General features: G+C 43.1%; 25 protein-coding genes (2 of these 25 cut by a window edge). 6 read left to right on the top strand and 19 right to left on the bottom strand.

Annotated elements, in window-relative coordinates; translation table 11 throughout:
• Together HMPREF9447_RS14995 and HMPREF9447_RS14990 are read right to left on the bottom strand one after the other, a co-directional pair.
• Positions 1-1,020, bottom strand: partial view of a RagB/SusD family nutrient uptake outer membrane protein gene (locus HMPREF9447_RS14995; RefSeq protein ID WP_009130591.1) — the 5' portion only. 1,014 nt of this gene lie to the left of the window's left edge; 1,020 of the gene's 2,034 nt are visible here — the first part of the coding sequence; the start codon lies at positions 1,018-1,020; the stop codon falls past the left edge of the window.
• A gap of 11 nt (positions 1,021-1,031) precedes the next feature.
• Positions 1,032-4,352, bottom strand: coding sequence for a SusC/RagA family TonB-linked outer membrane protein (locus HMPREF9447_RS14990; RefSeq protein ID WP_009130590.1), 3,321 nt, complete (start codon positions 4,350-4,352; stop codon positions 1,032-1,034).
• 1,062 nt (positions 4,353-5,414) lie between these two features.
• Here HMPREF9447_RS14990 and HMPREF9447_RS14985 point away from each other — a divergent pair.
• Positions 5,415-9,443, top strand: coding sequence for a hybrid sensor histidine kinase/response regulator transcription factor (locus tag HMPREF9447_RS14985; protein ID WP_009130587.1), 4,029 nt, complete (start codon positions 5,415-5,417; stop codon positions 9,441-9,443).
• Between the two features lie 70 nt (positions 9,444-9,513).
• On the opposite strand, the gene HMPREF9447_RS14980 is transcribed toward HMPREF9447_RS14985, so the two are convergent.
• The 14 genes from HMPREF9447_RS14980 to HMPREF9447_RS14915 all read right to left on the bottom strand — a co-directional run bounded on the left by HMPREF9447_RS14980 (position 9,514) and on the right by HMPREF9447_RS14915 (position 41,569).
• On the bottom strand, positions 9,514-12,240 hold the full coding sequence (locus HMPREF9447_RS14980; RefSeq protein ID WP_044138253.1) for a hybrid sensor histidine kinase/response regulator: 2,727 nt from the start codon (positions 12,238-12,240) through the stop codon (positions 9,514-9,516).
• Positions 12,241-12,514: 274 nt separating this feature from the next.
• On the bottom strand, positions 12,515-13,516 hold the full coding sequence (locus HMPREF9447_RS14975) for a glycoside hydrolase family 43 protein (RefSeq protein ID WP_009130584.1): 1,002 nt from the start codon (positions 13,514-13,516) through the stop codon (positions 12,515-12,517).
• A 140-nt stretch (positions 13,517-13,656) separates the two neighbouring features.
• Positions 13,657-16,752: a glycoside hydrolase family 2 TIM barrel-domain containing protein gene (locus tag HMPREF9447_RS14970; RefSeq protein WP_009130583.1), complete on the bottom strand. Its 3,096-nt coding sequence runs from the start codon at positions 16,750-16,752 to the stop codon at positions 13,657-13,659.
• Between the two features lie 113 nt (positions 16,753-16,865).
• The gene (locus HMPREF9447_RS14965; protein WP_009130582.1) at positions 16,866-18,806 is read right to left on the bottom strand and encodes an alpha-L-arabinofuranosidase C-terminal domain-containing protein; all 1,941 of its coding nucleotides are present in this window, start codon (positions 18,804-18,806) and stop codon (positions 16,866-16,868) included.
• Positions 18,807-18,843: 37 nt separating this feature from the next.
• On the bottom strand, positions 18,844-21,378 hold the full coding sequence (locus HMPREF9447_RS14960; protein WP_009130581.1) for an alpha-L-arabinofuranosidase C-terminal domain-containing protein: 2,535 nt from the start codon (positions 21,376-21,378) through the stop codon (positions 18,844-18,846).
• Positions 21,379-21,397: 19 nt separating this feature from the next.
• Positions 21,398-24,325: a glycoside hydrolase family 97 protein gene (locus tag HMPREF9447_RS14955; RefSeq protein ID WP_009130580.1), complete on the bottom strand. Its 2,928-nt coding sequence runs from the start codon at positions 24,323-24,325 to the stop codon at positions 21,398-21,400.
• Positions 24,326-24,383: 58 nt separating this feature from the next.
• On the bottom strand, positions 24,384-26,285 hold the full coding sequence (locus HMPREF9447_RS14950) for a family 43 glycosylhydrolase (RefSeq protein WP_085938334.1): 1,902 nt from the start codon (positions 26,283-26,285) through the stop codon (positions 24,384-24,386).
• Between the two features lie 149 nt (positions 26,286-26,434).
• Entirely contained in the window at positions 26,435-27,514 is a 1,080-nt protein-coding gene (locus HMPREF9447_RS14945; RefSeq protein ID WP_085938341.1) for a glycoside hydrolase family 88/105 protein, read from the bottom strand.
• Positions 27,515-27,833: 319 nt separating this feature from the next.
• Complete coding sequence (locus HMPREF9447_RS14940) at positions 27,834-29,129, bottom strand: alpha-l-rhamnosidase (RefSeq protein ID WP_009130577.1); 1,296 nt, start codon at positions 29,127-29,129, stop codon at positions 27,834-27,836.
• 43 nt (positions 29,130-29,172) lie between these two features.
• Complete coding sequence (locus HMPREF9447_RS14935; RefSeq protein ID WP_009130576.1) at positions 29,173-30,417, bottom strand: DUF2264 domain-containing protein; 1,245 nt, start codon at positions 30,415-30,417, stop codon at positions 29,173-29,175.
• 142 nt (positions 30,418-30,559) lie between these two features.
• The gene (locus HMPREF9447_RS14930; protein ID WP_009130575.1) at positions 30,560-31,684 is read right to left on the bottom strand and encodes a glycoside hydrolase family 43 protein; all 1,125 of its coding nucleotides are present in this window, start codon (positions 31,682-31,684) and stop codon (positions 30,560-30,562) included.
• Between the two features lie 106 nt (positions 31,685-31,790).
• On the bottom strand, positions 31,791-33,809 hold the full coding sequence (locus tag HMPREF9447_RS14925; RefSeq protein ID WP_009130574.1) for a RagB/SusD family nutrient uptake outer membrane protein: 2,019 nt from the start codon (positions 33,807-33,809) through the stop codon (positions 31,791-31,793).
• A 15-nt stretch (positions 33,810-33,824) separates the two neighbouring features.
• Positions 33,825-37,142 carry a SusC/RagA family TonB-linked outer membrane protein gene (locus HMPREF9447_RS14920; protein ID WP_009130573.1) on the bottom strand — a complete coding sequence of 1,106 codons (3,318 nt, stop codon included), beginning with the start codon at positions 37,140-37,142 and terminating at the stop codon, positions 33,825-33,827.
• Positions 37,143-37,363: 221 nt separating this feature from the next.
• Positions 37,364-41,569: a hybrid sensor histidine kinase/response regulator transcription factor gene (locus tag HMPREF9447_RS14915; RefSeq protein ID WP_009130572.1), complete on the bottom strand. Its 4,206-nt coding sequence runs from the start codon at positions 41,567-41,569 to the stop codon at positions 37,364-37,366.
• Positions 41,570-41,939: 370 nt separating this feature from the next.
• Between HMPREF9447_RS14915 and HMPREF9447_RS14910 the strand changes: the two genes are divergently transcribed.
• On the top strand, positions 41,940-43,958 hold the full coding sequence (locus HMPREF9447_RS14910) for a DUF2264 domain-containing protein (RefSeq protein WP_148374834.1): 2,019 nt from the start codon (positions 41,940-41,942) through the stop codon (positions 43,956-43,958).
• Between the two features lie 148 nt (positions 43,959-44,106).
• Entirely contained in the window at positions 44,107-45,240 is a 1,134-nt protein-coding gene (gene hemW / locus HMPREF9447_RS14905) for a radical SAM family heme chaperone HemW (RefSeq protein WP_009130570.1), read from the top strand.
• A 66-nt stretch (positions 45,241-45,306) separates the two neighbouring features.
• Here hemW and HMPREF9447_RS14900 read toward each other — a convergent pair whose 3' ends face one another.
• Genes HMPREF9447_RS14900 through HMPREF9447_RS14890 form a run of 3 tightly spaced genes read right to left on the bottom strand, consistent with a single transcriptional unit; the run spans position 45,307 to position 51,494 of the window.
• Positions 45,307-46,398 carry an Sb-PDE family phosphodiesterase gene (locus tag HMPREF9447_RS14900; protein WP_009130569.1) on the bottom strand — a complete coding sequence of 364 codons (1,092 nt, stop codon included), beginning with the start codon at positions 46,396-46,398 and terminating at the stop codon, positions 45,307-45,309.
• Positions 46,399-46,437: 39 nt separating this feature from the next.
• A complete protein-coding gene (locus HMPREF9447_RS14895; protein ID WP_009130568.1) occupies positions 46,438-48,216 on the bottom strand; it encodes a RagB/SusD family nutrient uptake outer membrane protein in 1,779 nt (592 codons plus the stop codon).
• A gap of 14 nt (positions 48,217-48,230) precedes the next feature.
• Entirely contained in the window at positions 48,231-51,494 is a 3,264-nt protein-coding gene (locus HMPREF9447_RS14890; protein WP_009130567.1) for a SusC/RagA family TonB-linked outer membrane protein, read from the bottom strand.
• A 180-nt stretch (positions 51,495-51,674) separates the two neighbouring features.
• Between HMPREF9447_RS14890 and HMPREF9447_RS14885 the strand changes: the two genes are divergently transcribed.
• From HMPREF9447_RS14885 to HMPREF9447_RS14875, 3 genes are all read left to right on the top strand, one after another.
• Positions 51,675-52,214 carry an RNA polymerase sigma-70 factor gene (locus HMPREF9447_RS14885; RefSeq protein ID WP_009130566.1) on the top strand — a complete coding sequence of 180 codons (540 nt, stop codon included), beginning with the start codon at positions 51,675-51,677 and terminating at the stop codon, positions 52,212-52,214.
• Positions 52,215-52,361: 147 nt separating this feature from the next.
• Positions 52,362-56,651 (top strand): hybrid sensor histidine kinase/response regulator transcription factor, encoded by a 4,290-nt coding sequence (locus HMPREF9447_RS14880; protein WP_009130565.1) that lies wholly within the window; start codon positions 52,362-52,364, stop codon positions 56,649-56,651.
• Between the two features lie 93 nt (positions 56,652-56,744).
• A protein-coding gene (locus HMPREF9447_RS14875) for a glycoside hydrolase family 2 protein (RefSeq protein ID WP_009130564.1) crosses the window boundary here: on the top strand, positions 56,745-57,671 show its start. The gene runs 2,085 nt beyond the window's last position; only the first 927 of its 3,012 coding nucleotides appear in the window; the start codon lies at positions 56,745-56,747; its stop codon lies beyond the right edge, outside the window.

The raw sequence follows: 57,671 nt of genomic DNA, 5'->3' as shown, positions 1-57,671 counted from the left end.
GTGCATCTTAAGTGCAGGTGCATAACGACGCCATAGCATTACCTCTTTATAAGATGACAAATCAACTGAAATATACATGTCATAGTAAGGATTGTTCGGCTCTGAAGTATTTTGCGGAAACACTCCCGTATTTTTAGTCAGACTTCCTTTGTATTTCTCTGCTACTTCTTTTGAAGCTGATACCGCTTGCTCCAAGAACCAATTGATTTCATTATCAATATTCCCACTCGGAAACTGATAATTGGCATTATAGTCTTTCTGCTTACCTGGCCATCCTTCGCCATTGGGTACAAAAGCTGTCCCCTTGAAGTTCTTCAACCATGAACCTTCATAAAGGGCGACACGGGATTTGATGAGCAAAGCTACGTCACGATTAATACGTGTTGTCTCTAAATCCTTACTAGATAAAAATTCGATAGCCTTGTCTAAGTCGGACAAAATAAAACGAGCTACCTCATTTCGAGGTGAACGCTTGCTGGCTTCTGTTAGTACTAGCAAATTATCGTTCAAAGGCTCCGTAATGATTGGAAAATCACCAAATGATTGATAGATATTGAAATAAGTCAATGCACGTAACGTATACATTTCACCTATATAATGTCTGATAGAGGACAAATCTCCTTGAATAGTATTCTCCGAGCCATCAAGTTGCTCTCCAAACTTAGGGTTCACCATCGAAAAGAAATAGTTGCAACGATAGATTGTCTCAAAAGACCAACCTCCACCACTCTGACCAACTTTCCATACGCCATCATCATATTTGGAAGGGACAGCATCCGATTTGATTTGGTTATCTGTACCCTGGTCACTTTCATAAAGTCCATAAGAGTTACCACCATTGTCAGGCATAACACGACTATATATTTCATTTGTATATGCCAACAGCTGGTCGGCATTCTTAAAGTAGCCTTCCGGAGATATTGAGGACAAAGGTTCTCTGTCCAAATAATCATCGCAAGATGTCAAAATGCATGTAAGTAACAAAACCAGCGATGCAATATATATAATATTCTTTTTCATTATTGCTTATATTAAAGAGTTAGACTTAAACCAAACGACCATGTTTGAGAAAGAGGATAAGCATTACCGCCTAAACCACCCATTGCTGTTTCAGGATCAAAGAGTTTGAACAGAGGAGTAAATGTCACAAGATTCTCACCTGAAAGGAAAATACGGCATTTGCTAATGCCAACCTTATTCATCAGACTTGAAGGAAGCGTATAGCCAATCTGCAAATTTTTCAAACGGATATATCTTGCATTCTGCATATATCGGCTCTGAACGTACTGATTCTTACCATTACCTGTACCAGAGAGACTAAATAGAGGACGTGGATAATATGAATCTACATTGGCAGGAATTTCATGACCTTCAAGGCCAATGGGTTCTGCACGGAAATAATCTTGGTGTACTGTAAACCCTCGTGCATGCCAAATGCTACGATTACCACGAGTTCCCCAAAAATAACCGCCGGCGCCTTCATTATTTCCACTGGAATCTCCACCCGGCCAATAATCATGATCAAGCACACCTTGGAAAAAAGCACGGAGATCAAATCCTTTCCAGTCTGCTGTTAAATCCAAACCTATGAAATAATGCGGATTAAGATCACCTAACACTTTCAAATCACCATGATCGTCCAAAGTGCGAGCCCCCTCTGTTATTTTACCGTCACCATTCAAATCTCGATACATAATGTCACCAGCTTCCCATTTTGACTGAGTACCCAAGGCATCCTGACCGCCATTGGGTAAGGTAGCCAAGTGAGCATCCATCTCCGCTTGTGTCTTGGCAATGCCAATCGTCTCGTATCCCCAAATTAATCCAATCTTCTGTCCACTGATATATGAACTTGCAGAACCATTCGAACCTATTGATTTTGTTGCATTTCCCGGATAATAATCAATATAAGTTTGCTGGTCAGAAAGAGATAGATTAATACCATAATTCATACCAAAGTTTGTTCTATCTTTCCAATTGACAGAAACTTCCCAGCCAGTAGTATATAAATCAGTATTGTTAGTTTTTGCAGCAGATAATCCCAATGTAACAGGCAATTCGGGTGCCGGACCTACCATGTCATAAGTATAACGGCGGAAATAGTCAAACGAACCTGTCAAGCGATTGTTAAACAATCCCCAATCAAGACCAACATTCCATGTACGCACCGTTTCCCATGTTAACAAAGAGCTTACCAAGCCCCCTACCACAGCTGTATTTGGGCGCGTACCATTTGCATTCAACCAAGAGCCACTTAAAGCGCCCAAAGACATAGTACGATATGTCGGATACCAACTAGTAGTATTTTGATTTGCTAACTGACCATAAGAAGCACGTACTTTCAATTGATTAACAATATCAGAAATCGGTTTCCAAAATCCTTCTTGCGCAATATTCCATCCTAACGAAAAAGATGGTGATGTCACCCAACGGCTATCACGACGGAAACGTGAACTACCATCATAGCGTAAGTTTGCTTCAAACAAATAACGTCCTTTATAGTCATAGTTAAATCGACCAAAGAAACCTACAGTAGCCCATTCATTAGAATAACCGGTGAGTGTGGGAGAAACTGTATTTCCACTGCCATTAAGACTTGTTGTCAAATCAAATTCAGGCATTTCAAAATCCAATAAGCCATATTTCAAGCCGTACTGTCCCTGTTGTTTCATTTCTTCTGACTGAAAACCAGCCATAATCTTAAAATTATGTGCCTCAACAAATGAACGTGAGTACTCACTATAAACATTAATATTCAGGAAACGGTTTTCAGCGCTTGTTTTTGACAAAGTAGAGCTTGAAGTACCAGTCAACTGAACATTTTGAGGTGTCCAAGTATATACGGGAAGAGAAGAGTTTTTAGTATTCTCATTAAAGATGCTATAATTGATTTCAGCTTTAGTTACCCAATTCTTGATGGGCTCAAATACCAATGCTGCCTGATAATAGTGACGATCACTTTTGATACTCTTTTTACCCCCTTCAGCTATTGATAGAGCTGTTTCCTGCAAAAAATGTCCATTAGGATCATACATTGGTATATTAGGCCAATTTTGTCTGCCATAATAATTGTAGTTCATAGCATTGCTTGGTCCCCAATAGTCGTTGTTTGTATATCGAATATTTGTATTCAGCGTAAGCCAATCAGTGAGCTTTGCTGACAATTTTGCTGTCACATTATAGCGATTCAACCCGTCATCTGCAATCTTTAAAGAACCATTCTGCTTCAAGTAATTAGCAGAAACATAATATGTGAGTGCATTACTTCCTCCTGAAACGCTCAAATTATGTTCCTGCGAAAAGATTGTACTTTTATAAGTTTCATCATAAAGATCTGAATTCGCATATCCCTTAGACCATATATCTTCCCAAGCATTAGGATTATTAGAATCCGGATCTATACCATTCTGCAACTTGCCAGCTTGATAATCTAACATCTTCTGCATCGTTTCATTGCTATAATAGGCAGAACCACCAGCATTGATCTGTGCTTGATTTACCATTACAGCCCATGAATAAGAATCCATAGATTCCGGCAAACTTAACGGGCTAGAAAAACGAAAGCTATTGTTATAGTTTACAGACGTTTTACCTTGCTGACCACTCTTTGTAGTCACTAAAATAACACCAAATGGTGCACGCGCACCATAGATAGAAGAAGCAGCAGCGTCTTTCAAGACAGAAATGTTTTCAATATCCTGCGGATTGACTGTATTTAAATCACCTTCCATCCCATCAATCAAAATCAGCGGGCTTCCGCTTGAACCTTCACCAATAGTACCAATACCACGAACAGAAATATCCATTGTACTATTAATATCCCCCGTCGATGTCGTAATTTTTAAGCCAGGAATAACTCCCTGCAAAGCCTGTACAGCAGAAGATACAGGACGAGATTCGATTTCCTTAGCAGTAGCAATACCCACCGAACCCGTAAGATTTACTTTCTTCTGTGTACCAAAACCAACTATTACGACTTCATCCAGCAGCTCTGTATCATCTTTCAACACAACATCAATTGATTTTCCTGCGACTGTCGTGATCTCTTGCGTCTTATATCCTAAATATGAAACAATAATAATTCCTCCAGACTTTACCGATAGAGAAAAATTACCATCAATATCAGTAATAGTACCATTAGAAGTATTACCTTTTTCCACGACACTGGCACCAGCAACAGGTCCCATTGCATCTTTCACCACACCTGTAACTTTGATTTGTTGTAGGACTACTTGTGTACTTTGTTCATTGCCATCAGCCATCACTGCGAAAGGATGTCCGGCAATAAAACCAGTGCAAAGCAACAAGGCCGCAAGTGCCTTCCGATTGTTTCTAAAAGAATCTGATTTCATTGTTTTTCTTTTAATAGATAATAAAAGGTTAATTGACTCTCAAAACTTCCCTCAAAAGGGATATGCAAATGTACAGTAGTCTACCGTAATAAGCAGGGATAAACTAACCTTAAAAAGGGGACAAATTCGTCATGCCCAATCTACCACTGCTTCTGATTTATTTCTCCCACCTCTAAAACCCTTATAATTAAAACTCCGAATAGTTCTATATCACAGCAGTAATTAGACAGCAGCATTGGAAAGACAGAAACAATAATAAGTAATATATCATTCATTAATAGTATTTCAAATCATCAAAATATTAGTTTCCCTTTTCCCAAATCTGCCTATTTGTCATTTTGTATTTCCAAACGTTCCAGAATCTTTTATTTACGTCCGTTTGCTAGCAAATATTCAAAAAGGAAAGCAATATTCTTTAAAAATATAGCAATCAACACGATACATTTTTTATTGCCTCTCTAAAAAATCACCTATTCTCTCTTTTACTTCAATAGTGTTGTTCACCTAGAAAAAAACGATATTTATCGTAGAGTTTTACCCCGTTCATCTATGATGAACGCAACTAAGAGTATGCAAGGAATTAACTCTTTATCTGCAAGAAGTCAATCCCTTACCGACAAGAAGTTAATTTCTTGTATCTAAACTCCACATAAAACATGAATATTATGCAAAAAACACAAATAATCATTCATTGCTTATGCAGCATCATTCAATTTCATTCTTTTTGGAACAACACACATGTCAAAGAATTCATCATTATCAATGCTTTTTGGAACATTTATCAACCCAATAACAATAAGTCGTACACAGAACAAATTCAAAGCCTCAAAACACAAATAGAGCCAACAACTTATACATCAGTAAATCCACAATGCCCTCTCATTGCAAATCATTAATTCTCTTTATTCCTACAAACTCCTTTTCATTAGAATAATTAAACATACAAAGGTAGGTGAAACGGGCAATCAACAATGGGAAATTAAGCAAAATGCTCATTAGCATATATTCATAACAGGATTTTATTGTATTTTTGTCTAAAGACAACTAGTAATCCAAGTTATCATGCGAAACGCACATATAATATTTGCATTATGCCTGCTATTATTCAGTATGAACAGTATAGCACAACCTTACACTCTAAAGCACCTTGGAGTGGAAGATGGATTATCAAATAACTATGTCAAAGATATTACACAAGATCGACAAGGATGTATCTGGGTGGCAACCATGTTAGGTTTAAATCGATTTGATGGGCGCCACTTCACAACTTATAGAAGCTATAACTCCGATTTGAAAAACAATAGCCAAAACACTCTATTTTATGATAAAGAAAATGATGAACTTTGGATAGGAAGCGGTAGTGGCATTGACATACTTCAGTGTTCTACACAGCAATTTAAAGAATCCCCACTACCAGAAACCATCGGAATAAATAGTGTTGAACATATTGTAGCTGCAGCAGACAGTGGAATATGGATTATATGTCATCGCAATCCAATAATACATTATAGTAAGAAAGACAGGAAGTTCACCACTTTTTCCAGTAAAGACATCAAAGGACTGAAAAGTTTAAACTGGTGTGCTTTTGATGACGGAAAAGGACATCTCTATGTAGGTCATGCACAAGGTGGATTAAGCATTATCAATCTGGAAAATAAAACAGCACATAATCTGATTAATGATCCTGCCAATTCTAAAAGTCTACCAGGCAACAGCGTTTATACAATATATAGAGATCATCTAGAGAATATTTGGGTGGGAACAAACCAAGGTCTTGGCCTCTTCAATCCAAAGACTGAAGAATTCACAGTCTTTAGGCATGAGCATAATAATCCACATTCGCTAATTGCAGACCATATATACGACATTCAGGAAATGGATGACGGAATGTTATGGATAGCAAGTGACATTGGCGGTATCAGTATATTGGACTTACACAACATAACCTTTAAGAATCCTTCAAGCGTACAGTTCTATAATATTACTGCAACTATGGATAAATATGGACTTTCATCAAGTAATCCCCGGAGCCTGCTACAAGATTCATTTGGCAATATATGGATAGGTAATTATAGTAGTGGGGTCAACTTTATCAGTCATACTCAACCCATATTCCACATACTACCTTACACTACCGAGGTTGGGCACAAAACAAAGAATAAACCTATATGGGGAATATACCAAGATGAAGAGCAGATATGGTTAGGTGGTGAAAACGAAGTGGTTATCTTCAAAAATGACAGACTACAGAAGAGTTTTGATATAACAAAATATTTATCCAGACCATATGGGCAAGTATTTTCTATCACAAGTAGTAAATATGATAATTTACTGCTCGGAATATATGATGACGGTCTATTAAAGCTTGATATTCCCAATAATCGCATTGAACGAATTCCTATGGATATGGATAATATAGATATCATTACTTTCTTTAAAGATACAGACGACACAATATGGGTAGGCACCGAATATGGCGTATATACCTATACTAACGGAGTGATATGCAAAAGAGACAATCTCACCAACCAATTATCAGATAAGTCAGTTTATGGCATTCTACGTGATAAACAAGGAAAATTATGGGTAGGCACATATGGTGGCCAAATTACAGTTTTCGATGCAGAAGATAGAGTAATAGCACAGTTAACGAAAAACAACAAATTCCATTCCAATGGTATCAACCAACTCTACATGGATTCGCAAGGTAGTATTTGGATAGCTACTCGCAATGGTCTGGGTTACATCAAAGATACAAATCAGCCTGAACAATTCGAATTGTTCGGTTATGGTCAAGGCCTTAAAGATACCTTTGTACGTGCTATCCAAGAAGATCAAAATGGAAACATTTGGCTCAGTACAAACAATAGTATTGCTCTTTGGGACAAAAAGCAGATGGAATTTGATTGTTATGACTATCGTGATGGAATACCTACGGGTAATTTTATTGAAGGCTCTGCATGTTGCACTCCAGATGGAACGCTTTATTTCGGTTCACTAAATGGAGTATGCTACTTCAATCCTCAAAGTCTGACAAAAGAACGTCAAGTTGCTCTTGTACAAATTATGGATTGCAGACTACTTAACAACAGAATAGAAAGCCGCAGTGGAGAAACGCTAATTCCAACCGTTGGTAAAAATATTAACTTACCATATAACCAAAACTCTTTCCGCATCTCATTTACTGTTCCTGACTATTCACAAAGTGGACAAGTAGAATATGCATATATGATCGAAGGATTAGAGAATACATGGACTAATACGTTAGGAGAGAATCAAGTTACTTTCCGAAACATCTCTCCCGGAGAATATATATTCAGAGTTAGAGCACGATTACGGAATCAAGAGTGGGATGACAATCACATCGCCACCATAAAAGTGCACATTCATCCTCCTCTATGGTTGACATGGTATGCTAAAGTTTTTTACATATTACAGGTCCTTTTAGGAATGTATATTTGGTTCCGCTTTTATAAACGGAAGCTAATACTCGAAAATTCTCTAGAGCTGGAACGCAAGAAAAGCTTGAATGAGCAGGAACTCAATAACGAACGCTTACGCTTTTACACTAACATAACGCATGAATTGCGAACACCCTTAACTCTAATTCTTGGCCCGCTAGAAGATTTGATGAACGATTCAAATCTATCGACTTATTATAATAATAAGATTAGAATGATTCATAGTAGTGCCATTAGGTTACTGAACCTCATTAACCAGATACTGGAATTCCGGAAAACAGAAACACAAAATCGAAAGCTGACAGTATCCAAAGGTAATTTAGGTAATTTAATAACAGAAATTGGATTACGCTACAAAGAACTGAATCGAAATAAAAAAGTACAATTTTATATCCATGTTCAATCTCAAAAAACAATGCTCTACTTTGATACTGATATCATCTCGACTATTCTAAATAATTTATTATCAAATGCCGTGAAATACACACCGGAAGGAAAAATCAGTCTAATTATGCGTCAAGCAGATAATGAAGACGATCAATACACTGAAATACTAGTTAAAGATACTGGATATGGAATAGATGCCGAGGCTCTTCCTCATATCTTCGACCGCTATTATCAAGTAAAAGGCAAACATCAAGCATCCGGCACAGGTATTGGCCTTGCACTAGTAAAATCATTGTCTGATTTACATGAAGGTGCGTTGCACGTGAAAAGCGTAGTAGGCCAAGGTACGACTTTCACATTCCGCATATTGACAGAAAATACTTATCCTAGTGCATTACATAAAGAAGAGAAACAAACATCTACTCAAGGACAACAAAAAATACAAGAGAAAGAACAAGAAGACACTGATATCCGTCCAATGTTACTCGTTGTAGAGGATAACGATGACATCCGGGAATATATTGTTTCTTCTTTCAGTAACAATTATCGAATCATAACTGCTACCAACGGGAAAGAGGGTTTGGAACAGGCACAGAAGCATATACCTGATATCATCATCAGCGACATTATGATGCCTGTAATGGATGGAATAGAGTTCTGCAAACGGGTAAAAGAAGATGTATGTACCAGTCATATTCCTGTCATCCTGCTTACAGCCAAGGACTCCATCCAAGATAAAGAAGAAGGATACGAAAGTGGCGCCGATTCTTATCTGACAAAGCCTTTCAGTGCCAAGTTGTTAAACAGCCGCATACACAATTTGCTGGAATCAAGAAAGAAACTGGCATTCCTGATTGCAAACCGCACCAAAGAGTTGAAACCGGAACAATCTCAGGAATCCATAAAATTGAGCAGACTGGATGAGGAGTTTCTTAATAGATTTACTGCAATAGTAGAAGAGAATATTGATATGGACAAGCTCGACATGTCTTTTATGATGGATAAAATGAACATGAGCCACTCCACCCTTTACCGGAAGATAAAGGGACTAACAGGCATATCAGGCAATGAGTTCATCCGGAAGATAAGACTGAAAAACAGTCTCCGTTTATTGCTGGAAGAAAGCCTCAATGTTTCGGAAGCGGCTTATGCAAGCGGTTTCAATGACTTAGGTTATTTTCGTACATGCTTCAAGGAGGAATATGGAATGGCACCGTCAGAGTACATTAAACAAAAGAAATAGGATGTATCCCTACCAAAACCATAATCATCAACACTTAATTAAGTGCTTTCTTTACCGTTATTTTTAGACTTTATTCTTCCGTTGTAAACAAACCAAGCAATTCATTTTGTTTTAGAGGCTTTGCAATAAACAGATTGCATCCCGCCTCCAAAGCACAAACCCTGTCAGACTCAAAAGCATTAGCCGTAAGCGCAATAATCATAATTTCTTTATTGAACTCCCTAATTTTCCGAACCGCTTCCAGACCACCCATTATAGGCATTTTCATATCCATAAGCACAAAATCATAGTCCCCGTTACGAACTTCCTGAACAGCCTCCACACCATTCAGCACACGTGTAATCTCGTAATCTTTAAGAATATGATGCACTAATGAGTAATTGCCGTCATTATCTTCGGCAATCAGAATCTTCAAATCTTTCCTATTTGCTATTCTTACGGGTGTCTCCTGTTTTTCGGGCAGCACAACGACCGGAGTTTCTTCCTCCAACAAATCTACATCACACGGTATCCATGCCCAGAAGGTAGACCCTGCACCAGGAGTAGAAGTAAAACCGACCTCGCCTCCTGCACCCTCGATAATGGCACGCGAAATAGCCAACCCGAGTCCCGTTCCCTGCGCAAACTCATTTAATTTCTGGAAACGCCCGAACACCCGGTTTTGCAATTCCGGTGGAATGCCGACTCCTGTATCTTCAACATACACCCGGATACCTCCCCGTTCAAGAGTATATCCCATCTTGATATGTCCCGACTTGGTGCATTTCACCGCATTAGTGAGGAAGTTGGACCATACTTGTTTCAACCGGCTTCTATCCAGGAAGATGTTACACTCCGCACCCGAACTATCCAAAAGAAGCTCGACATCGGTATTTGCCACTTTAGGCAAGATCATTGTATACAGTTCGCTACGCAGTTTCGCCAAGTTGAATGTTTCCCTCTTACGCTCAAGAATTCCCGACTCAATCTTAGACAAGTCAAGGATATCGTTAATCAGACGCAACAACAATTCATTGTTGGACTGGATGATTTCTACATACTCTTCTTTCTCAGCAGGATCATCACAATGTGCCATGAGTTCGGAAAAACCAACGATGGCATTCAGAGGAGTACGTATCTCATGACTCATATTTGCCAGGAAAGCTGATTTGAGTTTATCGGCAAGTTCTGCCTTTTCTTTCAGTTCCTTCAATTCCCGGGTTACCCTTTCCCATTCCGTATTGTTGAAGCCAATGCCGGTATACCGAATTACTTTTCCTTTCCTGTCTCTTTCAGACTGGATGCCGGTAATCACCAGACTTTGCCATTCTTTATCCCACTTTGTCTTTGTGCGGTAATTAAAACTAAAATCCTTATCTATTCCGTTAAGCATAAGGCCAATAGACTCACGTACATGCTCCATATCATCAGGGTGTGCATGTTCCACATAGTCTTCCGGAGTAATGGGTGTTTCGGGATTATAGTCGTTCACCGGGTCATTGAAAGCTCTGAAAAGCCCACTTTCTACATCAAAATCCCAATAGGTCATACCAACAGTTTTGAAAGTAAGCTCCATCTTGTAGTTTCTTTCCTTAATTTCTTCGTTCAGTTGGTGCATTTTGGAGATATTCTGACGGAATCCGGTATACTTTATTATATGACCTGCCTCATCCCGTTCGAAGGGAACTCCCATCACATGACAGTACTGCCATGTTTCATCATATTTCGTTTTTATACGGCAAGTCAGGTCAAGCATCTTGTCTTCACCCAATATCATGGATTGCGTGGCATCATTGTATGTGGAATAATCTTCAGGGTGTACAAATTCTCTAAATTCCTCCAAAGTTATCAGTTTGTCACCGATATAATCATTAACGGGATCATTGTATGATTCGATTTTCTGGGTTTGGGTGTCAAAATCCCAGTGGACAATATTGCTGACTTGCATAGCCAGTTCGCGTTTGGTAATCAGTTCCTGAGTTTTTTTTGCCATCAGCACTTTCTCGGTCACGTCCAATTGTGTGCCGATAATCAGTTGTTTGCCCCGATGCTCGGAAGACATACGCATGCGGCTTTCATAAAAACGATATTCTCCCTCTACCTCATTATAGTAACGTAGCGTTATGTGTCCATATTCTATCTCCTCGTTTATCAGTTGAGAGAACATCTGCTTTAACGGAGCATGGTCCTGGGGATGCAGTATTTCCAGCATTTCCTTCCATGGCAACATTTCCTTTGCAATCGCTTCTCCATATAAGGTGCTAAAGCTTTCCTTGCGCACATCATACACCCATGAAGACATATTGGCAGCACTCATAGCCATTTCCAAATTCTTCTTGTTTTCTTCTGTACGGAAATCTGCTTCCTTTAAGGCAGTCACATCATTAGAAAGCAGGATGTGACCAAGAATCGTCCCTTCGCTGTTTCGCAAAGGAACAACCTTAGCCTCATAAATCATGGATTTCTTATTATTGCTCACAAAGTAAGCATCATCGTTGATCCGATCGAAATCATACTCAAATTCTAAAGCAACCTCTTCGCCTGTCCGTATCTTTCTTTCAAGTTCTTCATCCATATAGGGACTCTGAAAGAGATTGACAATATTCACTACAGTTGATCGGTCATTGACACCATACATTCGCAAAGCATGGTCATTGATACTACGTAAAATACCGTTTATATCATATATATCAATACTTATCGGTAAACGGGCATACAAACTCTCTGCTAATAAAAGTTCCTCTTGGATTAGCTCAGGTGTCTCTTCTCCAGAAGGCATCACCTCATTGTCGTGGGAAAGGGTTTCATCTTGTTCCATCAAATTATCAGTTTTTGTCGGTACTTGAGTACTGGCAGATTTGTCGTTTCGGCAGTCCATATATTCAAACTTAAAATCTTTTATATAGAGCTTGCATGACAAAAGTATAACTTAAAAACGATATTCTAAAATTTAAAGTAATAAAACCGAAATAGAACTAACTTAAACAAGAAGAAAAATGGGAAAAGCAAAGAAAGACGGGATGAAAAGCAAAAAGACACGCCAGAGGAACCGGCATGTCTCTTCCATTAGAATATTCCATTATGAAGCTATACTATTTATGAGGAATATATATTTCCCCGACAACTAATTTATCGCCCGACAAATCTACTTCAAACAGATGGGGGATGCGGATATATCTCCCATTCACATCTTTGTGGCTGTGAACAGACATCAACCATTTGCCGTCCAAAGTCCGGAACAGCATGCCATGACCGAAGTTGGGAGGGGTAATGGGTTCTTTCTCCTGTATCCACGGGCCATCCAATGTCCCACTTTCGGAATAGACAACACCCTGCGTGTAGTCCTGAAACACCCAACTTGTCCATATCATCCCTAAACGTCCGGTATCTGTGCGAAACAACCACGGACCATCGGTCACACGGTTAGGATGAATCTCATCACCCATTTTTTCGCGACTCCATGGTGAATCGCTGGCATGAAAGAGGATTTTCCCTTTACCGACAGAACCGCTTAAATCGGGTTTCAGTTCTATCTTTTCCATCGTGCCGTTCCAGTTCTGTAGCCACTCGTGACAATAGATCATATAGGGTTTATCGTCACGGTCTACCCAGAATGTACCATCGAGGGTAGGCATGTTTTCGGGCAGATAAGTGGGAGATTCCATAGGTTTATAAGGACCATCAGGATTATCACTGACTAAAATATGACTGGCGCGACGGGGAATTACATTACCTTTCACCGTATCAATCTTAATGGTATTGTTCGTAAAAGTGGCGAAATAGTAATATTTTCCTTCGTACTCATGCAGTTCTGCGGCCCAGATTTCAGGTTTGGGTCCCATCCATGATGTGGGGTCAGTCTCCGCAACACGATAAGGACCTTCCCAACGAGCAAGGTCTTTGCTCTTCCAGAGGAGGCCGCCGGTACCTGTCATATAATAGGTGGAAGTTTTCTTATTGGCAAGGATACAAGGATCACTCAAATGGATGGAGTCCAGCGGGATATTTGTTCGAAAACGGTTAGGAACCTTTTGCTGGGCGGACAGGAGTACGGAAAACAAGACAAATGCAAATAATAATACTTCTTTTTTCATAATAGGATTTTTTGTTAATCAGGAATGTGCAACCGGGCGAATAATGATCCGCCCCTACATGTATTGTCATTTTGTTGTAGGGACGAATAACTATTCGCCCGGAATGTATAAAGTGTCTTTCGACACAATTTTTAGAAATCTTATTCCACTTCTATACCGTGTTGCACCGGAGTGAGAATGAACGTGAATTCATAATCACCATAAGGCAACTGATATTGCTGCAACGGCCATGCACCCCAGCTATTTACACAGCCCAGCCCCATTTGTGCCTTGTCAATGCAGAGGTTTGTCAGGTCAGCCTGTTTCACTTCAGGAGAATGGCTCTGCCCTTTGTCCCAACCATCATCCAAAGACTCGATAGTATAGTGTAGAGCGGATGCAGAGAAAGGAGCTTCTGCCACAATCTGCAAGCCACGACCTGCGGAATTCAATTGCTTCCACCAACGAATATCAGTCTTCGTTCCTGTCTCTTGCGGACGGATGTAAGAGTAGAACTGCTCATCCACACTCTGACGATACAAGCCCAGGTCGGTCACATGGTTGCGGTCACTGTAGTTCTCTATCGGACCACGGCCGTAATATTCTATGGTTTCGAATGACTTAGGCATCTGCATCTGCATACCAAAACGGAACATAGGTGATATCTTTGCCTGCTGGTCGGCTGTCATCTTCTGAGTTACTTTCACAGCACCCTTATCATTGATGACATAAGTCAGATTCAAACGTGCAGAAACATTTTTCATATCATATTCCGCATTTACCAGTACTTGATTGCCTACGGTCTCCCATTTGAAAGAGGTTAGTTTTAATCCCGGGTTCTTCCAAGCAGCAAACTTCTGTTGCAGACCTGCACCGAAATCATTGTCAGTAGGTGCACGCCAGAAGTTGGGAGCCAAAACGGCATCTTCATTCATCATTTCCACACCTGCCACATTGTAACGACTCAGGTAACCGCTATGTTTGTCGAATTCCAGACGGAAGTTATCACCATTCACAATCAGATAATGCCAATCGTTCTCCTGCACTTGCGGAACAACAGTAGGAACATTTACACTTTCCACATTTTTCAGTTCCATAGAAGGAGCCTTGTAAGGATTCAGCACAAACTGATCTTTTGCCACGGCATATCCGGCAGGAAGTAATCCTTCGCGGTTCTTCAGACGATACTTCACATTCAGCAACCATTCCTTGCATTCGCAGGTCTTGCCGATGTTCAATTTCACTTTAGCAGTCTGCTGCGGAGCAACGTTGAGGTCTTCTACACGGCCGGTGCGGATTACCTTACCATTAGCCAGCACTTCCCAATCCATATAATAAGCAGACAGATCACGGAAGAAGTATTCATTGTAGACATTTACTTCACCATTTTTCAGATCGGCAGGAGTTGTCCAGATGTTCTGATAGAAGTAGCCGACTTCGTACATGTGCGGATTAGGTACACGATCCGGACTGATAAGACCATTATCGCAGAAGTTCTTGTCCGAACCGTCATAGCGGTTGAAGTCACCACCATAAGCATAAATGGTTGCACCGTCTTTCCCTTCCCACCGAATCGACTGGTCAACGAAGTCCCAGATAAAACCACCTTGCAGGTTAGGATATTTGCGAACCAAATCCCAGTATTCTTTAAAACCACCTTGTGAGTTACCCATTGCGTGAGCATATTCACACTGGATGAACGGTTTTGTAGCATCTGTACGCTTGCCGTATTTCTCCATATGTTCGTAACCGGCATACATGGGACAGTCCACATCAGTAAATTCGTTACCATGCGCCTGTTCATACTGTACAGCACGACTGGGGTCTTCATTCTTTATCCAGCGATAACATGCTTCGAAGTTGGGTCCGAAACCGGCTTCGTTACCCAGTGACCAGAAAATGATGCTGGGGTGATTGAAACCACGTTGCACGTTGCGTTGGTTACGTTCCATGTGAGCTTTGGCATAGTCGGTGCGTTTTGCCAGTGTCTTTTCGCGATAGCCCATACCATGTGATTCGACATTCGCTTCGGCCACCATATAGATACCATATTTATCGCAAAGGTCATACCACAGGTTATCATCAGGATAATGGCAGGTACGCACAGCGTTGATATTGAATTTCTTCATTATCTGAATATCCTGTATCATGCGTTCGGGAGATACTACATAACCACCATCGGGATCCATTTCGTGACGGTTGGCTCCTTTGAAAAGAACAGCCTTGCCGTTGACAAGTATTTGGTCGCCCTTCAATTCAATCTTGCGGAAACCTACTTTTACGGGAATAACTTCGTTGCTGCCTTGCAAGGTAGCACGCAGGGTATAGAGATAAGGAGTTTCGGCAGTCCATTTGTGAGGATTCTCCACATTCATCAGGACGTTGCCGCTACCTTTGGCTGTTGCAGTGGCTACTTGCTTGCCTGCTGCATCCAGCAGCTCCAGGTCTACATTTCCACTGCCTTTCAGGTCGAGTTTCACACTGAGGGAACCATCTTTATAAGTTTCATCCAGATCCGGAGTTACGCGGATATCCTGAATACGTTTTTTATTACGGGCATAGAGGAAACAATCACGTCCTACACCACTGAAACGAAAGAAATCCTGGTCTTCCAGATACGTTCCATCGCACCAGCGAAATACTTGGAAAGCGATAAGGTTTTCCTGTCCAGGCTTCAAGTAAGGAGTTAGGTCGAATTCAGCCTCCAGTTTACTATCTTCGCTATAACCTACATAACGACCGTTCACCCACAAATACATATTGGAAGTGACGGAACCGAAGTGTGCGATAATATCTTTCCCCTTCCAGTCAGCCGGAACAACAATTTCGCGACGGTAAGAGCCTACATGGTTGTTCTGTGTGGGGACTTCGGGAGGATTATTCTGAAATTGATTGCGCCAGGCGTAGCCGGTATTCACATAGATGGGGTCGCCATAACCGTTCAACTCCCATACGGCGGGAACCTGCATATCATTCCAGCCTTTGTCATTAAAACCAACTTTCCAGAAATCGGTAGGACGTTGGTCAGCATTGGGTACCCAGAAGAATTTCCAGGTGCCATTCAAAGTCATGTAGTTAGCGGATTTGTTTTTCTCGCCTTTCATGGCAGCATCTGCCGACTCGTAGGCGAAGTAGTTAGCGTGCATGGGTGCACGGTTCACAGCATTGACTTCCGGGTCAAGCCACTCTTTAAAGGACTGTGCATTTGCAGTCAGAGCCAAGGCTGCAAAGAATCCGGTGATAAGATGTTTCTTCATGATATAAAGTTATTATGTTTGTAGCGGTATGCAAGAAATTCTTTTCATACCGCTACAAAGATAGGGTGAATCAATTAATTCAAAGGAGAATAATAGTTCAAAAAAGGGGGAAATTAGTTCTTCACTTGCAAACGGTACACTCCAAATGAGCGTGGTTCGAGTTCAAGCTTCAAAGACTGCCCTTTCACCTGTACCGGACGAACACGCGGAACAATTGCTTCTTCATCCAACGTGTTCACCGTTCTCCAACTGTCATTTTGCAGGTAAGTGCATGAACCGGCAACAAGCTGGCGTTTCTTCAATCCGTTGAAGTCTATCTGAACATCGGCAGGTTTGCTACCGGCATTCACCAGTTTCAGAATAATTTCACCTGTCGGTGCATTCAGTGCGGCGGTTGCATAGAGGCTGTCTTGTCCTGCAACAGCTTTGCCGTCCATTTTCAGACTGAGCACATCGGTTCCGGCATTCATGCCATACATTTGCTGAACGTAGTAGTTCGGCGTACGCATCATCCGCAGGTTATCAAACCAGATTAAGTCCGGATTCCACTGCCAAGCATCTACATGGGCAAACAAAGGAGCGTATGTAGCCAGATGAACTACATCTGCGTTCCGTTCCAGTCCCGTCATGAAGGCTGCTTCGGAAAGGGCTGCAAGGAAGTTGTTATCTTTCTTCGTGGAGTGGTCATGTGAAGCATATTCACCCGCAAAGACTTTCGGACCTTTACGGTCATAGTTATCATAGCGGGAAGCGTTACCGAAGAACCAGTCGGGATTCATGTAATAGTGTTCATCTACCAGGTCTACCCCCAGACGCTTCATTTCAGGCCAAAGGTAATCAAACTTATCACCGGAAGCACTCGGACCGGAACTACCGACAACCTTGATAGTGGGATACTTCGCACGGATAGCTTTAGTGAAAGCTTCCAGACGGTCTACATAAACCTTGTCCCACTGTTCATTACCGATACCTATCATTTTCAGGTTGAAAGGTTCGGGATGTCCCATATCGGCACGTACTTTACCCCAGGTAGAGGTAACCGGACCGTTGGCGAACTCAATCAGATCGAGTGCATCCTGTATGTAAGGGTCAAGTTCATCCATAGGAACAACTTCGTTACTTTCATATTGGCAAGAAAGTCCGCAGCTTATCACCGGAAGAGGTTCTGCACCGAGATCTTCACTCAAGAGGAAATATTCGAAGTAACCGAGTCCGAGGGTCTGGAAATAATCCGGGAATGCCTTGTGTTTGAAGGTATAATTCCAACGGTTTTCATTCAGAGGGCGGTTTTCAACAGGACCTACCGAGTTCTTCCACTGATAACGGGTTTCAAGACTGTTACCCTCGATGATGCAACCACCGGGGAAACGGAATACACCTGGATTAAGGTCGTAAAGGGCTTGTGCCAAGTCGGCACGCAGACCGTTCTCACGTCCTTTCCAAGTGTTGACGGGGAAGAGGGAGATGTGGTCCATATCTACTGTACCTTTGGTTTCCAGAACAATACGTAAGCGGGCATGAGCATCAGTGAAAGGAGATTTCAACACAGCGGTCAATTTCTGCCAGTCGCGGCCGCTTACCTCAATTTCTTTCTTCAGAAGATTCTGGGCATTGGAATTCACCAGTTCAATGGAAAGTTTCATCGGTTTGGCATCCGGTGTACGGGCATATACAGAGAAACGATATTCTTCGCCTTGCTTCACGCCAATGCCACGATAACCTTCATTATCCAGTCCGGCACGCAACAAACGACCGTCATTGACTACACGCACGTAATGCGGATTGCGGTCGAAACAAGGATTTGTATCTTGTACAGTTACATTGCCGAAAGGTACCCAACCGACAAAAGGTTGTGGGAATTCAAAAGAACGATTCTTCACTAATTCGGCATAAAGCCCGCCGTCAGCCCCGAAGTTGATGTCTTCAAAGAAGATGCCATACATTTCGGGCTGTATCTGTGCCGTTGGTTTAGAAACATCAACGGTCATCACATGTTGCTGCGCCTGCACACCCAGTGCAAGAGACAAAGCTAAAAGGGTGGTTAGTTTTCTCATAAATAGGTACATAGTTTAAGAATATGTCTCATATCTGTTATTTTTTCTTTTCTATATTCTGATGAATACGTATCACCGTAAACGAATAGGCCGGCATTGCATAAGGGAAGTCGTTCCCTTCTACCTTAAAGTCGGAAGAAACAGGCTTTGCACCTCTGTCTTTCGGATCACCTGCCAGTACTGTCTTCGTTGCTGAAGGATTAACCAGGGCTACACCGTCCAGCTTTACCCGGGCAGACACTTCTACGGGAAGCATATTCACCAACTTCACAATATAATCTCCCGTATGGACGTCTTTCACAACAGAAACTCCTACACGTTTCTTCACGGCATCCCAACCATTGTTTAGTTTCACATCAGAAGCAAAATACTCGTTTCCGGAATTCTGACCATACATTAGCTGTGTATAGTAGCCTACTGTCGGTTTCACTTCCGTATTATTGAAGTAAATCAAGTCCGGATTCCATTGCGTATGTCCGTCTTTAGCCAACAGCGGAGCATAGGAAGTCATTTCCACTACATCACCGTTACGCTCTACGGCTGTCAAATACAAAGCTTCGGCAAGTGCTGTTTCTACATTATTGGGGCGTCCCGGCAAGTGAGCGGCATATTCGCCCAGATATACTTTCGCCTTTTTGCGGTCGTAACGGTCGTAGTAATCCTGATTGTGAATCAGCCAGCCCGGTTCTACATAATAATGTTCGTCAACCATAGGCACACCCAGTTCGGTGGCAAGCTCCCAACCTACTTCATAATCCGTACCTTCATAGAACGGGCCTGTAGTACCAATCACTGTCACTTCCGGATATTTCTCCTTGACAGCATCGAATATCATCTTGAAACGTTCTACGAATACTTCTGTAATCATATCTTCGTTACCAATACCAATATACTTCAGATTGAACGGCTTTGGATGTCCGGCTTCGGCACGCTTCTTGCCCCATACAGTCTTGCGAGCATCTCCGTTGGCATATTCTATCAGGTCGAGAACGTCCTGAATATATTGCGGCATTTCTTCCATCGGAATCCCCCCCTGTTGTCCCATGCAAGTCAGTTCACCTTTAGAATGATGGGCACACGTTCCTGAGTTCTGACAGGGAACACCTGCTGCAACTACCGGTACGGGTTCTGCTCCCATATCTTCACAGAACAAGAAATATTCATGGTATCCCAGCCCACGGGTTTGATGATATCCCCAAAGGTTGCGTAGAGGCTTGCGGGCTTCCAACGGGCCGATAGAACCTTTCCAATCGTAAATATTGTCTATACCATCTCCATGAGCCACGCATCCGCCGGGGAAACGCACGAAACGAGGATGAAGGTCGGCAAGCGTTTGTGCCAGATCGGCACGGAGTCCGTTCTTACGGCCTTTGAAGGTTTTCTGGGGGAAAAGGGAAACCATATCCAACGCCAGTTGTTGAGTACCCATCCAAACAAGAGGAGTAATAGTCAGTACGGCGTCTGTTGCATCCTGATATGCCGTCAGCACAGCACGCTGTTTCTTCCACTCTTTAGAAGTGACTGAGAGAACAGCCATTGCCACTTCTTTACCGTCTTTAGTCTGCAAAGCCACTTTCACCTTTCCGCCTTTTCCTTCCAGCATTTTTGAGAAGAAAGAGAAATCGTACTTCTCTTCTTTCTTCACAGCAATACCGTCGAAACCGGAATTCACCAGTGAAACTTCCGCAGGCATATTCACTTCAAGCACTGCGTAATGGGAATTATTGGGATGTATCGGATTCTCCGTTGCGATGCTCAATTTTCCATTCGCTCCCCGAACACTCCAAGAATGTGTACTGTTCCAGTTCTGGTCGTTACCACGGTCAGTAGGGGCATATTCAAAATCGCGATTCTGTATCAACTCAGCGTATAAACCACCGTCAGCCGCATAGTTGATGTCCTCAAAGAAAATCCCAATCAAGTGGTTGCTGATACTTTTGGCTTCATCAGCTTTCACTTGGATAGTAGCTTCTACAGGTTTCAGATTCGCAAAACGAACAGGGTCTTGTTCCGTACGTTCGGCATTCAGTGACTGGCGGTATTTCTTTGCTTCGGCAAAGCGGATGATACTCTGAACTGTAGCATAAGATACTTCCTGCATCCAGCCTTCTTGTTCCTGACCGTTTATCAACACTTTTTTTTCGGTAGTGGGGAACACATCCTTCGGTTCGTACTTGCCACGTTCTGCCGAAGAAAAATATTTCTGTGCTTCCCACTTCTGCAAGTCAGGAGAAGTTACGTAAGCAAGCGCTTCACCGGTATGGGTAGCTGCCCAGATACAATGCCATTTACCATCGGCACGGGTTTGCATCAAGTGGGGTTTGAACATTGTTTTCGCACGTCCCCACGGACCGAAGTCAGAGTTCACATAAGCAAAGCCATCTGCCACGCTGAACCATTTCTCTCCATCAGGACTCCAGGCAAACTTCAAACCGCTTCTGCCGTCATGGTTGGAATACGAGAAGAGGTAAACTTGGTCAGGTTCGTTCATCACAGCATCTACCTTTGCCTGCACAGGTAGAACGAAGGACAAGAGCAAACACAAACTTAAAAGTTTCATTAATTTGTTCATGGTATTAGTATTTATCGATTTATTTATTCTTCCAGTATTTTTTCAATTGATCAGCCTCTTTCTTAGTGATATGAATCACTGCCCCATGCTTGGGAGAAGAGAAGTTGGTAGCCTTCATCACTCCCTCATTAAAGTGTCCCAGATGTGTGAAGTTCACAAAATCAGTTGTCTCACTGAAACCGAAGTTATGAGGATTGATGCTATAAATGTCATACATCACTACCCATTTATCTTCGCCAATGCGTTTCCACATATTAGGTGCTTCGCAAGCTCCCGGTTCCGGATCAATCCATTCCGGAAGATAGGTGTAACCACGGTTTATGTATTTGGAAACTGCCTGCTTGATGCCGGGAGTTCCATCGTGAGCTACATAGAACATGTGATACTTGTCACCTACTTTGGTAATATCCGCATCAATGGCTGATTTAGTAACATCAGGATACTGGAACAACAGGCGCGGTTCTGTCTCCAAGCCGTCAAAGTCTTCATTTGCATAAGCATAATAGAGCATATTCCGTGCATTACCCATGCGCATAGTGAAGTACACCATGATTCTGCCTGCATGTTCATCATAAACCAGTTCGGGTGCCCAGGCACAACCAATCTCATCATATCCGGGAAAGGATTTGTCTATGCGGACTACATGATGCGTCCAGTTAATCAAGTCTTTCGATTTCATCAGCACCAACCCGCGGTTGTTACCCCATCCGTATTTTGCACCGTCTCTCTCCCACTCCGTATTACGGAATCCCTTCTTTTGGGCAAAGATGTGTAAATCAGTCATTGCTATATAGAAAGTACCATCCGGAGCACGGTAGATGTGCGGGTCACGAATCCCTTTCTGTTCGGCAATCGTATCACCGGCAATGATGGGCTGACCATTATTTACATCCGTAAAGGTATATCCGTCATCACTTACAGCAAAGTACAGGCTGTGTGTATCATCTTTAAAATAAGTAAACAGGTAGGCACCCATTTCCTTTTCATCTGTCTTCCACTCCCGGGTCAGCACTGCGCCACCTTCCGGTTGAAGGGTCAGTTGCAGTTTGCCGTCCGCTTTCAACCTCACCGATTGCAGTTGGGGTTGCAACAGTTTGTCGTCATTATAGAGAGAAACAGTTTGTCCTGCCAACATGGGAAGTTCGAGTTTCAGTTTCAACAGTTCCTTCGTACCATTCACTGCTGCTACATACCACTGCTGACCATGACGGCGGGCAATCACTGCATATTTTCCGGGATAACCGTCAACGAAACGAGTCTCATCCCACGTGGTCGGCACTTGCTTCATAAAGTCGAGGCAAACCTGCGGAGCGTCTGTCAGATTATTGGGAGCTAAAGCATAGTTCTGGATAGGATTTTGGAACAGTACGGCAGTAGCCAACTGGAATACGTCGGTAGTCCGGCGTGTGGTTCCACCATTATTGCCACGGTTCAGACGTTTGTTCAGGAATGTGCCGCCAAACTCCATACAACCCACCGTATTGCGGATAAATGGGTGCAAACAAGCATTGAAAGCCTCTTCATCACAGAAATGCTGATTAAAAATTAAATTCTCAGAAGCCAGGACTGCTTCACTGCCAACATAATTAGGATACATGCGTTCCCAACCTCTGGGCACTGTACAACCGTGGAAGATAACCATCAGTCCATGATCGTCAGCATCACTCAGGATAGCTTCGTACAAGCGCATTGTTTCCTGCTTGTCTCCACCGAAGAAGTCCACTTTGATACCTTTGACGCCCTGTTCCTGCAACCATTTCATTTCACGCTTGCGTGCAATGGGGTTATCCATCAAGTTAACAGGACCTTGTTCTATATCATTCCAATAACCGCTGGAACTATACCACAGGAATACATCCACTCCTTTGCCCTGTGCATAGTCAATGAGAGACTCCATACGTTTATGACCGATACGGGTATCCCACCAGTTATCTATCAGCACATATTCATATCCCATAGCCGCAGCCAGATCAACGTAACGCACCTGGTCGTCATAGTTGATGCTTCCATCCTGCCAGAGAATCCAGCTCCATGTGCCACGCCCCATCTGATAATCATGTTCCGTTTCATACAATGGCTCCACTACATCCCAAATAACGGTAGTTTCTACAATAGGTTTCAGTGTTTCGCCTACCGTAATCGTGCGCCATGGGGTAGAACCCGGTAAAGCAAAAGCCGGAGCAATCGTCCCATTACCATTATTTTCTTCGGCCATAGGGAATGCTACTGTATACAGATTACCTTCGGTAACATCGCTCAGGCGCGAACCACAATAACGGCTATCAACTCCCGTCTCGCTGATGAGTACCCAGCCGTCTTCACCCACATGATAAAGACAGGGGAAAGTATATCCATGTCCGTATTGCGAACGCACATCCATTGGGGCATCAGCCTTATATTCTTCTTCATAACTGGGTTTGGTACGTTTCCAGCCTATCATGGCATCACTCTGGGGAGTAAGGAAAGTAGTGGTTTGCGCCGGGAAGCGGAAACCGGTCTTTTCACTATCTACAATGACACTTCCCCGCTCTCCTCGTTTAGGCAATGTATAGCGGAAAGCTACATCATTGTCGCTCACGCGGAATGTCACGTCCATCTTTTGTCCCTTTGCATTAGTAAAGGCACATACCAGTTCATTTGCACGGTAGTGTATGTGTGAAGCCTTGATACGCGTCTGGGTATAAACAGTATCAATCTTTCTCTCTTTATGTCCGGTCAGTTTCATTGCTTTCGCAAAGTCTCCCACATTGGTTTGCAATCCCAAGGGAGATGATTCGAGCATCTGCTTGCCGTTATAAGTGAGAGAATACGCGGCTTCTCCCCCTTCCGGACACGAAACGGTTAATTGCAGCTTACCGTCAGGTCCACTGACGGTTACATCTTGTGCAGCCAGCGGCAAAGTGGCCGCCATACATAAAAAGGCTAATCCTTTCAGTCTGTTTCTCATGTTTAAAATAGTTTCTCAGGTATTTTCTACTTACTACTAACTACTTACTACTAACTACTCAACGAGTAGGCACTACTCGTTTAATCGTTCCATCTTCATTGAATTCCATGCGGTCAATACATACTTCCCGATGCGTACCCGGACTATCCTTCAGATAGTTCTTATTAATACGATGATAAACGATATACCACTCATCGGTACCCGGAATTTGTAGTACTGAATTATGCGCAGGGCCATAAATCTCTTTTTCCGGATTCTGAATCAATGCAATAGGATCTTTGGCTACTTCAATCGGGCCAAGCGGTGATTTAGATGTGCCGTATGCCACATGATAATTAGGTGAACCGGTGTCATCCACCGACCACATAAAGTAATAGAGTCCATTACGATAGAACACGTAAGGCGCTTCACGGAATGCATAGTCCTGCAAGGTTCCGCCTTCGGGAGTCATCACCGTGAGGGTTTTCTTCTTGATGGAAACCATGTCTTTATTCAATTCCGCACCGGCCATATAGCCATTGCCCCAATACAGGTATGACTTGCCTGAAACAGGGTCAGTGAAGACGTCCACATCAATCTGCTGGCCACGACCTACGGGAGATTCTGTTATAATGGGGTAACCCAAATCCGTAAATGGTCCGGTAGGAGAATCCGCCACAGCCACTCCAATCTGTTTTCCGCCTTCCTTAATCGGATTGCCGCTATAATAGAAGAAGTATTTATATTCGCCTTTTATCAGTTTTTCTTCGATACATGGAGCCCACGCATTACCGTTTGCCCAAGGTACCTGATCGGATTTCAAATCGAGCATGACGCCCTCGTATTTCCAGTTCTTCAAATCATCCGAGGAGAAAACCGTAAAGTACCATCCTCCCCAACCGGGTTGCCCATCGGTGGTAGAATAGATATAATATTTCTTGGTCTTTTGTGAATACAGCACTTCGGGATCGGCATGAAACCCCGGTAATACGGGATTGTTGGGCACTGCACCCAATTCAGCAGGTTTACCCCACTTGTCAGTGATACGTATCAATTCATCACGAGTAATGGGAAGAATCGTTCCGTGACGGGGATGGAAGTTCATTTTCACCTCGCTATCTATGACTTTGAAGTTCTTCAGGTCGGTGGTTTCCGTAAACTGGTATCTGCCTTTCGTATATACATCATACATTAATATATACTTATCCTGATTAATCAACTTAAACGTACCTGCACCTTCCACGGCATCTGTGGTCTGCTGCTTGTAGTCAGGTTCTTCTTCCCACTTACCGGAAGTCAAAGAACGGGTAGTCGCTACTTTAATTCCATTTCCATGTCCTTCGGTCTTATAAAACAAATGGTATATACCATCTTTATATACAATGTCTCCATCGATACATGACTTTTTATTCTCCGGAATAAACAAAGGCTTGGGTTCGCCTTCCAAATCAGTAAAATCGTCATTGGCATAAGCATAGTAAATCACATCGGCACCATCACCGTACTTCATGGACCAGTAAACCATATACTTTCCGGCTTCCGGATCAAAAACCGTCTGCGGTGCCCATACCCTTTTCAGTTTTTCCTGTCCGGGATAGCGTTTCTGCATATTAATAATAGAGTGCTTCCAATTAACGAGATCATCAGATTTCAGCAGTACCATTGCTCGGTTTGAGTCCCAACCATTATCGGATACCATATCTGTCACCACCATATAGAATGTTTTCCCATCCTGGCTACGCAAAATATGCGGATCGCGCACGCCTCCGGTTGAACTGATAACTTTGGAGTCGATGACAGGCTTACCACCATTCAGTGTCCAGTATGAATATCCATCCATACTTACAGCATAGCACACAGCTTCTTCACTAATATGATTTCCAGTGAAATAAGTGAATAAATAAGCTACATAATCCTTCTCGAGAAGGGGCTCTTGCTGAGAAAAAGCCGGGAACACAGACAATAATAAAGCTATTGCCATAACTCTCATTCGCAATAAAATACTTTTCTGATTTACCATAATTATTTTATATTAAAGCACTTAGAAAGTGTAAAAATAACACTTCATTAAATATTCTACAAATAAGGCGCATATGTTACACAACATATACGCCCATAAACGCTATCTGATCAATGTAAATTCAAAAAACGCACCATCTCGCATGCAGCCAGCAAGAATGCTCCCACACCGAAATTGGCAGTTGAGCTGGCATCTACCACCTGTCCCGGAATAGCTTTTTCACCGATAGGTTGTACATAGCCGATACGACCGTCCGGTTGCAAAGCAACAGTCGTCAGATATTTCCAGGCTTTTTCTACAACCGGTTGATAAGTGGCCTTATCCAGATAACCATTGTTCATACCCCACAACAGACCATAGGTAAAGAAAGCCGTACCACTGGTTTCCGGTCCCGGCGCATGCTCGGGATCAAGCAAACTGCGTGTCCAGTATCCTTCCGGTTGTTGGCAGGCGGCTACCGCTTTCGCCATAACCTGAAAACGGTCGATATATTCCTGGCGGTATTCATTGGTTTCGGGCAAATCCTTCAGGACTTTAGCCAAAGCCGCAAGTACCCAACCGTCTCCGCGAGCCCAAAAATCCTTCTTGCCATTCACACTTTTATGCTTGGGATAGATATATTTTCCATCCCGATAGTAAAGGGCATCCGCGGGGTCGTACATCAAACTATCGGCAAATACCCAGTATTCATGCAGTTTTTCCAGATAAAGCGAGTTGTTTGTTATCTTATATAATTTAGTCATCACAGGCATCACCATATAAAGGCCATCGGCCCACCACCAATAATCATTCTTATCGGTACTCATCTGATACTCCATCACTTCACGGGCGCGGGCAATTTTCTGCGAGTCCGGCTCCAGGTTATACAAGTCGGCATAGGTCTGGAAGCAAGTCTGGTAATCGCCAAAAAGCACATAGTCGTTACTTTCTCCATAGCTATATTTCCATTCGGCTTTATCGTCCGATTTAGCACCTTTCCATTCATTGTGCTCCGCCCAGGCTTTGGAGTAGTTCACGAAAGCAGTGTCTCCGGTAAGGAAGAACGCTTCCATATTGCCTGTATGGTAGGCGGCATTGTCCCAGAAAGCACGTCCATGCTTCGGGTTCTGCTCCTGCCAATAGTTATTCACCTTATAAATTATATCCACTACTTCTTTAGCCTCATCTTTCGGGACGGCACAAGCCGACATTCCACTTAAACAGAAAGCTGAAATCAGGATGTTTCCAAAAAGCGTCTTCATACTCTTATTCTTATTCATTAATTTACTAAATTACTTAGCTCATATTCAGGACTCTGGTGTTCCCTTTCGTTTCCTCCTTAAGGTAACTCCCGTTTCCCCCCTATGGGAACTACAGTTTCCTCTCGTGGAAACTCCCGTTTCCTCCTATGGGAACTACTGTTTCCCCTTGTGGAAACTGCTGTTTCTTCTCATGGGAACTGGCGTTTACTCTCGAGGGAACTGTTATCGCCTACCATTGTAATAACATAGTACCTATATAGAGCTCACATTAATCATTATTATTCACTTCCAGCACATATACCGGCTGAGGTGCAAATTCCACCATACGTTCTCCGTCACCTTGCTTTGTATGTTGCACAAAGAGATGGAGACGACGTTTCTGCTTCCAAAGCTCCGTATCGTGCGAGGGTTCCCAAGCGTCTACCGGGAAATCAGTCAAATCGGTAAAAGTCCAGTCGCCAGTCCCTACAGCCGGCGCATGTGCCATCGACACCCGGCTTCCCCGCTCTTCGTCACGGAAGATATAGAAGATTTCTCCACCTTCCACCACAATACGCGGGCGGGCAATAGGAATCATCTTAGTGCCGCCGCCTTTTAGGGAGAAAGAGGTATGGCGGTCCGAAACCTGGCGGTTGTGCCACATCTCCCCATCATGCCATACAATACGGTATTGCGGTACTTCACTATCGGGATTGCGCCAATAAGTGGCAATATAAGGATTGCCGCTTGCATCAGCACTCATGCTGGTCTGATTGATTAATTCGGAGTTTTGTGGAATACGGCAAGCATATTCTGCATTATTATAGCGGATTGGCAAGTCATATTGCTTGCCATTCGCCTTGTACCACGTCACGCCGTTGTCAAAGGAACGGGCGTAGCAAAGGTCATGGTTGGTCTCCACATGCCACGTTTCGCGCCACACCCAGGACAGGTGGATAGTGCCTTGCTCATCCACATAGAGTTGCCAGTAAGCATTCCGCTTATCTTCACCGTCAATCAGGATATCCTGCACCCGGCTCCATTTCTTCTCTTTTACGGAATAGCGATTCATTACCAGATTGCCACGGCCGGAAGAACCGGAACGGTAAACAAACAGCAAATCGCCCCCATTCAGCGGATAGAACTCCGGATAGGTGACGTTTCCCTCATCCACACCGGTCATCTGCTCTTTATCTCCAAGTTCCAGCGCGTGCGGGGCTATGCTACGGCAATAATTCAGTTTATGCCCGTGATGGTCGAATGACACATGCAGGTAGCCGTCGCCGTCCAGCATCATGCTGATGATATTATGAGCATCCTTCACGTTTCCCTTATATTGGGTCCGGTTCAGCGTCCATTGGTCCGAATCCAGTTTCCGTTTGCCCAATATCAGATAGCCATCTGCATCATAGTAGGAGATATATTGCTCATCTCCTTGCGTCACAAGCGAGTTGTTCCTGAATACAGTTGTATTGACCGACGTCTGGCTATATCCTTTTCCTACTTCCACAAGCCGGGCTTGCTGTGCCCGGAGTGTGAAAGCTGTTAAGAGAATCAGAAAGAAAAAGAAAATGTATCTGTTCATAATATCTTTAATTTAAGAATAAATTCAATGCTTACTGCTGGTCTTAATAGGCATGATCTTTCGGAAAGTCTTCTCCACCCCATGCTTTCTTTGAGGTCCATGGCTGTGCTTCATCCGTCCAAAAAGGGTCATCAGCGGGCAGTCCCAAAGGCAGGAAGGCAAGTGAAGCCAGGTATAAACTACCGTTATTCGTATACCAGTCCGAAATGTTTGGTTGAGAGCCATTGAAGCCTAAAGTCAGGTAGCCTTTTTCATTAAAATTCCGGTTATCGCCAAACATGCGCTGAATGACAGCTGTCATCGCCGCACGCACCTGTCCGGCAGGCAGTTCCTTAGGAAGCCAGCCACGCAATGACAACAAGGCAAGCGGTTGCAACACGCCTGTACGATACGTTATGGAGCGTCCGAATACGGGGAAAGTACCTTCGGGAGAGATAAAGCGCTCCAATATCATGCCGAAGCGCTGCATACGTTTCACTGCCTTCGGGAAGTTGCCACCTTTTACATTCCAGATAGCATTTTTTCCGGCATCTGTCATCACTTCAAGGCATTCCACGTACATCGGATGGATTACAAAACTATTGTAGTAATCGAAAGCAAAGTCTTGACCGTCACTGTACCAGCCATCACCCACATACCATTCGTCTACTTTACGCAAAGCAGAAGTTACACGGTAATAATCGGTTTGTGCACCCGCTTTCTTCAAGAAACATTCAACGGTGGAGGAAAACAGCAACCAGTTTGTATAGGGAGGATCAACCCGGCGCAATTGTTGGAACTCAGCGATATAGCGCTGTTTGGTTAGGTCGTCCAGTGGCAACCATAATGCATCGTATCCACGCAAGAAGCTCTCTGCTATATACGCAGCGTCCACTAGGGGCTGGCCTTCTTTTCTCCATAACAGATAGTCTTTACTTTCAGGGTCTACAGACTGGGCATAACTCTTCAGAGCCCACTCACGTAACTGTTTGCGTTGTTTGCCTTCTGCCGTATCATCATCCGGTAATGACAACCATGGAGCCAAACCTGCCATCAACCGGCCGAAACACTCCATATAGGTCACCCGTTTGTCTCGTCCGTCCCAGGTAGGGCTCAATTCAACCAACATATCCTCCTGTAGTTTGCCTTCACTCATACTACTAAGCACAGGTGCCGCCATCTGGTACAAGACTCCCGCCCACAACTCACGGTCAGTCTTTACTTTTTCCGGTTTCTTCTTTGCCGAAACTTGAATGGGAATCAGTAATGCTACGGTCAGCAGTAGCCACAAATATTGTTTTGTTTTCATGATATTCTATATTAAGTTGTTTTTCATCGTTGCAAATATATCCCTTTTATGGTAAACCGAACTACCATAAATATTCCAAATAGGGGTAAATTATCAGTCAATTCTACCATAAAAGATAGATTTTCATTCCAATTGATGCATTTTACCACTTACTAACCCATTCAATAAACGGAACCCCTTTCTCATCAAAACGAATGGGTAACCAGATATATCGCGAATCCAACAAGCTCTTCGGACGCCAGGCATCTGCCATAAACATATATCCGCCATCTTCCAATGGCAGTATATAAGTGCTTTGTCCACCAAAAGTGATTTTCGCATCTTCACCTACACAAGGATTGGGTAATTGCGACCATTCTCCTAAAATAGAAGAGGCAGTCATCAGCCGGGCTTTATTGGGTTCCCAACCCGTACATCCCGAAGCGATCATCCAATACGTTCTATCTTTTTTGAATATGGCCGGTGCTTCATTATGTCCCCCGGGAAATATACGAATGTATTTTCCAGAATGACTCATATAGTCATCAACCAATTCCGCAATGTGGAGTGTCAGGTTCTCTTCCGAGGAATAGATATGATAAGCCTTACCATCATCATCCACAAATAAGGTCATATCACGCGACATCTGTCCGCCTTCCAGGTCACGCTTCACGAACATCCCTTTATCGACAGCTTCACGCCATTCCGGTGTCCACCACTCATAAGTTTCCGGATTCCAGGTGAGTTGCCGCTCCTCCCGGGGCATATTCAGTGGATAAACGCCGGGATTTACACGTCCCGAACGGACAAAACGATAAGGTCCTGTCGGAGTATCGCTTACCGCCACTCCTGCACGGGAAGGTCCATATCCCTTTCCTTTAAGTTCCAGATGGAACCACATTACGAATTTCCCTGTCTTCTGATTATATATCACTTTTGGACGTTCTATGATACAGCCTTTCTCTATATCACTTCCTACCTCATCAGATACAGCCAAAGCTACACCTTCATATGTCCAGTTGCGCAAATCGGTTGACGAATAGCACGTCACACCCACCTGAGTCGTAAAACCGGAAGAGGGGCGATGCTCTCCAAACCAGTAGTATTTTCCATTATTAAAGAGAATACCACCACCATGGGCATTGATTACATTTCCATCCGTATCTTTCCAAACTTCACCGGAGACAATATCTTTTTTGCCTATTGAATTTGTCTGTCCCCACAAAGACGTCTGAAACAGGATACATAGAAACAGTAAATGCCCTATTCTTTTCAAATATTTACTCATATCTTTATACCATATTAAAAAAGGAAAGCGAGACAAACCTTTCACGAGGAAAAGGTTTGCCTCGCCTTATTAAGAACAAAAACCTATCGAAAACTAAAAATTACTATTAATTAGTCTTATCCTCATCGGCAACTGCTTCTTCCCAGTTGGTAAACATCTCCACTGAGGCATCATAGCCGTCATATCCGTAGTTCTGACGAAGTGTGGCACCGATATTGGCTGTAATAGCCGAATTGGGTACAGGCCAGAACATATTATGCTTAGCAACCTGATAGTTAAACGTTTTTGATCCTGAGAATATCGGACCATTATTGAAGAGGCTGTAACGTGTGCAACGCTTAAACCAATAGCTACCGCCATTCAAATCAGTACCAGTCTGTTTGTCCCAAGTAGACAAGTCATAAGTTTCTCCCCATTCATCGGGTTGGCCGCTACGAGCCAAACACCATGAAATACGAGTCAATTCAGGCTGACGCCATTCTTCCAGATAAAGCTCACGGGCACGTTCGTCGGTAATATTACCGATGGTAACCGTAGTAAACATCTTCTTGGCATTAGCACGACGACGAACTGCATTTACATCCTCGGCTGCACCGCTTGTATTGCCTTGATAGAATTTAGCTTCCGCACGAAGCAGATAAGTCTCGGCAAGACGGAATAAATAGAGATCACCATTAGAACAAGAGGTGCCTTTTGTAGCCCCATTGAACTGATTGGCATTCATATTTTCTTCAGCCGCGGCATCCTTAATATACACCTTATATAAAGGAGTAGGATACCAGCTACGAATCGTATCGGAACAAAGCAATCTGCCCTTTGTAATGATGGGGTTGCCTTTATCATCTACTCCCCAATCTTCCGGTGCATAGAGCGTCAAGTTTTGACCATAGAAGTCCGATGCCGGATTATTGTACTTAATATCTTCCATTTCTACCCAATTACCCACAGTACGATTGTGGCGCAAATCTTGCGTATCTTCTTCACCGTCATAACGCCAGATAGTTTTGTTGTAATGGTAGGAAGTACGGAAACAGCCGATACCACGTCCTAATGCTCGTACCCAATCCAATTCTTCGTTATACTTACCGTCGGTACGTGCATAATTCAGTGTAGGTGAACTTAGATTATGAGGATCCACTATAATACTATTGGACCAGTGCACACACATGGCACGCATCAACGGATAACCTATCCAACTCTGACTATGGAAATTCAAGATAGGCATAATGGTTTCCTTGTTTTCAGCGATAGACACATTTTCGCCACGATGAAGATCCCAAACGACATTACGTTGCACTGGCACAGTTTTGTCATTACCTACAACATACGTTCCGAACGAAGCATCCATCAACTTCAAGCCATGATTATTGATTAAGTCGGTAGCCACGTCTTCCGCTTTCTTATACTCACCCGTTACGAGATAGCATTTGATAAGCAGCTGCATACAAGCTTCCTGATTCACCGTACCCATGTAGGGCATATCTTTCTGAGCCGGTACGTTTTGAACGGCAAATTCCAAATCGTGTACCAACATCTGGAAGATAGCTTCCTTACTTGTAGACTTATAGTTTTGCTTAGGTACCTCGATAATTTTCGTTACCAAAGGAATGTCACCGAACAGCAATGCCTGATGATAATAACCATAAGCGCGATGGAAGTAAGCACGTCCTTTATACTCGTTACGCACTTTCTCATCCAGACTCTGCACCTGGTCTACATACGAAAGCACAGTATTGGCAAATTTAATACTGGTCCAACCACGGTCCCAGAAACGGCTCATTGAGTTCTCGTCACCGCCGCCCTTCATACCGTCAGTCGGTGTAATCTTGTTGGCAAAATCATCCATGAAAAAGCCCGCATCAGTCTTTGCATACAAGCCTATATCGGTCATAAAATAAACCGAAGCTATCGGAAGTACGTTACCGTTACCATCCATCAACATTTCCTTGAGTCCCAAGTCGCACATAGCCATTGCCGAACGCAAACCGGATTCTGTAGTATAAGTATTTCCCGGGTTATAGAATGACAAGGGGTCTTGTTCCAGGAAGCTGTCCGAACAACTTGCCAATATGGCTGCTGAAGCTAAAACCATATATCCCCTTACTAATTTATTCATCTTCTTCATATTGTCTTTCAGTTATTAGAGTGTTATATTCAAACCAAAGTTAAAGGCACGGGTAGCCAAGCCGCCTGTTTCGGGGTCACCATATTCCCAACCGGAAATAGTACAAACATTCTTGATGCTTGCGGTCACACGAACCTTGTCAATCATATATTTTTTCGTCCACCTCTTAGGCAATGTATAGCCAATGGTGATGTCATCCAAACGGACAAAATTGCGGTTGTAAAGTTTGTCCACACCAGAGGCCAAGCCTGTATTAGGACCTACAGCACCCAAACGGCAGTAGTCGTTGGTCGCGTTGTCGGGCGTCCAATATTCTTTTTCAGGCATATTGAAGCCATTAAGTACCTGTGAACCACCGTTGTCCTGATTCAACCAATAACCATTGGTACTCTTGTGTCCCATATAGGAATAGAGTGAGAATGAGAAAGTCAAATCCTTCCACAGAGTGAATTCATTGCGTATATTCCAGTAAATGGGAGGAGCCGTAGTTCCAAGATAAGTTTTATCGTTATCATTGTAAACCGGCACGCGGGTACCATCATCCAGAATCTTATCATCTTCCGTATAGCGGTTCACTACTTTCGGATCACCCGGCTTCTGGCCTACCAAAGCAGCGGAAGCAATATCTTCGGGCGTATTCTGCCAAACGCCATCAGTTTCGTAATACCAGATGGTACCCATAGGTTGTCCGATGTACCATTTGTTAGAAGTATCATCACGCTCTACGCCGTTTTCGTCATAATCGTAATAGATATGATTGATGCGATTCTTGTTGATAGAGAAACCGGCGGAAGTATTCCATGTAAAGTCTTTGGTCTCAATGTTAGTAGAGTTCAAAGAAATTTCAAAACCCTTATTCTGCACTTCACCCAAGTTGGCGGTGATAGTGCTGAAACCGGAGAAACTCGGCAGACGCTGTCCCATAATCATGTCAGTAGTCTTCTTGAAATAATACTCCACCGTACCGGTCAAACGGTCGCCCAATACAGAGAAATCCACTCCGATATTCCAGGAGTTCGTCTTTTCCCATTGCAGGTTAGGAGCAGCCAAACGGTCCATATACAGAGGATTAACCACTGTTGCTGTGCCGTTGTTGACATAGACCATACCGGTGCCGCCCAAGTTCAGGTTGGCCAACGTTTTGTACACGTCGCCAAAGTCACGGTTACCGTTGGTACCCCAAGATGCACGCAGTTTAAGCATATCCAGCCATTCTTGAGTACCTTTCATGAATTTCTCGTTCGAAACAGTCCAACCTAAACCTACCGAACCAAAGTTACCCCAAGGATTCTTGGCTCCGAAGCCTGCATAACCGTCGCGACGGAATGTACCGGTAAACATGTAGCGGTCGTTGTAGCTATAGAACAAACGGCCCAGGTAAGAAGCAGCTGTGTAGTGTGTATCGGTAGTAGAGAAAGAGCTCTGCTCCTTGTTAGCACCGCCGGTATAGTGGAAACCAAGCGCATCACTTGGTGTGATGTTACGGGCATTAATTTTATCGTTCCAAGTGCGATGTTCTTCAGCTTCTTGCACCAATGTCACTGTAAAGTGATGGGTATCAGCAAAAGTACGGTCCCAAGTAATGGTATTATTCAAGTTCCAGTCGAAATTCTTGGACCATTCACGGTTCACACCACGGCCGGATGCCGAAGCATCGGGCAAGTCGGCCGACATGAAATAACGGTCGTAGAACCACTGATAACGCGGAGCAATATTGAACTGATAAGTGAAACCCAAAGGTAAGGTAACCTTAGCATTAAAAATGGTATTCAGTACAGTATAGCCTTTCTCCAAGTCGTAGTACTGACGGTCGAAATAGTAGTTATAACCACCATTCGTAGCCGCACCCGACATGGGATATTGCTCATAACCACCATTTTCATCATACATAGAAGCGTAAGGAGAATTACGCAGCATATTGGCATCCCAATAGTTGCTACCCAATGATACCTGAATATCACCGTCAGAACGGTCTTGGAAGTTCACATTCGCACCAATCTCCAACCAGTCGGTAATCTTGGCGTTAATCTTCATGTTCGAACGGAACGCATGGTATTCATTACCTTGCACGGCACCTTCATTGTCCATGTAACCAACAGACAAATAGTAGTTGATTTTATCAGTAGCACCCGAAATACTGGCATTGTAGTCTTGATTTATACCGGTGCGGAAAGTGGAATCATACCAGTCAAAAGAGTTTCCAGCCAAGAAATTACTATATACCAGCGGAGAAACATCCATCGTCAGACGGCGTGCAAACAAGCTAAGCGCGGATTCACCTTCAGAAAGTCCTAAACCGCTCATACCGACAGAAGAGGCCCAAGCATTTTGCTCTGCCGCTGTCATGTTTGCAGGATTGTCATAGTAACCTTGTGGATAAGCAGGCTTAAATATTGAGTTGCCGGCTTCATCCTTCTGCTTAGTGTCTACCAGCCTATTATAGTAGCCATAAAGTCCGTTTTCCCCTTGATCATAAGTATTCGCCATCTTATACCAATCCTGGCGGTAACGCAGATAACCGGAAGCATTGTAATAGTCACGATAAGCCGACTTTTTGTTGACAGCCAAGTTAGCGCTTACGTTGATGACAGGTTTTCCTTGTTTACCTTTCTTAGTAGTGATAATGATGACACCGGCAGCAGCCTTAGCACCATAGATAGCAGCAGAAGAAGCATCTTTCAATACGTCAATCTGACCGATATCGTCCGGATTGATTTCTGAAAGTTCACCATAGAAAGCCATGCCATCCAATACAATCATCGGCTTGGCATCAGTACCCAACGAGTTCTTACCACGCAACTGTATGGAAGCATCGCTCCCCTTGGCAGAAGCATCGTAACCAATCTGCAAGCCCGGAGTACCGCGTAATACATCTTGTACAGAGCCCGGGTTTGAGTCAGCTATTTTACTGGGATTAATCTGTACGACCGACCCTGTAAGGTCTTTCTTACGCATCGTACCATAACCAACTACCACAACTTCATCCAGCATTTCACTATCCTCTTGCAATGTCACTTTCACAGATCTTTGCCCCTTCAGAGGGATTTCTACTGTTTTGTAACCCACAAAACTTACTATCAATGTAGCATTCGGACTCGCTTTCAGAGAGAAATTACCATTAATATCGGTAATGCATCCATTGGAAGGTACACCTTTTTCGACCACACTGGCACCAATTACAGGTCCCAACGGGTCCTCTACTGTACCTGTTACTGTAACTTGGGAATTCTGAGCGCTCAGATACGAGACGTTCATCATAAGAGCCATACAGATTATTAAGGTAGAAAGCACCTTACTCAATCCCGCCCTCGAGGAAATCTTTTGTTTTTCCATCGTATGAATTTTAAGATTAAAAAAATAATTTAACACGCAATATGGTTGATAGAACTGCATGCTTAGTTCTATAGCCACATCGCAAATCTATGGACATTCAAAGAGTAAAGGGCTTACGAATGTCCCAAACATGTTTGTATTTGGTGCATGGGACAAAAGCCTACATAAGTTGAGACATTCTTCAACATATCAGGCTTAATGCAAAAAGATTAACAGTGAATTTATTCTCCTTCAATGGTTCCGCCAGAGGTGAAACGTTCCATATACTCGGAAGGCTGCATACCTATTTCCTTCTTAAAGGTACTGCTGAAATAGCGCGGGTCATTATAGCCAACTGCATATGACAATTCAGATATACGGATCTGTTTTTTCTCTTCCATAATACGGCAGGCCGCCTTCATACGGATATTGCGGATAAATGAAACATAGGTTAATCCTGTCAAGGATTTCAATTTACGGAAGAATGTGGATTTAGTAGTATGCATCTCTTCCAGAAAACGGGTCTGGTCAAATTCCGGATCATCCAAATGACGATTCACACAATCAATGGCACGTTGCAGAAAATCTTCATCCATACTGGTATAATTCAACTCTTTCGCCTCAAATACCAGTTGTTTCTTGAAGTCTTTCATAACCCGCTCGCGAGATTTCAACAGATTACTGATACGTGCATGAAGTACACTTAAATTAAACGGTTTCGTTATAAATGCATCTGCACCCGACTCATATGCTTCCACCCTGTCTTCTTCCTGTTTTTTTGCAGTCAACAGAATCAATGGAATATGGGAAGTGTCAAAATTACCTTTTATATTCCTACATAATTCAATGCCATCCACTACCGGCATCATCACATCAGATACAATCAGGTCAATGTCCTCTTCCTCTAACACATCAAGTGCTTCCTTACCATTGGTTGCAGTATGGATTAAATATTCAGTGCCCAGAAGTTTCACCATCAATCCCAATAAATCCTCGTTATCTTCAACCAATAATAAAGCATATTTTTTCTCTTCCGCCACACTTTCTTTGCCAAGATCACCATCTTCCGGCAAAGACGGTGCATTCGTAAACACGACATCTTTCTGCAAGTCATCAGCCACATCTGGAGTTGGGAGAGTACCAGCATCATCTATTTCTTCTTCAGAATAAGCAGAACGACCAATCGGAATCTGTACATTAAAGGCTGTCCCCTCTCCTTCCTCACTCTCTACGGAGATTGTGCCATGATGCAAGGCTACCAAATCGCGCACCAGCGACAACCCAATACCCGTACCAATGGTGTTGAACCTCCGGTAATCTCCCTCATAAAAGCGTTTGAATAAATTCTTTTGCGATTCTTTCGAAATACCAGGACCATTATCTTTTACTATAATATAAACTGTTTCATTTGCTTCATCATGCTTAAGTTCAATCCTGACCTTCCCACCGGCTTTGTTATATTTAGAAGCATTAGAGAGCAAGTTATACAATATCTTATCCAACTTATCGGGATCAAAGAAAGCAAAACATTTATCCGCATCACTTTGAATAGTGAAATGAATATCCTTTTTCTTCATCAATGGGCGGAAACCATCTAAACTCCGGCGCACAAACTGCGCCAAATCTCCTTGTGACACTTTCAATTTCAGGTTACCTGTCTCTGCTTTGCGGAACTCCAATATCTGCTGCAACAGGCGTATCAACCGATTTATATTATGTGTCATCACACTATATTGCTCCTTATAAGCAGGGGCCGTCTGTTTTAGTTCGTCCACAGAAGCCGAGATGATGGTCAGCGGAGTCAATAACTCGTGTGTGATATTAGTAAAGAATTGCAGTTTGGCATGATTTATCTCCTCAGCCTTTGCCTGTTCCATTTCACGGAGATGCAATGCATTGCGCAAACGGATACGATTACGGATAATCCGGAAAATATACCAGGTAATACCGAGAAGTACTAATATATATAAGGTGTAGGCCCACCAGGTTTTCCAGGGCGGCGGCAGAATAACGACTTTTACAGTTTGTACATTCTCGTCCCAGATACCATTTGAATTGGAAGACTTCACATGAAAAGTATAAGTGCCGGACTTCAAGTTATTGTAATATGCAAAACGCTTGGAGGCATTTGTATATTGCCAACCCGCATCAAAGCCATCCAATTTGTAGGCATATTGATTCCTCTCCGGATTGGCATACTCCAATGCAGAGAACTCTATGTTGAAGTTATTGCGCTTATAGTCCAAAACAATTTCGTCCGTGAACCTTGGAGACAGGCTTGAGATTTCTGCACGTTCCTCATCAGAAAGAGCAGTCCACGACTGATTGAACACTTCAATATCAGTGATTACGACCGGAGAAGAGAATACCTGCTCTTCCTGCCTATCAGGGTAGAAGCTGTTGTACCCCCGGTGCCCGCCGAAGAACATTTCACCATCAGCAGCAACGAACGATGCTCCCCGATTGAATATATTATCTTGCAGACCATCAGAGGTGGTATATAAGCGATAAGTCACATTCTGCAAATCCCGCGGCACAGTAAGCCTCAACAAACCTGCATTGGTTCCCAACCAAAGATTACCTTTTTTATCACTCTGAATATTCGCTACCGCGTCTCCCGGCAGATTCCATAACTCATGCACCGGCAAGAACGCATCTGCCGCAGCATCGTAAAGACTCAAACCGCTTCCTCCGGTTCCCACCCAAATGCGCCCCTCAATATCCTTATAAACACAGTCGGCATAATTGCTGCTCAACTTTCCGTTGGCAACTGAATAACCGGAAAGTGTATATCCGCCCAAGGAATTTCCACTCCCTTGAATACGAATGACTCCATGAGTACTGGACGCCATCCACATATCACCATTGTGCCCTTCGGCAAGTTGCATTACAACCATATCCTGCACCGGCACACCTCCCACGCTCAAAGAGTCAAAACGTACCGGAATTCCATCTGCCGCACGCATCGAGGTTCCACCCCTGGTAGCAAACCAAAGGTTATGTCTGGAGTCTTCATATATATAATAGATACAAGAGTTGCACATCCATGGGGCATTCGAAGAATTATGTGCTTTCACACCTGTCCCCATAGGTGCCGACTTATCTATCTCGTAAGCCCCTCCATTGTATACGCCAATCCAGATATGACCGGTAGATGGAGATTGCATGATGGACATTACAGTAGAAATCCCACTGTATGAGCTGAAGCTGGACATCTGGCCATGATGAGTGAATTTCCCTGTCTCACGGTTTTTCACCCCAAAGCCATAAGTGCTGATTCCCATCCAGAGTTGTCCTTCGTCATCCAGCAGAATACTACGGACTGAATTACTCTTTAGCGTCCGCTTCACTTCGGGCAAACGGTCCAGGCTGAATTTCGCTTTACGGGTATTCACCATATTGACACCACCCCCAATCATACCTACCCACATGATGCCTTGCCGGTCGCGCCATAAAGAGGCTACTTCGCTAATGCTAATAGAGTTTTCCGACTCACCGGAATAGCAATTCTCAAATTTAAAACGTGGCGTCTCTGCATTCCGCAATGGGAGTATGCTTAAACCGCTACGGGTGCCTACCCACAAAGAATGAGTATTGACATCCTCAGAAATAGCATAAATCAGATTGTCAGAAATTGTACCCGGTTGTTTCTCATCATGAGCAAATGTTGTCCAAGTTGTTTTCTCCGGATTATAAGCATTGTGCAGCAAATGTAAACCCGAGCCCCAGGTTCCCACCCATACATCCCGGTGGCTATCCTGAAAAACAACATGGGCAGAGTTCCCTACATTCATTCTCGGATATTTCCAATATTTACCGGTTTTCGTTTCATAACGGAACAATCCCTCACTCCACGTACCAATCCAAATGTCCCCACGGTCATCTTCAAACAAAGATTTAACAGTTGTCCGAGGAAATACTCCATCAGTATTGCTTTGGTTAAAAGCTAAAAAACGATTTTCATCTTCCAGATACTCAAGCAATCCCCCTTCGGTAGCAAACAAAATGCGGTTATCACTCGTCACCAGAATCTGAGACGTACCTGTACCAGCCACTTCCGCGTTCTCTATCTTACGGATTTTTCCGGTTCGCTTATCCAATACATTCAGTCCGTTATAAGTGCCAATCCACAACTGATGTTGAGCATCCTCAGCCACACACATGATATTATTACTGGTAAGCAGGTCAGGGCAATAGAGATTGGATTTATAGGTCGTAATGGAATAACCATCATACTGGAAAAGTCCGTTACGGGTAGATATCCAGATATAGCCATCCCGGTCTTGATACACCGATTGCACATCTTTGCTTGACAGCCCATTCAGAATAGATGAAGATTTAAACGCCAAAGAATCATGCTTAGGCGTCATTGTAGCTTGGCATACCAAAGGGATGAATATTCCAAGGTAGAATACAAAACTCCAGATTTTTTCTTTCACAGTAAACATTATCTTCATAGTTAGTTTCGGGGGTTAATATAATTATTAAGCGCCAGCAAATATACGTAAATATATCTAAAAGTATCTTATCCATTGGTAATATTATGTTTCAATTACTCTATACCGGGATATATCTGAGATACACTTACTCCGTACTTGCTCCGTAGCAAATTCGGTTGGAGGTACTTCTAACCGAATTTGCTACGGAGCAAGTACGGAGCAGATACGGTTCGGATACGACCCGGATAGGGCTGAAAGAATGATATTGGTCCAATATTTGCCCTTTTTGACCTCAAAATAGCCACTCCCTTTGCGTAGAAAGCACTTTCTTTGCAAAGAGAAATAAATAAGAATATTCTTACCATGTAATACACACAATATGATGAAGACCGTATTTTCTAAAATGATCGGAGGATTATTACTGTTTGCTTTATTATTTTCCTTAAAAGTAAACGCATCCTCACCACAGGCTGCAAATGATTCCGTATTTCATTTAGTACGCCCGGATTATCAACTGAGTCCTCTCACCGGAATGACACGTCAGCACTGGCTGGATGCCGCCACTTATTTACTGGACGGAGCATTCAGCTATGTTCACACATTGGACGATCCGATGCACTTCCCTAAACAACCGGGAAAAAGTTACCCGGCTGACGGAAAGCCAAACAAGACAGAGAATCTGGAAGGTCTTTGCCGTACCATGTTCGTAGCTATTCCCCTATTGAAAGAGAATCCCGACTTAGAGTTGAACGGGATTAAAGTGGGAGATTATTATCGGCAGCAGTTACGCAATATGAGTGATTCGTCGAAGTCCGGATATATACAGCATCTTAAAGGAGGACCGAGCCAGACGCTTGTTGAATTCGGAGCACTTGCCTTATCACTGACCGTGATGCCGGAAATCATCTGGGAACCACTGACCCAGCAAGAGAAAGACGCCCTTGCCGCACTGATGCTTAGCTATGGCAACGGACCAACCATTGGTTCCAACTGGCGTTTCTTCAATATATTCGTGATGTCTTTTTTCAAGAATCACGGTTATACCGTCAAAGACGACTACCTGAACGAATTGCTCCAAAAGTCATTGGAGCAATATCGTGGCTATGGCTGGTATAATGATAGCCCGGCCTACGATTATTACAGCATGTGGGCTTTCCAGATGTATGGCATGATTTGGGCACACTATTATGGAGATAAATTCAACCCGGAAGCCGGACACCGGTTTGTCGATAACTTCCGTGACTTGATTCCTAACTATCCATATATGTTTGCCGAAGACGGCAGAATGAATATGTACGGAAGGAGCATCACCTACCGCATAGCAACCATCGTTCCTTTCCCACTAATGGGATGGCTCAACGACCCGTCCATTAATTACGGTTGGATGCGCCGCATTGCATCTTCCACTTTGCTTCAGTTCCTCCAAAACCCTGCATTGATGCAAGACCGGGTGCCGACCTTAGGATTCTATGGAGCCTTTGAGCCTGCGGTACAGATATACAGTTGCCGTGGCAGTGTATATTGGATGGGGAAAGCATTTCTGGGATTATTACTACCTGCCGACAATCCGTTCTGGACAGCCGTAGAAAACAACGGTGCCTGGGAAAAGGAGCTTCAACCCGGCAAGGTATACAATAAATTTATGGGGGGATCGAACACACTGGTGACCAATTATCCCAATAACGGTAGTGCTGAAATACGCGCATGGTGCCACGAGACGGTTGCCAAGGACTGGCAGAAATTCCGTTCTACTGAGAATTATAATAAATTATCGTATAATACAGCATTTCCCTGGATGGCAGATAGCCCTGATGGAAAAGTATCAATGAATTACGCTATACTGAATGCCAAACAGCAATGGGAAGTGCTTCGCCTCTATACTTTCAAGAAGTTTGAAGATGGCATTTATTACCGGGATGCAGAACTTGAAACCAATCCCGAAATCAAGTTCCGTTTGGCAGACATCCCGCTCCCCAACGGTATACTTCGTGTAGACAAAGTTTCATTCCCCGTCAGCACCGGGCTGCGTTATGGACATTATTCTCTGCCGGAATTGGATGAACCTATCACCACCAAGGAGAAAGAGACAGGAGAACATACGGTTTACTGTACGGATAACGGCGCCTATCAGACGGCACTTGTCAATTTGCAAGGCTGGACCGAAGTAGAGTTCGTGCAAACGGAAGGGCTGCATCCGGTAAGCAATAAATGTTCTGTTATCAATGCTGCAACCACCCATTCCGGTGATAAGATATTCATAACACTGCAACTGTGGAAGAAGAGCGGCAAGCCGTTCACGAAAAAGGAACTAACGCCTGTGAAGTCTTTTGAGCAAAACGGAGACACAGTAACCATTCACTTTTCTGATGGCACCGTGAAGACGGTATCTTTCCCCTGATGCCAGTTCGAAAGGAATTGTTTTTTTGCCCAAAAGCGAAGATAAGCTGCACCTCAGCATAACTTTTTCATGCAAGCATGAAAGTTCTGCTTTCGGTTTGCATTATCTTTGCCAGCAAAAGAGATTAGGCTACTAAAACAGTACAATCATGGCAGGCATCTATATACATATTCCTTTTTGCAAGACTCGTTGCATCTATTGTGATTTTTACTCCACCACTCGTTCGGAGTTGAAGTCGCGTTATATCCATGCTCTTTGCCGTGAACTTACGGAACGCAAAGAATATCTAAAGGGAGAAGCCGTCGAAACAATTTATTTCGGCGGTGGAACGCCTTCACAATTATCGGAAGAAGATTTCCGGCAGGTATTCAACACTATTGAGCAAGTCTATGGTTTGGAGAATGTAAAGGAAATAACTCTTGAAGCCAATCCGGATGACCTGACGGAAGAATACACCGGAATGCTGGCTATGCTACCTTTCAACCGTATCAGCATGGGGATACAAACTTTTGACGATGCCACCCTGCAATTGCTCAACAGGCGGCATAATGCTGCGCAAGCCGTCGAAGCAGTGAGGCGTTGTCGGCATGCAGGTTTCCGGAATATCAGCATCGATCTTATCTATGGCCTGCCGGGAGAAACAAACGAACGCTGGAAGCGAGACTTGCAGCAAGCCGTCAGCCTCAACGTTGAGCATATCTCTGCCTATCACCTTACGTACGAAGAAGGAACTCCCATCTACGAAATGCTATTGACCCATCGCATCCACGAAGTAGACGAGGAAAGTAGCGTACACTTTTTCTCTGCACTGATAGATACACTGATTGCCGCCGGATACGAGCATTACGAGATATCCAACTTCTGCAAACCGGGGATGTATTCCCGGCACAATACATCCTATTGGCGCGGGATTCCTTATCTGGGATGCGGTCCTTCGGCACATTCGTTCAATACCTTTACAAGGGAATGGAACGTTGCATCTTTAGAGAAGTACATGCACTCCATTGAAGAGGGTCATCGGGAATTTGAAACCGAATACCGGGACATCGCTACTCGTTATAACGAATGTATCATGACGGCCATCCGCACGATGTGGGGAGTATCTATGCAATATGTAGAACAAACTTTCGGCACTGAATTATGGCAATACTGCATGGATATGGCACTTCCTTATCTGAAAAGTGGCAAACTGGAACTGAAAGATAACTACCTGTGTCTGACGCGTGAAGGTATATTCATTTCAGACGGTATCATCAGTGACCTGATGTTCATTGAAGAATAGGACAATAAAATCGCCCCGAAAGTATTCCTACTCATCAGAGGCGATTTATCACCAGCCAATAATCAGCTACAATTTCAGAGTATAATTTAATCCTTTATCGGGTGCAACAATAAAGTTCGTTACTTCAAAATTCAGATCTCCTCCTTTGATGCCGTTATCAAAACCGATACGTACACTGTAGCATGTATGTGGTTTCAACGTCATATCACGGAAATAAACCAGGGAAGTATCATGTGCAGTCTTTTTCAGTTTCAGAATCAAATCCGTAGTATTCATAATGGAAAGCGTTACCCCTTTTTCATTGCGGCTGACTTCCTTTATCTCCACACACTTCTCAAAGAAAGGACGAAGCAAATCTTCACGACCAATCACCAGTTCGCGATAATAAGCGGCAGTACGGCGATTATTGAGTGCTTCGCGAATTCCCTCCGGAGAACGCTCTTTGGCAAAAACAAACGTCATAGTCCGGTGCTCGTCTTTAGAGAAATCATAATCTGTCTGGATAGGCTGGTGAATATCAGAAGTACCAATCATCGTCAGATTCTTATCCAGGCACCACTGGATGGCCTCGGGCATGTAGAGAGGACCGTTTGCTACCTCGATGCCGTGCATGCAACCGTCATTATAGAGTTGCGTATGTTCAGGCCACCACTTGGTGCTATCCGGCTGTTGAGCCGACCAGCCGGGGTGATTCCAGAAAATGAAAGCCCCTTGCTTCTTCGCCTCATAAAACGCATCTTTATACTCTTTCTGTTCCAACGGGTTGGAGTCGGCCAAGAAAATGGCATTGAAATGTCCCGGAGCCATAGAACGGGTAATCTCACTACCTCTGATTAAGAGTATCCCTAACTTTTCGGCTTGTTTCCGGCAGAGGTCGAATGAACGGTTATGGTCCGCCACGATGTCCTTCTTATGAGGGCGGTATTCGATGTGTTCCGTCAGGGATATGGCATCCAGGCCTTCACGATAGGCCTCATCTACCCGCACGGTAGGCCAGACCAAACCGTCCGAGAAAACGCTATGCATATGGAAGTCACACTTCAAAGTGGTATATCCATCCAAATCAGGTACCTGAATCTCATTGCGGCGTTGCGCCTGCGCAGTCATCAGGCATGTTGCCAACAGAACTGCACTTACTAACATTTTCTTTGTTTTCATCATTATCTTCTTTTTTAGTTTATTCCTGTCAATCTATTTTCACCAGCCCGGATTTTGTGGCAATAAAGCCGGATTTATCTGAGTGGCTGTCAGAGGTATCGGGTGCAGGTATTTCTTATCTTCCCATTTGCGACCTTGATTAAAACCAAACTCTATATACCCATGATCACCTCCGGACAAACGGTTGGTTTTACCGATAACCACATATTGCACACCTTTAATCTTGTCTCCGGCAGGCGGTTCTTTATCTACTACGGCCACATCTTTCACACCATCGCCATTCAAGTCATAAGCCTCACCTTTCTGAGGAATGTAAATTCCCTGCCACACTTTGTCAATCAGGTCACCTAATTTCCAACGCATGATGTCATCATAGCGTACCCCCTCGAAAGCCAGTTCTGCACCACGTTCACGACGCACTTCCAGAATCCATTTGTCCGTTGTCTGATTCTTGAAATAGGCAGCCACATAAGGATCATAAGCTGCCGGAATCTTACCGTCCACCCCGGCACGTTCGCGCAATGGCTTGATTGTAGTATTCCATACCGCCTCGTCACATTCACCCAGTTCCGCTTTAGCCTCGGCATAATTCAGCAAGATTTCTGCATAGCGGAAGATAGGGATAGAGTTATTCGCTGTGGCCTTTCCCACGTGCACATCATCATCTATCGCCCATTTGACAAGTTGATACCCGGTAGAGGTCATAGAGAAATTGGGAGCATCAGGTTTCACCGTACCACTGATTTTCCGCTGATAAGAGGGAGAGATAACGGTCTGCATCAGACGGCAGTCACGGCTCTGGAATTCATCCATGTATTGCATAGTGGTGTAATCTGCGCGGTCGGTAAACCGACTGCCATCACGCATCAGATACATATTCACAAAGGGACGCACCAACGACCAGTTTGCACCGAACGAAGCGGAAAACAGTTTCCAGGTGATGGAGTGCATGCGCAAATCCTTCTTAAAAGAAATTCCCCAAATTACTTCTGTCGTATTCAGATCTTCCGAAGTAAACAGAGAACGGTATTGTGTCTCCACATCTCCTGTACTCACTAATTTATAAGGCCCCTTTGTCATCAATTCCTCTGACGCGGCAACAGAAGCTCGCAGGAATTTATCGGCTGAGTTTTGCAATCCCAGTTCCGTATGATATTTACGATAGGTACCTTCAAAAAGGCAAATACGGGACTTGAGTGCCAGAGCCACCCATTTTGTAATCAGTGTGCTACTTTCTGTCAACGTCTTGTCTGTAGAACAATTGGTACAGGCAAAGTCAAGATCTTCCAGTATCTTATCCATCACGACTTCACGTTTGTCACGCGGTTTATAGAGTTCGTCCCGATTGTCTACATCCAGCGTTGTTTCGTACCAGGGGACATCACCGAATGTTCTGACCATACCATAATAAAAATACGCACGCCAGAAACGCCCCACACCTTCATTATGCAGATAAATGGCATCCGTCACTTTGCCTTTAGCATTGGGCAGATGATCGAGGAAGTAATTAATCTGGCGCAGCTCACCCCAGTCATCCGTTCCCCAACCACCTTGTTGGGTGTCGTCCCACGTATCACCGATAAGAAAAGTAGTAGACGAGCGCGTCGCGCAATAATCTGCATACTGGTCACCACCCCACGCTATTGTTTCTTCACTGGGCAGGAAACTTTGCAGAAAACCATTCGTATAAAGGCGTAAGTCCGATTCTGACTCCAAAAATCCTTCGGAAGAGAAACTATTCTCGGGCTCACAATTCAAAAAACTATCACAAGAGGTCAGTGCCAAAGCATACAGACCTATCAGCCAATATTTTTTCATAATCATCTTCTGTGTTAAAAGGTTACATTAATACCTATGGTATAGCTACTCAGAATAGGATAACCATATCCGTCTCCGTCAGTATTGGCAGTGGAACGGAAGTCCGCATCACCTGCACTGATGCCTTCGGGATCATACATCTTGGTATGCTTGCTCAGTGGAGTCCACGTCAAGAGATTTTCACCAGCAAGGTAAATTTTCAAATCCTGTAGATGTAGCTTCTCACAGAACTTTTTCTTGAAAGTATAATCTATCTGAAGATTTTTCAGACGAACATAAGCCACATTCTGCAAGTAACGGTCATTAGCCTGAATGCCCAACGCTTTGGTAGATCCATTGGCCAGATAACCGCGATAGCGAGGCCAGTAAGCATCCGTATTCTGGTTTTCTTCTGTCCATACATTGTCTCCGGTATGTTCTTTCAGCATATAGCTGTAAGGGCGGTCATATTGTCCCCAGAAGAAAGCCGACTCACGGTGAGGGTACCAGTTACGCTTGGCAACACCCTGAAAGAAAGCACTGATGCCGATACCATTCCAGTTGGCAGCCAGATTCAGACCGAACTGGTAGCGGGGCATAGTATTACCGATAACTTTCAAATCACCATGGTCATCCAGCGTATTCTGCCCGTTATCCACCGTACCGCTTTTATCAAGATCAGCAAACTTCAAATCACCCGGTTTCAGGATATTTGTTGCAGAGACTTTCAGTTTAGACTGATCGGCATGGGCATCAATCTCAGCCTGATCTTTAAACAGTCCTTCGATATGGTATCCCCAAATAGTACCGATTTCCTGTCCCTCATAATAAGTAGAAAGTAACTTCGTAGGATTGTTGAACTTGGTAACCCATGTACGGCTATCCCACATCATTGCTTTCACACTATAATTAAACGGTTTATCTGCCAGCGTAAAGTTATCACGCCACATAACTGAAAGTTCCCAGCCTTTGGTTTTCATCTCCGCATTATTACCTTTAGGCGTTGCGGCGCCCAGTACGGCAGGCAAAATGGGGCCCACAGTGTACATATCTGTCGTATAGCGTTGGTAATAATCAAAAACCATAGACAAACGGTTTGAGAACATATCTATATCCAACCCGATGTCATAGGTTGTCGATTTCTCCCACGTCAGACTATTGGGAACAATGTTCGGAGCTGTGGCATACGTCTGCAAAGCATCTCCCAGAATAACAGAGGTTTTCTTAATGGGCACTGTGGAAAGATAAAGATAAGGACTGACATTACCATTTCCCAAACTGCCGATAGAGGCACGAACTTTTAGATTATCCAGCCAGTTACGGGTAGACTCCATAAAAGGTTCTTCAGAAATGCGCCAGCCCAGCGACCCGGAAGGAAAGAAACCCCATTGTTGATTCTCCGGGAACTTGGAAGAGGCGTCATACCGCCCACTTACTTCGGCCAGATAGCGGCTCTTATAGTTATAATTCACCCGATAGAGAAAGCCTACATAAGCCCATTCATTTCCACCTTGCCCCGTTGTATAGTAGTCGCCATCCATCAAAGCAAAACTTGGCTTGGTGGCACTGATTAAACCACGCCGGTAGGTCTGAATCGTTTTATAATCCTGATGTTCCAGATTCCAACCCAACAGAACATTCAGATAATGATTCGAATTGGAGAATTTAGGAATATAATTACCTGTGACGTTACTTGAAATATATTCCTTATTATAATCCATATTCTCCAGAGAACTGAATGTGTTACGGGTTCCCATAATCTCCGGTCCCGTATAATAGTTATACTGGTTTTCAGCTCTCAACCGGGTTGACTTACTACTATAATAAGTGAAATCTCCCTTAAAGACCAATTGGTCCTTAATAGGCGTATATGTCAGGGTTGTCGTATTGCGTACATCCAGTTTGTTATCTTTCTGCCAGGAAGTTCCTTCCACAAATCCTGCCCAGCCCACATATACGGCCGCTTCTGTCCATGTACCGTCAGGGTTCTTCTCCATGGTCATCGGATACCCCTGGTGTTGTAATTGGCGAGCTATATTCTGCCGGTCGTACATCACCATTGGCTGATGGGAACGGAAAATCATGACATCTGTATTATTCTCCAGTAAAAGAGAGTTGTTGATTTGTATCTCTCCTTTTGAACGGATATTATATTGCATATACTTTTCGTCACCGGCAGAGTAAATACCATCCTGATTATAGTAACGCCCGGACACATAATAACGGGCACGCTCATTACCACCACTGATGCTAACGTTATGTTCCGTAGAATAATTATGGTCTTTATAAATGATATCCAGCCAGTTCGTATTGCCAAAATATTCATATTCCCCCTTATCATTGACACGCACTTTATCTAGTGAAGGATCTGCATCACGCCGCACCAGTTCATTATACCAATCCGTAGAATACTTAAACACGTTGTTAATACCTCCCGGAGGCGCCTCCTGTCCTTCCAGATAAGCTGTATACCAACCATTGGTCCATTGCAAACCATTGCTAACAATGCCATCCTCAGTCTTCACCGTACGTTGGTGCAAGGAAAAACTTCCGTTATAATTAACTTTGGTCTTTCCGGCAGAAGCATTCCTGGTAGTTACCAGTATCACACCAAAAGCACCACGAGCACCATAGATGGCTGCCGAAGAAGCATCTTTCAGTACGGATACGCTTTCCACATCTGCAGGATTCACAGAATTCAAGTCACCTTCCACTCCATTTATCAGGACCAGTGCACTACCACCTGCACCGATACTTCCCGTGCCACGTAGATTGATGGATGGAGTGCGCGAGGGCTTACCATCACTAAACGTAATATTTAATCCCGGCACCATTCCTTGCAATGAACGGGAAATATTACTATTGCTGCGTTCTGCAATCTGTTTGCTGTCTATCTGGTCTACAGCACCCACCAGATTTACTTTCTTCGCCGTACCATAGCCTACGACTACCACTTCCTGCAACTGTTGTGCATCTTCCTGAAGCACAATCTGCAATTGTTTGTCGTCTGTGACTACCACTTCCCTGTCCGTAAAGCCGATGTAGCTTAGCAGCAATTTTTTCCCTTTTTCTACTTCCAGAACGAAGTGTCCATTGCCATCGGTCACCGTTCCCAGTTTCCCGTCTTTGATTCTCACTGTAACGCCGGCTAGCGGTTCTCCTGTAGCATCTTTTACAACACCTTTCAGTGGAACAAGATTGGCAGCAAACGCCATACCTCCTCCCAAAACGAAGGCGAAAGCGACAGCCAGTCGCCTACTTGCCAAACTCCACTCTAAAAAACATCTTTTCACTTTCATGTCGATTCATTTGATAAATTAAATCAAGTTTCCTTTCGGGGTGCAAAGATGAAGCCTGCAGATTTCAGAAATGCTACAGGAAAATGAAGTTAGGATTTCAGTTAAATGATGTGCCGATAGTTGTAAAATAGCAAGAAAGCTTTACCTTTGTCCCCCGGCACTACTAACCGACTGAACATCATGACCGAACAAGAAGTCAGAAGATATTTACGGAAAATGAGCGAGCAGGATTCACAAACTGCTTTCCGGGATTTCTATAACATGACGTATGACCGCCTGTTCCGCATTGCTTACTACTATACTCATCATGAAGAGTGGTCACAGGAAATCGTGCTTGATGTATTCCTGAAACTTTGGGAACACCGCAAACAATTGTTAGATATCACCAATATCGAGGACTATTGTTTCATTCTTGTTAAAAACGCTTCGCTAAACTACATCGAAAAAGAAGAGCGACGCCCCACCCTATTTGCCGATACATCACAAGAACCGACTGGCCAGGCCGTATCTCCCGAAGATACCCTCATCAGCGAAGAACTCTTTGCCCGATATGTAAAAGCCCTCGACCGATTGCCAGAACGCTGCCGGGAAGTTTTTATCCGTATTCGTGAGGAAAAACAAACCTATGCGCAAGTAGCGGAAGAATTCGGCATCAGCATAAAGACAGTGGATGCACAGTTGCAGAAGGCTACAATACGGTTGAAAGAAATGCTTTTGTAGGTCTTCCACATGAAGTATGTGACAAAATTTACAGGCATATGTACGATAATTCATGGAGCTCCATCTCCAATTTCCTACCTTTGCCGACGGGCAACATGATTTTCGTATTATTTTTGTTAACCATTTAGCTATAATCTTGAAATCTATATGAGACGCAGAACTTTATTAATAATTGTTTTATTAACCGCTATTGCGGCAAACGCCTTTAGTGAAATAGAACTTCGCGCTAAGAAAATGAGAACGACGGACGGATTGCCCAGCAACTCTATCCGCAATATATATCAGGACAGCAAAGGTTTCTTATGGTTAGGCACACTAAATGGCTTAAGTCGTTACGACGGTAACTCTTTCCTGAATTTTCAGCCGGAAACCAATAAGCATGACCAGATTTCACTGGCAGACAACCGCATTTATCAAGTCATGGAAGACAAAAATGGCTTCCTCTGGATAAGGACAGTAGCGGAATTATATAGTTGCTATGACCTGCAGAGAGCCCGTTTCGTAGATTTCACCGGAAACGGGGAATATAAACAAAACTATTCCAGTTCATTATTAGCTTCCAATGGAGACGTGTGGCTGTGTCATCCGGAAAATGGAGCACGTCAGATGATAATCCAAAATGACCGGAAAATAACCTCCGTCGAATTTAAAACAGAACATGGCAATCTGCCGGACAACCGAGTGCAGTTCATGTGGGAAGACGCTTCTGGCCGGATATGGATCGGTACTCAACGCGGACTATCTTACGCTACCAGAGGAGATTTCAAAATAGTAGACCGGAAATATAATTTCATGCGATCAATATCATATGAACAGGATATGTATTTCCTTACTAAGGAGGGCGATATATATCATTATAATTCTACTTCCGGAAAACTCATCCGGTCAGCCTCCCTTCCCAACGGAAAGAAGATAGCATTCACCGGAAATTTCGCACTAAAAAACAAATGGGTTCTAATGACATCTGCAGGTGTCTATGACTATGACTTTAATACGCATCAAGTGACCCCAAACTCTCAATTGAATCTTAAAAATGGAAATGTATTTCGTGATAATCATGGGGACTATTGGATATACAATCATTCAGGGAAAGTTCGCTATATCCTTGCAAAGACAGGAGAAATGAGAGAACTTCAATTAATACCTGAAGACCGATTAAGCTATATTGACTTTGAACGCTACCATGTCGTTCACGACTCCCGCGGGATAATCTGGATTTCAACTTACGGTAATGGGTTGTTTGCTTACAAACCATCTGAAAATGAATTGGAGCATTTTGTTTCCGATGTAAAGGACTCTCCGATTAGTTCTGATTTTCTACAATATGTAATGGAAGACAAAGCCGGAGCTATCTGGGTTAGTTCCGAACATTCCGGATTATCTCGTATTTCAATATCCAATGAAGGCATCACTCGCTTCTATCCGGAATCCAGCGAACTCTTCGACCGTTCAAACACCATTCGGATGTTAACCCGAATGGAGAATGGAGATATATGGATAGGAACCCGCAAAGGAGGATTGTATAATTATGATATTCATCTGAATCCTAAAACCAGCAGTCAGTACTTCCAATCCAATGTATATGTGATTGCAAAAGACAGTCTGGGACAACTATGGATGGGAACTCGCGGACAAGGATTAAAGATAGGAAATACATGGTATAAAAATGTTGCATCCGATCCTTCGACATTGGCTCACAATCACATATTCTCTATCTATTGCGATAGTAAAGACCGTATGTGGGTAGGAACATTCGGAGGAGGACTGGCCTTAGCTGAACCAACCCCGGATGGGAAGTATAAATTCCGCCATTTTCTTCAGCAAAAGCATGGTTTAAGAATGGTGAGAAATATGATAGAAGATGAAAACGGAATGATTTGGACAGGAACCAGTGAGGGAATTTGTATTTTTCATCCGGATTCATTAATTGCCAATATAGACAATTATCATTTATTCAATAATGTCAATGGGAAATTCTGTTCTAATGAAATCAGATGCTTATTTCGTGACAGCAAAGGCAGGATGTGGGTAGGAACTTCAGGAGCAGGATTGAACCTTTGCAAACCAACGGATAACTACAACTCGCTGGAGTATAAACACTACGGTACTTCAGATGGTTTAGTTAACAATGTCGTATTAGCCATGTTGGAAGATGCTCTCGGACGATTATGGATTGCTACAGAATATGGTATTTCCAAATTTAACCCGGAAAATGATTCCTTTGAGAATTATTTCTTTTCTTCTTATACATTAGGGAATGTCTATAATGACAACAGCGCCTGTATAGGTGCAGATGGAAAACTTCTTTTCGGTACAAACTATGGATTAACAGTGATAGATCCCATGAAAATACCAAGCAATGAAGTTTTTTCTCCTGTCGTTTTTACCAACTTATACATCAATGGTATTCAAATGAGTCCTGAAATAGCCGACTCGCCTTTAAAGACACAATCTTTGGCATACTCGGATAAAATCACATTAAAATATTTTCAGAACTCTTTCATTCTCGATTTTTCAACTTTCGATTACTCTGATAACAGTCAGACAAAATATCGATATTGGTTAGAAAATTATGATAAAGGATGGAGTGACCCTTCTCCTTTAAGTTTTGCCGCTTATAAATATCTCAATCCGGGTACCTATACATTGCACGTAAAATCCTGCAATGGTGCAGGGATATGGAATGAAGATGAAACTACTTTAAAAATCGTCATTGTCCCCCCATTCTGGAAAAGCAGTTGGGCCATGCTGGGATACACCATACTGTTAATAATAGTTCTATATTTTGCATATCGCATTGCCAACAATTTTAATAGTCTGCATAACCGTATCAATGTAGAAAAACAACTGACAGAATATAAGTTAGTCTTCTTCACAAACATCTCTCACGAATTCCGTACTCCTCTTACCTTGATTCAAGGAGCATTGGAGAAAATACAGCGCGTCAGCAATGTTCCGCGTGAATTAGCATCTCCATTACAAACCATGAATAAGAATACCCAACGTATGTTGAGGCTTATCAATCAGTTGTTGGAATTCAGAAAAATGCAGAATAACAAACTGGCACTTTCTTTAGAGGAAACGGATGTGATCGCTTTCCTCTATGAAATATTTCTGAGTTTCAAGGATATATCAGAACAAAAAAATATGAATTTCCGCTTTGAGCCTTCTGTATTATCTTACAAAATGTTTATTGACAAAGGAAACCTAGACAAAGTGACCTATAATCTGTTATCAAATGCTTTCAAATATACTCCTGCAAACGGAACGGTCATCTTTACCGTAAATGTGGATGAAACAAAGAAAATCCTACAAATTCAAGTATCCGATACAGGAGTCGGTATCCCTAAAGAAAAACAGCATGAGCTGTTCAAACGATTTATGCAAAGCAGTTTCTCGGGTGATAGTATAGGAGTCGGCTTACATCTGACCCATGAATTAGTGCAAGTGCACAAAGGTACAATCGAATATAAGGATAATGAAAATGGAGGCTCTATCTTCACAGTCTGCATTCCTACAGATAAGACCGTATATATCGAAAAAGATTTTCTCATACCAGGTAATGTACTACTGAAAGAGGAAGAGGGACAGACACACAGTTTGCCAGAACTTTCTGAGGAGGCATCAGCTTCTCCCCAAACAATAACTCCTTTAAACAAGCGGAAAGTACTGATTATCGAAGATGATAATGAAATCCGGGAACTATTGAAAGAGGAAGTTGGAGCCTATTTTGAAGTAGAAGTAGCTGAGGATGGGACAAAGGGATTCGAAAAGGCCCGCACTTATGATGCTGACTTAATCATCTGCGATGTTATGATGCCAGGTATGACTGGATTTGAAGTTACCAGAAGGCTTAAATCAGACTTTGCAACAAGCCATATTCCCATTATTCTATTAACGGCACTCAGTTCTCCTGAAAAACAATTGGAAGGAATTGACTCCGGAGCAGATGCCTATATATCAAAGCCATTCAGTATCAAGTTCTTACTGGCACGGGTATTCCGTCTGATAGAGCAACGTGAAAAGCTTCGTGAAAAGTTCTCCAATGAACCGGGTATTGTTCATGCAGCCATGTATTCTACCGACCAGGATAAAGAATTCACCGACCGTCTGGATGTTATACTGAAAGCCAATATCTCCCGTTCTGATTTCAGCATAGAAGAATTTGCCCAACTGATGAAACTGGGACGAACCGTATTTTATAAGAAACTACGAGGAGTAACTGGATATTCACCGAATGAATATTTACGTATCATCCGCATGAAGAAAGCGGCAGAACTATTACTGTCGGAAGAACACCTCACTGTAGCAGAAGTCTCCTACAAAGTAGGTATTAATGACCCATTCTATTTCAGCAAATGCTTTAAGTCACATTTCGGAATATCTCCTTCTGTATATCAAAAAGGAGGAGAGAAAACTCTGGAGGAAACGAAATAAACAACAATATTACATACATCCGTATTCTTTTCCATCGGAACAAAATGTATTCTGGCTTATTTTTGCGGCTTTAATACTGATAAATTAAATTCCATGAAAAAGAAAGTTTTATTATTATTTTGGACTATTCTATGTATTAGTCATTATGCAGTAGCCTCAAATAACGACGTGAGGCATAAATACAATTTTAATTCGGACTGGCTGCTTTCTGTTGGTGATGCAAACGGAGCCGAACAACAGAAGTATACTGATAACAGTTGGAAAAAAGTCACTTTACCCCATGCTTTCAATGAAGATGAAGCATTCCGTTATAGTATTGACGAACTGACAGATACTATCGTATGGTATCGCAAACATTTCCGGTTACCTGCCGGTAGCGAAGGGAAAAAAATATTTATAGAATTCGAAGGAGTACGGCAAGCCGCTGACTTCTATATCAATGGCAAACATATCGGCCTGCATGAAAATGGAGTCATGGCAGTAGGTTTCGACCTTACCCCTTACATATCTTATAATAAAGAAAATGTCATCGCCCTGCGTATAGACAACAACTGGCAATATAAAGAACGAGGTACTAACACCAGATTTCAATGGAATGACCGTAATTTCAACGCCAATTATGGCGGCCTTCCTAAAAATGTATGGCTACATCTGACAGATAAATTATATCAGACCCTGCCCCTTTACAGTAACCTGAAAACAACAGGTGTCTATATATACGCCGAAAACATCCGGGTAAAGTCACGTAAAGCCGTCATACATGCAGAATCGGAAATCAAGAATGAATACCGAAAAAAACAACAAGTTGCATATCAGGTTGAGATTCAAGACCGTGAAGGTAAAATTGTAAAAACGATGTCTGGCGAAAGCATAACTTTGCAACCGGGCGAAACAGCAGTAGTAAAAGCTTCCGCAGAAGTAGATAATCTGCATTTTTGGAGTTGGGGATATGGTTATCTGTATACTGTAAAAACCAGTCTATGGATTGATGGAAAGAAAACAGATGAAGTAGCCACCCGC

Origin of the sequence: Bacteroides oleiciplenus YIT 12058 (assembly GCF_000315485.1) — a bacterium.
GTDB classification, from domain to species: Bacteria; Bacteroidota; Bacteroidia; order Bacteroidales; family Bacteroidaceae; genus Bacteroides; species Bacteroides oleiciplenus.
Note: the sequence above shows the minus strand (reverse complement) of the source record. Positions and strands in the feature narration are given on the sequence as shown.

Excerpts from the sequence above, each read along its gene's own strand:
- HMPREF9447_RS14990 (WP_009130590.1), bottom strand. The coding sequence starts at position 4,352 with ATGAAATCAGATTCTTTTAGAAACAATCGGAAGGCACTTGCGGCCTTG.
- HMPREF9447_RS14985 (WP_009130587.1), top strand. The coding sequence starts at position 5,415 with ATGCGAAACGCACATATAATATTTGCATTATGCCTGCTATTATTCAGT.
- HMPREF9447_RS14980 (WP_044138253.1), bottom strand. The coding sequence starts at position 12,240 with ATGGAACAAGATGAAACCCTTTCCCACGACAATGAGGTGATGCCTTCT.
- HMPREF9447_RS14975 (WP_009130584.1), bottom strand. The coding sequence starts at position 13,516 with ATGAAAAAAGAAGTATTATTATTTGCATTTGTCTTGTTTTCCGTACTC.
- HMPREF9447_RS14970 (WP_009130583.1), bottom strand. The coding sequence starts at position 16,752 with ATGAAGAAACATCTTATCACCGGATTCTTTGCAGCCTTGGCTCTGACT.
- HMPREF9447_RS14965 (WP_009130582.1), bottom strand. The coding sequence starts at position 18,806 with ATGAGAAAACTAACCACCCTTTTAGCTTTGTCTCTTGCACTGGGTGTG.
- HMPREF9447_RS14960 (WP_009130581.1), bottom strand. The coding sequence starts at position 21,378 with ATGAACAAATTAATGAAACTTTTAAGTTTGTGTTTGCTCTTGTCCTTC.
- HMPREF9447_RS14955 (WP_009130580.1), bottom strand. The coding sequence starts at position 24,325 with ATGAGAAACAGACTGAAAGGATTAGCCTTTTTATGTATGGCGGCCACT.
- HMPREF9447_RS14950 (WP_085938334.1), bottom strand. The coding sequence starts at position 26,285 with ATGGCAATAGCTTTATTATTGTCTGTGTTCCCGGCTTTTTCTCAGCAA.
- HMPREF9447_RS14945 (WP_085938341.1), bottom strand. The coding sequence starts at position 27,514 with ATGTCGGCTTGTGCCGTCCCGAAAGATGAGGCTAAAGAAGTAGTGGAT.
- HMPREF9447_RS14940 (WP_009130577.1), bottom strand. The coding sequence starts at position 29,129 with ATGAACAGATACATTTTCTTTTTCTTTCTGATTCTCTTAACAGCTTTC.
- HMPREF9447_RS14935 (WP_009130576.1), bottom strand. The coding sequence starts at position 30,417 with ATGAAAACAAAACAATATTTGTGGCTACTGCTGACCGTAGCATTACTG.
- HMPREF9447_RS14930 (WP_009130575.1), bottom strand. The coding sequence starts at position 31,684 with ATGAGTAAATATTTGAAAAGAATAGGGCATTTACTGTTTCTATGTATC.
- HMPREF9447_RS14925 (WP_009130574.1), bottom strand. The coding sequence starts at position 33,809 with ATGAAGAAGATGAATAAATTAGTAAGGGGATATATGGTTTTAGCTTCA.
- HMPREF9447_RS14920 (WP_009130573.1), bottom strand. The coding sequence starts at position 37,142 with ATGGAAAAACAAAAGATTTCCTCGAGGGCGGGATTGAGTAAGGTGCTT.
- HMPREF9447_RS14915 (WP_009130572.1), bottom strand. The coding sequence starts at position 41,569 with ATGTTTACTGTGAAAGAAAAAATCTGGAGTTTTGTATTCTACCTTGGA.
- HMPREF9447_RS14910 (WP_148374834.1), top strand. The coding sequence starts at position 41,940 with ATGATGAAGACCGTATTTTCTAAAATGATCGGAGGATTATTACTGTTT.
- hemW (WP_009130570.1), top strand. The coding sequence starts at position 44,107 with ATGGCAGGCATCTATATACATATTCCTTTTTGCAAGACTCGTTGCATC.
- HMPREF9447_RS14900 (WP_009130569.1), bottom strand. The coding sequence starts at position 46,398 with ATGAAAACAAAGAAAATGTTAGTAAGTGCAGTTCTGTTGGCAACATGC.
- HMPREF9447_RS14895 (WP_009130568.1), bottom strand. The coding sequence starts at position 48,216 with ATGAAAAAATATTGGCTGATAGGTCTGTATGCTTTGGCACTGACCTCT.
- HMPREF9447_RS14890 (WP_009130567.1), bottom strand. The coding sequence starts at position 51,494 with ATGAAAGTGAAAAGATGTTTTTTAGAGTGGAGTTTGGCAAGTAGGCGA.
- HMPREF9447_RS14885 (WP_009130566.1), top strand. The coding sequence starts at position 51,675 with ATGACCGAACAAGAAGTCAGAAGATATTTACGGAAAATGAGCGAGCAG.
- HMPREF9447_RS14880 (WP_009130565.1), top strand. The coding sequence starts at position 52,362 with ATGAGACGCAGAACTTTATTAATAATTGTTTTATTAACCGCTATTGCG.